Origin of the sequence: Streptomyces sp. NPDC059897 (assembly GCF_042730865.1) — a bacterium.
In the GTDB taxonomy this organism is placed as follows: domain Bacteria; phylum Actinomycetota; class Actinomycetes; order Streptomycetales; family Streptomycetaceae; genus Streptomyces.
Genome location: NZ_JBHWKQ010000017.1, coordinates 57,523 through 112,788 on the forward strand (window position 1 = coordinate 57,523; position 55,266 = coordinate 112,788).

Sequence of the window (55,266 nt, forward strand, 5' to 3'; positions counted from 1 at the left end):
GAGGGCGTACGGGAGTTGGCGCGCGAGCTGTCGGCGACGCCGTACATGGTGCTGCTGTCCGCATACTTCGTGCTGCTCAGCCGGCTGAGCGGGCAGTCGGACATCGTCGTCGGCACCCCCAGCTCGGGGCGTACGCAGCGCCGGTTCCGGGACGCCGTCGGCAACTTCGTCAACACCGTCGTCGTACGCGGCGAGGTCGACGAGACGGCGAGCTTCCGCGAGCTGGTCACCGAGGTGCGTTCGCGGACCACGGAGGCGATGCGGGCGCAGGAGCTGCCCTTCCCCTGGCTCGTACGGGAGTTGGCGCCGCCGCGCGACCAGAGCAGGACGCCGCTGTTCCAGGCGGGGTTCGCCTGGGACCGGCTGCCGTTCCTGACCGACATGGACCAGTTCTTCCTGCTGCGGCCCGACCAGGAAGCGGAGTTGAGCGTCGCGGGTGCGAGCTTGCGGCCCTTCCCGCTGCCGCAGCAGGAGGGGCAGACGGACCTGTGGGTCGAGATGGGCGGGGAGCGGGACGGCGCGTACGCGGGGGTACTGCGCTACAACACCGACATCTTCCGCGCGGGCACCGCACGCGAACTCGCCGCCACCTTCGTCACGGCCGTCGAGACCCTGGTCGGCCGGGCGGACACGCCGATGGAGGGCCTGAGCAGGGGAGACGCCCGGCAGCGCGAGCTGCTCGGGGAGCGCGGGACGGGCCCGGAGCGGGAGCTGCCGGACGCCACGCTGCCGGACCTGGTGCGCGAGCAGGCCGGGCGCACGCCCGACGCCGTCGCGGTCGTCGGCGACCGCGAGGAGTGGACGTACGCGCGGCTGCTCGGCGAGTCCGGGCGGATCGCCGCGCGGCTGCGGGCCGCCGGGGTCGCCGCGGGCGATCGCGTCGCCGTCCTTGTGGAGCGCGGCGCGCCCCTGGTGGCGGCGCTGCTCGGGGTGCTGGAGGCGGGGGCGGCGTACGTGCCGCTCGATCCGCACCATCCCGTCGACCGGCTGACGTACATGGCGCGGGACGCGGGTGCGCGGCTCCTGGTGAGTCAGGAGGGGCTGCGGGGAAGCTGGCTGCCGGGCCTGGACGTGCTGAACCTGGACGACGGCGCCGTGCCGCCGCCCGCCGCGGGCACCGCGCCGGACCCCGCCGACCTCGCGTACATCCTCTATACGTCGGGCTCCACCGGCCGCCCGAAGGGTGTCGCCATCCCGCACCGCGCGCTGGTGAACCTGCTCCTGTCCATGCGGGAGAACACCGGGTTCGGCCCGTCGGACGGACTGCTCGCGGTGACCACGGTGTCGTTCGACATCGCGGGCCTGGAGCTGTTCATGCCGCTGGTCGCGGGCGGGCGCGTGCTCGTGTGCGACAGCGTGACGGCCGCCGACGGCGCCGCGCTCGCGGCCCGCATCGAGGAGTCAGGGGCCACCTGGATGCAGGCGACCCCCACCTCCTGGCGGATGCTCCGCGACGCCGGCTGGCAGGGGAACGGACGCCTGCACGTGCTGTGCGGCGGCGAGGAACTCCCGCCCGACCTCGCCGGATTCCTGCACGGCAGGGTCGCCGCCCTGCACAACGTCTATGGGCCGACCGAGACCACCATCTGGTCCACCGAGGGCCGCGTCGAGCCGCGGGACGGCATCGACATCGGCCGCCCGCTCGCCAACACCCGCCTGTACGTGCTCGATCCGCAGGGTCGCTCCGTCGAACCGGGCTTCCCCGGTGAGCTGTGGATCGGCGGCGACGGCCTCGCCACCGGCTACTGGAACCGCCCGGAGCTGACGCGGGAACGCTTCGTCACCGGGCTCCCGGCCGCACCTGACCAGCGCCTCTACCGCACCGGCGACCGGGCCCGCTGGACCAGCGACGGACGGCTCCTGCACCACGGCCGCCTCGACAACCAGGTCAAGCTGCGCGGCTACCGCATCGAACTCGCCGAGGTCGAGGCCGCGCTGCGGTCGGCCGCCGGGGTGGCGACGGCGGTCGTCGTCGTCCAGGACGACCGGCTCGTCGGGTACGTGGTGGCGGAGGCCGGGACCGAGCCGCCCCCGCCCGCCGAACTCAGGTCGCACGTCGCCGGGTTCCTGCCGCAGTACATGGTGCCGGGGATCGTCGTCGTACTCGACGAACTGCCGCTCACCCCCAACAACAAGGTCGACCGGAACCGGCTCCCCGCGCCGACCGTGACGTCCGGCGCCGTCTTAGAGAAGCCGCGCGACGCCACGGAGATCACCCTCGCCCGGATGTGGACGGAGATCCTCGGCATCCCCGAGGTCGGCGTCCACGACGACTTCTTCGAGGTGGGCGGGCACTCGCTGCTCGCCGTCCGGCTCAGCGCGGCCATCCGCGCCCAGTGGGACGTGGAGGTCCCGGTCGCCGAGCTGCTGCGGCACGGCACGATCGCCGGACTCGCCACGCTGGTCCGCCGCGGCGGCCAGGACGGCCCGCGCACCCCGGTCGTCACGCTGCGCGAGGGCGAGCCGGGCCGCCGCCCGCTGTTCCTGTTCCACCCCTTCGGCGGCACGGTCTTCTGCTACGTCGAGCTGACCCGCCAACTGCCCGACGGGCGACCGGTGTTCGCGGTCGAGGCGCCCGGAATCGAGAGCGAGGGCGAGGCCGAGGTGAGCGTCGAGGGGATGGCCGCGCGCTACCTCACGTACCTCAAGGAACTCCAGCCGACCGGCCCCTACGCCCTCGGCGGCTGGTGCTTCGGCGGCGTCATCGCCTACGAGGCGGCGCGCCAACTGCGGGCCGCGGGCGAGGAGATCGAGCTGCTCGTCGGCATCGACAGCCGCGCCCCGATCGAGGTGAACATCCCGGACACCGCGGACGACGCGACGCTCCTGTCGTGGTTCGCGCGGGACCTCGCCGTGCCGTACGGCAAGAGCCTCGACATCCCCGCAGAGGGGCTGCGGGAGCTGGGCGGCGACGCGGCGTTCGACCACATCCTGCGGGAGGCCGCCGCGATCGGGGTGCTCGCGCAGGACGCGGACCGGGCGCAGATCCTGCGCTACTTCGAGGCGTACCTCGCCAACGGCATCGCCCTGCAGACGTATCTGCCCGAACCGGAGGAGCTGTCGCTGCTGTTGCTGCGGGCGGCGGAGGAGTCGGTCGACTACGGGCCGGGGCTCGGCTGGGAGGCGCTGGTCAAGGGGTCCTTGCGGGTCGTCGACGTGCCCGGAGACCACAACTCGGTGATGTACGCGCCGCATGCCGCGGCGGCGGCGCGGGCCGTCGCGCCGCACCTGACGGGAGACAAGGGAGCACACGATGATCAGGGCTGAGCACACCTTCGACCTGCCGGTCCCGCCCGGGGAGGCCTTCGCCCGGCTCTCCGACCCGGCGCGCGACCCCGAGTGGCAGTCGGCGTGCGTGGCGACGCGGCTGCTCGACGGGCCCGCGCGGGCCGGCGGCCGCTACGAGATCACGTTCCAGCTGATCGGGAAGCGGATGACGTTCACCGTCGAGATCAGCGAGTACGAGCCGGGGCTGAGCTCCAGGTTCCACGTGCTGGACGGTCCTTTCCACTACGTCGGCACGTACGCGTACACGGAGCACCCGGACGGGACGACCGGCGTGCACTGGACCTTCGATGTGGACCCCGGTGACTACTTCGGGGTCATGCCGCAGTCGCTCGTGAAGAAGCTGCTGGTCAGTCAGGTGAAGAAGGACTCGGGGAAGCTCGCGGCGGACCTTCGTGGCGCCGCGGTCTCCCGAAGGGGGAGGTCATGAAGGACAGCAGGGGGCGCCCGCGCGTCGTCGTCACCGGGCTCGGTGAGACGACCGCGCTGGGCGGTGACGTCGCCACCACTTGGGACGCCATGCTCGACGGGGAGAACGGGATAGCGCGGCTCGACGACGAGCCGTGGGCGGCGGATCTGCCGCCGCTGGTGGGTGGAAAGGTGCGGGTCGAGCCGGGGCCCGCGCTCGAACACCAGCAGCGCCGCCGTCTCAGCCGCTCGGCCCAGCTCGCGGTGACGGCCGCCGCGGAGGCGTGGCGGGACGCGGGTCTCGCCGACGCGTCCGTGCATCCGGGGCGGGTCGCGGTGGTCGTGTCGGCCGCGCTCGGCGACATGAGCACGATGATCAGCGGCTGGGAGGCGCTGAAGACCCGGGGCTGGAACCGGGTGCCACCGCTGACCGTGGCGATGTCCATGGGCAACGGCCCGGCCGCCGCCGTCAGCCTCGTCGTGAACGCTCAGGCGGGCGTCAACGCGACGGTCAACGCCTGCTCATCGGGCACCCAGGCCCTTGCGACGGCCGCCGCCCTCATCCGGCGCGGGGAGGTGGACGTCGTGGTGGCGGGCGGCGCGGAGGCGCCGCTGCACCCGCTCGTCCTCGGCTCGTTCTCGGCGATGCGGGCGCTGTCGCGGCGCGTCGACGAACCGGCGGGCGCGTCCCGGCCGTTCGACGCGGACCGCGACGGAATGGTCCTCGGCGAGGGCGCGGGGGTCCTCGTCCTGGAGTCGGAGCGGCACGCGTACGAGCGCGGGGCCCGGATCTACGCCGAACTCGCGGGCGTCGGCATCTCGTCCGACGCCTTCCACATGGTGCAGCCGGAGCCGAACGGCGCGGGCACCGCGTCCGCAGTGCGCTCCTCGCTCGCCGACGCCGACGTGCGGCCGGAGGAGGTCGCGCACTTCAACGCCAACGGCACGTCGACGCTGCCCGGCGACGCGGCCGAGGCGCGCGCCGTGCAGGAGGTGTTCGGGGGCGCGGGCCGGGGCCCGGTGATCACCGCGAACAAGTCGATGCTCGGGCACGGTCTCGGCGCCGCGGGGGCCGTCGAGGCGATCACCACCGTGCTCGCCCTGCACCACGGCGTGGTGCCGCCGACCCGCAACTTCGTCCGCCTCGACGAGGGACTGGCGGTCGACGTCGCGCACGGCACGCCGCGCAAGCTGGAGAGCGACCAGGTCGTCGCCGTGAAGAACTCCGCGGGCTTCGGCGGGCACAACGTGGCGCTGACCTTCCGCGGGACGCCCGCGCGGCACGCCGGAGGGGGCTGACATGGCGCGCGAACGTGTGGCGCCCGCCGTCGTCGTCACCGGCGTCGGCGCCACCACCCCGTTGGGCGGGGACGCCACGTCGACCTGGGAAGGCATGCTGGCCGGGCGCTCGGGCGTGCGGCGCCTGACGCACCCGTGGGCCGAGGAGGTCGAGGTGCGGATCGCGGCGGAGGCGGCGGTCGACCCGGCCGACGCGCTGCTGTGCGGCCCGCCGGCGCCCGCGCTCGACCGCACCGCCAGGTTCGCCCTGGTGGCGGCGCGGGAGGCGTGGGCGGACGCCGGGTTCAAGGCACCCGGGGAGGGGTGCGACGAGGTCGAACCGCACCGGCTCGGCGTCGTGATCGCCACCGGTGTCGGCGGGGTGTCCTCGCTGCTCACGCAGTACGAGATGTTCAAGCAGCTCGGCGCCGCGGGCGTCTCGCCGCACGCCCTCGGGATGCTGCTGCCGAGCGGCCCGTCCGCCGCCGTCGGCCTCGACATCGGCGCGCGGGCCGGCGCGCACACGCCCGTCAGCGCCTGCGCCTCGGGCGCCGAGGCCGTCGGCTACGCCCTGGAGATGATCAGGACCGGCCGCGCCGACGTCGTCGTGGCGGGCGGCACCGAGGCCGCGATCTGCTCGGTGAACATGGCGGCGTTCGGCAACATGATGGCGATGTCCAAGCGCAACGACGACCCGGCCGGGGCCTCGCGCCCGTACGACCTGGGGCGCGACGGGTTCGTCATGGGCGAGGGGGCGGGGGTCGTCGTCCTGGAGTCCGCGGCGCACGCCGGGCGGCGCGGCGCGCGGGTCTACGCCGAGGTGCTCGGGCAGGGCCTGTCCGCCGACGCCCACCACATCACGCGGCCGGAGCCGACGGGCCGGGGCGTCGCCGCCGCGCTGCGCAATCTGCTCGGTGCCGCGGACATCGAGCCCTCGGAGGTCTGCCACGCGAACGCCCACGCCACTTCGACGCCGCTCGGCGACATCGCCGAACTGCGCGCGCTGCGCCAGGTGTTCGGGGGCGACGCCGACCACATCGCGGTGTCGGCGACCAAGTCCATGACGGGGCACCTGATGGGCGCGGCGGGCGGCGTCGAGACCGTCGCCACCGTCCTCGCGCTGCGGGACCGTCTTGCGCCCCCGACCATCAACCTCGACGACGTCGACCCGGAGGCGGCGGCCGAGGCCGACATCGTTCGGGAGGAGCCCAGGGCGCTGCCGGCGGGGGGTGTCGCCCTGAACAACTCCTTCGGCTTCGGCGGGCACAACGTGGTGCTCGCGTTCCGGGCGGCGTGAGCGCCACTTGGACGGTCGTGGGGTGCTACTTGGCGTCCGCGTAGCACTCCACGACCGCCACTGTGAACGGGAAGCGCACCGGGGTGTCGCCGAAGGTGAGGCGGGCCGCGAGGTCGGCGGCCTCGCGGATCGCCTCGCTCACCTTCTCGGCCTCCTCCTCGGGACAGTGCACGATCACCTCGTCGTGCTGGAAGAACACCAACTCGGCTGCCATGTCCGCCAGTTCGCGGCGCAGTGCGGCGAGGACGAGCAGCGTCCAGTCGGCGGCGCTGCCCTGCACGACGAAGTTCCGGGTGAAGCGGCCGCGGGCCCGCGAGTTCGACGAGGCGTAGCCGTACGTCAACCCGCCCGCCTCCGCCGCCTGTTCGGGCTCGTCCTGCGGGATGCCGGCCTCCTCGGGCTCGGCGGCGCCGACGGCGGGCGGGCACGTCCGGCCGAGCCACGTGCGCACGAGGCGGCCCTCCTCGCCCGCGCGCGCCGCCTCGTCGACGTACGCCACCGCCTGCGGGAAGCGGCGCCGCAGCAGCGCCAGGTTCTTCAGGCCGTCGCCCGAGGTCTGCCCGTATATGGCGCCGAGCACGGCCAGCTTGGCCTGCCCCCGGTCACCGGCGAACGCCCGGTCGGAGACGGCCTGGTAGAGGTCGGCGGCCTGCCCGGAGACCTCCATGAACGCGGGGTCGCGGGAGATCGCGGCGAGCACCCGCGGCTCCATCTGGTCGGCGTCGGCCACGACGAGCCGCCAGCCCGGGTCGGCCACCACCGCGCGGCGGATGACCTTGGGGATCTGGAGCGCGCCGCCGCCGTTCGTCGTCCACCGCCCGGAAACCGTGCCGCCCGGCAGGTACTCGGGTCTGAACCGGCCCTCCCTGACCCAGTCCTGCAGCCAGGACCAGCCGTGCGCCGTGTAGATCCGGTACAGCTTCTTGTACTCGATCAGGGGCGGTACGGCGGGGTGGTCGATGCCCTCGATCTCCCAGCGGCGCGTGGAGGTGAGCTTGATGCCGGCGTGCGCGAACGCCTTGATGACGTCGGCGGGGAGGTCCGGGCGCACCGGTCTGCCGAATGCCGCTGACACTTCATCCGCCAGTTCGGCCAGGCGGCGCGGCTCCCCGCCGCCCCCGTACCGCTCGCCCAGCAGCTCGCCGAGGACCGCGCGGTGCACGTCCGCCCGCCACGGCAGGCCCGCCGCGTGCATCTCGGCGGCCACCAGCATGCCCGCCGACTCGGACGCGGTGAGCAGCCGCATCCGGCCCGGCTGGGCGGTGGCGTCCTGACGGCGCTGCTGCTCCGCGTACACGTCGACGAGGTCGGTGAGCGATACGTCGACGGGTGGGCGCGGCTCGAAGAGCGAGGACTGGGAGCCGGGGGCGGCGACGCGGGGCGGGGGATCGGGCGGGACAGGCGCGCCCTTGAGTCTGGCGAGGGCCGCCGCGGCGGAACGCGGGTCGCCGTGCCGCCCCTCGTGCGCGACCAGGAGGTTCTCGGCGGCCTCGATGTCGTAGCACCGCTCCACGCGGACGCCTGCGGCGAGCAGCTGGGGGTATACGGCGTGGGTGTCCCGCCAGACCCACCGGGTGACCTCCGGCCGGGAGCGGACGGCCGCGGCGAGGTCCGGTTCCCGTACGACCTCGCCGGCGGGCAGCGCGTCCGGGCCCAGCGGCACCAGGTCGGCGCCGCCGCGCTCGGTGGGGGCGAGAGCCCATCGCTCGGTCACGCTGCCGAGTGTCACACCCGGCACTGACAATCTTTCCGCCGCGACGTCGTTGCGGCCACGGGGCTCCGCCCCGGACCCCGCTGCTCAATCGCCGCAGGGGCTTAAAAATCCAACCCCCGCCGCTGGGCGTGAAAAACCAAGCCCCTGTGGCGAGTGGGCAAAACCAAGCCTCGGCGGCGAGTGGGCAAAATCAAGCCCCGCCGGCGATTGAGGCGCGGGGTCCGGGGCGGAGCCCCGCGAGCGCAACGCCGTCGCGGCGATTCAGCTGTCGCCGCCCTCATCAATAAGGCGGCGGACCTCCCGGTCGACCAACCCCAGCCGCGCCTCCGCCACCAGGGGCACCGCCCTCCGTTGGCGCCGCGCCTCGTGGATGTCGATGTCGACCGTCACGAGGCCCGTCTCCCACTGCGGGGCCTGCGCCACGACCGTGCCGCGTGGGTCGACGACGCGGGAGCCGCCCCAGAAGGACGCCCCGTTCTCGTTGCCGACGCGGTTCACGAAGACGACCCAGCACTGGAGCATCTTGGCCGTGTAGGAGAGGAGCGTGTCCCAGTAGAGGGTCGTGTCCATGGCCTCCGGGTCCAGCGTCGCCGCGCTGTTCGCCGGGACGAACAGGACCTCCGCGCCGTCCTGCACCGCCAGCCACGGAAGCACCGGCTGCCACGCGTCGTTGCAGACCAGCGTCGCGGCCCTGCCGTGCTCGCCGGGCAGGTCGTACGCGCGGGAGTGCTGGCCGGGGCTGACGTGCTTGCGCTCCTCCCAGGCCAGGTAGTTCGGGAGGTACAGCTTGCGGTGGGCGTGCAGCAGGGCGCCGCCCGCGTAGTAGGCGGACGTGTTGTACGCGCGCAGGCTGGTGTGTTCGTGCAGGCCCACCATGACGTCCGGGCCGTCCGGGGACGTGAGGCCGAGGAGCCGGGGATCGTTCGTGGCGATCGACGTGTCCGACTTCAGGCCGCCGAGGTGATAGCCGTGCAGGCTCAGTTCGGGAAAGACGACGAGGTCCGCCCCCTGGGCCTTGGCCTGCGCGATCTGCTCGCGGGCCGTGTCCAGGTTGGCGTCCACTTCGCCGAGTTCGCAGTCGGTCTGCGCCAGTGCCACTCTCATGCCCCCGAGCCTCGCATGTCGCGGCGGCCCCTGGCATCTCGGTGGTCCCCGGCATCTCGGTGGGCCGCAACCGTTCGGGTGTGCGGAACCGTCCTCGTATCCGAAACGTTCAAAAAGATCATCGTCGCGCAGAAAGGACCACCCCCCACCGTGTCCACCACCCGCCGCGCCATCCTCACCACCGCGACCGCCGTCGGCGCCACCGCGCTCGCAGGCACCGCTTCCGCCGCCCCCCGACCGGCATCCGGCACCGCGCACGCCGCCGGGCCGGCCGACGGCCGCTTCAAGGCCCTGGAGCGCAAGCACAGCGCCCGCCTCGGCGTGTACGCGCACGACCTCGGCAGCGGGCGCACCGTCCGGTACCGCGCCGACGAGCGCTTCCCGATGTGCTCCACGTTCAAGACGCTCGCCGCCGCCGCCGTGCTGCGCGACCTCGACAAGGACGGGGAGTTCCTGGCCCGCCGCGTCCACTACACGCAGGCCGACATCGACCGCGCGGGCGGCGCTCCGGTCACCGGGAAGCCGGAGAACCTCGCGCAGGGCATGACCGTCGCCGAACTGTGCGGCGCCGCGATCTCGTACAGCGACAACACCGCGGCCAACCTCCTCATGGAGCGCCTCGGCGGCCCCACCGCCGTCACCCGCTTCGTCCGCTCGACCGGCGACCGCACGACCCGCCTCGACCGCTGGGAGCCCGAGCTGAACTCGGCCGAGCCGGGCCGGATCACCGACACCAGCACGCCCCGCGCGATCGGCACGACGTACGCGCGGCTGGTCCTCGGCGACGCCCTCGACCCGGCCGACCGCGACCGGCTGACCAAGTGGCTGCTCGCCAACACCACCAGCGGCGAGCGGTTCCGAGCCGCCCTGCCCGCCGACTGGGTGCTCGGCGACAAGACCGGCACGGGCCGGTACGGCACCGCCAACGACGTCGGCATCGCCTGGACGCCGGACGGGGCGCCGGTGATCCTCTCCGTCCTGTCGACCAAGCCGGACAAGGACAAGGACACCGAGGGCGACAGCCCGCTGGTGAAGCGGGCCGCCGAACTGATCGTGGAGTCCCTGGCCTCGTAGGGCTGGGATCATGGCCGGATGAGCGGTACGAGCAGTGACAGCACGGTCGAGCGGGCCTTCGCCGCCGCCCTCCACGATGGCGGCGACCTCGACACAGGGGCCTCGCTGCTCGCCGCCGACCCCTCCTCCGACGGCGAACTCGCCCTCCGGGGGCGGGAGTTCGTGCGGCGTGCGTGGGAGCGCGGCTGGCAGCCGGCCGACGTGCTGCGGATGGTCGTACGGCAGGAGGGCCTGGACGCGGGCCACGAACGGCTCGCGGCCCACCTGATCCGCACCGAGACCGAGCGGTACGAGCACCTGCCGCCGCGCTGGTCCGCCCAGCTCGCCGAGCTGCCCGCGCACGGGCCCGCGCGCACGGACCGGTTCTCGTACGCGACGACCGCCCTGGAGCTGTACCGGCTCCTCGCGCGGCTGCCCGCGATCGAGCCGGTCGGCCCGGTGCCGGGGGAGTCGATCGGCGTCCCCGTGGCGGGCGAGCCGCGCGCCCTGGCGAAGATCCGCGCGCTGCTCGCCAAGGCGGAGCGGACCGGGTACCCGCCGGAGGCGGAGGCGCTGTCGGCGAAGGCGCAGGAGCTGATGGCCCGGCACTCGGTCGACGAGGCGCTGCTCGCCTCCCGTACGCACGCCAAGGAAGCCCCCGCCGCCTGCCGGATCGGCGTCGACGCCCCCTACGAGACGGCGAAGGCGGTCCTCCTCGACGCGGTGGCCTCGGCGAACCGCTGCCGCGCGGTGTGGAACTCGGCGTTCGGTTTCTCGACGGTCGTCGGCTTCGAGCCGGATCTGGAGGTCGTCGAGGTCCTCCATACGTCGCTGCTCGTGCAGGCCACCGCCGCGATGACGCGCGCCGAGGCCGAGCAGCGGGCGGGCGGCCGCAAGCGCACGAAGACCTTCCGGCAGTCGTTCCTGGCGGCGTACGCGCACCGGATCGGGGACCGGCTCGCCGCCGTCACCGAGCAGGTGACGGGGGCGATGGGTGAGGCGCTGCCGGTGCTCGCCGCCCGGGACGTCGCGGTCACCGGGCGGGCCGAGGAGATGTTCCCCGAGACCGTGACGACGCGCATGAGGGGCGTCACCGACGAAGCGGGCTGGACCGAGGGCACCGAGGCGGCCCGGAGGGCCAGGCTCGAAGGGTGAGCCGACGTCAGGCGGCGGCGCGCTCGATGCGGTCGAGCAGCCGGTGGTGCCGGACGGCGTGCGCGAAGTCGGGGACGACGGACGTGCCGTCGGCCAGGTCGCGGCGGAGCTGGGCGTAGGCGGCTCCGACGTTGTACGCGTCGGTGCCGCGCAGCTCCGCGAGCTCGGGCTCGAAGTAGCGGTCGGGGACGGTGATCTCGCTGGGCGCGGTGTCGGCGCCGCGCGCCCCGCTGAGGGTGTACTCACCCATCTGCAGGTGGCCGTGGTCGCCGGTGAGGATGAGGTCGCCCTCGGTGCCGTTGATCTCCCAGTGGAAGTTCGTGCCGCGCGACTGCCCGCCCCGGAAGTGCACGGAGGCCACCGCACCGGAGGCCAGCACGCCGCCGAGCGCCACCTGGTCGGCGACGTCGGGCCGGTGGACCTCGCCGGTGCGCGGGTCCTTGATCTCCCGGTGCCGGGTCGCGGTGACGGCGCGGAGGGGAGCGGCCTCGTCGAAGTCGCCGAGCACCGAGGTCAGACCGTCGAGCGTGTGCCCGAACGGGATGGTCAGCATGTTCGCCCCGGAGGCCCGGTCCAGGAGATACGCGCCGCCCTCCGGGAACTCCGCTCCCCAGCCGCGCCCCGACGCCACGAGGCTCGTGGACAGCACCTCGCCCACGTAGCCCTCCGCGACGAGATCGCGCAGGTGGCGCACGACCGGGGCGGAGCGCGCCTGGAGCCCGGTGAAGGTGCGCACACCGCGGTCGGCGGCGAGCGCGGCGAGAGCCTCGGCCTCGGCGGGCCCGACGCCCAGCGGCCACTCGGAGAACACCGCCTTGCCCGCGGCGACGGCCGACTCGATGATCTCGCGGTGGTCCGGCACCTTGACGGTGACCACGACGAGGTCGACCTCGTCGGAGGCGGCCAGCTCGGCGGCGGTGCCGTAGGAGTGCGGGACGCCGAACTTCTCGGCGGCGGCCCGCGCGGATTCGGCGCTGCTCGCGGACAGCGCACGCACCTCGAAACCCTTGAGGCGGCGCAGGGCGGGCAGGTGGGCACGGGAGGCCCAACCGCGTTTCGCGGAGAGACCGACGATGCCCACACGGACCGGGGACTGCTGGGACAGGGGCATGACGGGACTCCTCCGCGAGGGCGACGAGGCACTGACGAGGCACTAGAGTGTTCGACGATCGACGAACATTCGGCATGCGGAGTGTACGCACGGCGTCGAACACTCGGCAAGAGGGCCCGAGGCCGGGCTCATTCGTGGACAGGTTTCTTGGACAGGGAGGACGGCATGGCAGTGGCGCGGGTCGCGACGGCGGGTACGGCGAGCGGGCATCGGGCCGCGCCCGTGCACGTCGATCCGGTGGACGTTCCGCTGGAGGCGGCGCTCGTCGCGCTCGCCGACCCCGTGCGGCGCACGCTCGTGCGTGAGCTGGCCGGGGCCGTCGACTGGGAGCGCACCTGCGGCACCTTCGACGTGCCGGTCACGAAGGCGACGCTGAGCCGGCACTTCGCCGTGCTCCGGGAGGCGGGGCTGCTGGAGCAGCGGGACGCCGGGCCCAAGCGCCTCAACCGGCTGCGCCGCGCCGAGTTCGACGCCCGTTTCCCCGGCCTCCTGGACCTGGTGCTCCGCGAAGGGGAGTAAGACGCGCCGTCCGGAACGGCAGATGCCCGTATTCTGGCGAAATGAGCTGGTTCCGGGCGTTGAAGGTGACCACGCGCTCGGGCCTGACCGTCGAGCGCAAGCGCCTCGAACCGCTGATCGCCCTGCGCGGCGCAGCGGGGCTCGCGATCGTGCTCGCGGTGAGCCTGTCGCTGTTCGGTCCCGCGGTGGCGGCCGGATCCGCCTTCGGCGCGTTCCAGGCGGCGATCGCCACGTTCCAGCGCAGCTGGCGGCCACGTCCCGAACTGGCGCTCGCCTCCGGCGCGAGCCTCGGCATTTCTACGTTCCTCGGCTACCTCACCGGCTCCCACCTCGTCTTCTTCCTGCCGCTGCTCGCGCTGTGGACGTACCTTTCGGGGCTTGCCTGGGCGGCGGGGCCGACCATCGGCATCATGGCCTCGTCGAACGTCGCGATGATGCTCGTGACCATCACGCTGCCGACGACGATCGGTGAGGCCGCGGGCCACGCGGCGATGATGGCCTTCGGCGGCCTGGTCCAGGCGGCGCTGGTGATCCTCTTCCCCGTACGGCGGTGGGGAGCGCACCGCGACGCCCTCGCCGACGCGCTCGCGGCGGAGGCGGACTACGCGCGGCGGCTGCGGCACGATCCCGTCGCCGCGTTCGATCCGGAGCCGCTGATGCTGGCGCGCAACGCCGCCGCGCTCACGCCGCGGCAGGCCAGGACCCGGCCCGCGCAGCTGCACGGTGCGCGGGGCGTCGCGGAGCGCATCCGCCCGGTGCTCGCCTCGCTCGCCGATCCGGCGGTCGGGGTGCCGGAGGAGGGGCCCGAGCGGGACCGGGTGCGGGAGTTGCTGGCCGCGGCGGGGGCGATTCTGGACGCTGCGGCGAGGGCCATCCGGCACGGGTCCCGGGTGGAGGTTCCGCCGGATGCGATCGCGGCGTTCCGGTCCCCGGATACCGGGGTGATTCTGTCCGGCCCACCGCAACGTGCGGCCAACCGTCTGGGGTCACTTCTGCGTGACGTCCTGGAGACGGCGGGCGGCACGTCCCCCACGCCACGGGGCTCCGCCCCGGACCCCGCGCCTCAATCGCCGGCGGGGCTGGATTCTGCCCACCCGCCGCAGGGGCAAGAGAGCGCCGACCCGCCGCACGGGCGCGAGAGTGCCGATCCGGCGCACGGGCGCGAGAGTGCCGCCCCCGCCCCGGGCTCCGCGGACTCTCGTCCGACTGCGGGGATTGGTTTTCCCCACTCGCCGCAGGGGCAAGAGGGTGCCGACCCGCCGCACGGGCCAGACGGTGCCCACCCCCCGCACGGGCAGGAGAGTGCCGACCCCGCCTTGGGCAATCTGCCTTCCCCAAGCTCTGCGACAAGCTCCGAGCAGGGGAGACCCCATCGGGCGGCAGGGTGGGCAAGGCGGCCCCCGGTGCCGCGCGCCGATACGACGGCCCCCGCCCCGGCGCCGATCGCCCAACCGCTTCGGCGGCCCAGTATCTTCACGCTGCTGCCCGTCGCCGCGCGGGCGATCCGGCGGGAGGCCCGGCCCGGGACCCCCGTGCTGCGGCACGCGAACCGCGTCGCCGCGGTCGCCGTCGCCGGCTACCTCATCGGCGACGCCCTCCCGTACGGCCACGGCTACTGGGCCCCGATGTCCGCCGTGATGGTGATGCGCCCCGACTTCTCGCAGACGTACTCCCGCGCCGTCGCACGCTTCGGCGGCACCCTCGTCGGCGTCACCGCGGCCACCGCGATCCTCCAGCTCGCCCACCCCGGCACGTACCTCTCCGCAGTGCTCGCCGTGGTGTGCGCGGCACTGATGTACCTCCTGATGCGCACGGGACAGCTCGCCGCCCAGGCCTGCGTCGCCATGTACGTCGTGTTCCTGCTCGGCATGGGCGGCCAGGAGTGGAGCCAGACCGTCCCCGAACGCGTCGTCCTGACACTCGTCGGCGGCGTGCTCGCGATGTTGTCGTACGCCCTGTACCCGGCCTGGGAGACCCCGCGCCTGCGCACCCGGCTCGCCGACTGGCTGGCCGCGCTCGGCGAGTACGCCGCCGCGGTCGTCGCCCACTACGCGAGCCCGGCGGGCAAGAGCTGCCCGGACGTGCGCGAGGCCCTGCTCAAGGCCCGGGACGCGCACATCGCCTGGGAACAGGCCGCGGCCCGCGCCAAGACCGAACCCGTACGCCACCGCGGACTGTCCAACGCCGCGGCCGACGACGCCGCGCACGCCCTGCACCACATCGGCCGCGTGGTGATGCTGATGGAGGCGCACCTGCCGGAGCGCGGCGCGACCCCCGTGCCCGCCGCGGACGCGCTCGCCGACGCGCTGCGCGCCGCGACCCGCGACGGCGCCCAGGCCATCCGCGAGCGCCGGATCCCGCGCTGGAAGCCGGTCCGCGAGGCCCTCGACGCGTGGGACGGCGAGGGCGTCCCTGACCGGGTGGTGCGCCGCGGGGCGGGTCTTCTCCTCGAAACGCTGGAGGAACTCTCCGACGCCCTGGACACCGACGTACCGCCGATGACCAGGGAGTCGACCGACCAGCGGTGACACCAGCGGTGACACCGGAGGCGGTTCAGTTCGTCGGGAGGCCGCTGGGCAGGCCGGTCGGCAGCTCGCCGTCCTTCGCCTTCTTGAACGTGTCCTTCGTGCCGCCGTCCCACGAGACCCGCATCGTGCCGCCGTCGTTCGACTCGACCGCGCCCTTCGTGCGGTCGGTGTTCCCGTCCGCGCACCGGAGCGTCAGCGTCGGCTTCCCGTCGCCCGCCAGGGTCCCCGTGCACAGGTGCCCGTCGGCCGTGGTCAGCGCGGCCTGCTTCGCGCCGACGACCAGGACGACGGGCTTGCCGCCGCCGGACGCCTTCCACACCCCCTCGGCGTCCTTCACGGAACCAGGACCGGCTTCGGACCCGGACCCGGACCCGGACCCTGAAGAGGACGGGGCCGGGGTGTCGCCCCGGTCCTTTCCACCGTTTCCGCCGTCGTCGGCACCCCCACCGCTGCACCCGCCGAGGGCCAGCGCCACCACCACGGCGGCAGCGCCCACCCCGCACCGCACGGTCCTCCTGCGCACAACGTCTCCCAACCTCAGTACGACCTCAGTGCCGGCTCAGAACGGGAACTGCGAGCGCCCCCGTTGCACCGATATCCACTTCTGCGTGGTGAACGCCTCCACCGTCGCCTCGCCGTTGAGCCGCCCGATCCCCGACTGCTTCTGCCCGCCGAAGGCGACGAGCGGCTCGTCGTGCACGGTCCCGTCGTTCACATGGAACATGCCGGTGTCGATCCGCTGGGCGAAGGCCACCCCGCGCTCCACGTCGCCCGTGTGCACGGCGCCGCTCAGCCCGTACGGGGTGTCGTTCGCGATCCGCACCGCTTCCTCGTCCCCGTCGAACGGGATGAGCAGGGCGACCGGACCGAAGATCTCCTGCCGCAGGACGGGGGAGTCGGCGGGCAGCCCGGTGAGCACGACCGGTTCCACGATGTTCCCGTCCACGCCCCCGCGGACGAGCGCGGTGGCGCCCTCCGCGACCGCGGTGGCGACGACGCTCGAAATCGCCTCCGCCTGCGTGGAGTTGATGACCGGGCCGATGACGGTGGCGGGATCGCGCGGGTCGCCCGACTTGAGGGTGGAGACCTTCGCCACGAACTTCTCCGTGAACTCCTTCTGTACCTTGCGGTCCACGAGGATCCGGTTCGCCGCCATGCAGACCTGGCCCTGGTGGACGTACCGGCTGAAGACCGCGGCGTCCACCGCGTAGTCGATGTCCGCGTCGTCGAGCACGGTCAGCGCGCTGTTGCCGCCGAGTTCGAGGATCGCCTGCTTGAACTGCGCGGCGCAGACCGTCCCGACGTGCCTGCCGACCTGGTCGGAGCCGGTGAAGGAGATGACCTTGGGCACCGGGTGGGTCAGGAACGCGTCGCCGATCTCCGCGATGTCGGTGATGACGACGTTGAGCAGACCGGCCGGCAGGCCCGCGTCCTCGAAGAGCTTCGCGATCAGCGAACCGCCCGTGATCGGGGTGTTCTGATGCGGCTTGAGGACCACGCCGTTGCCGAGCGCCAGCGCGGGCGCGACGGACTTGAGCGACAGCAGGAACGGGAAGTTGAACGGCGATATGACCCCGACGACCCCGACCGGCACCCGGTACAGCCGGTTCTCCTTGCCGTCCACGGGCGAGGGGATGATGCTGCACTGCGGGCGCAGCGCCAGCTGGATCGACTCGCGCAGGAACTCCTTGGCGAGGTGCAGCTCGAAGCCGGCCTTCACCCGCGTACCACCGAGCTCGTCGATGATCGCCTCGGTGATCTCCTCCTCGCGCTCCTCGAGGAGGCGCAGGGTGCGCTCGAAGACGGCGCGGCGCGCGTACGCGTTGGTCCCCGCCCAGTCCTTCTGGACCCGCTCGGCCGCGCGGTACGCCTCGTCTATCTCTTCCACGGAGGCGACGGTGATGGAGGCGAGCTTGTCACCGTTGTAGGGATTGAAGTCGATGATGTCCCACGCCCCGCGTCCGGGACGCCACGAGCCGTCGATGTATTGCCGGTCCAGTTCCGTGAAGTAGGACATGTAATCCCTTGCTGCAGCGCCGGGCACCTCTGATGCCCGTCATCGTACGGGCGGGTAATGACAGTTGCAGCAGGAGTTACGTCAACTCACAGCAGGCTCAGGCCAATTCCGACAACGCGTCACGGAGCAGTCGCACACTGTCCTCGGGCGAGGGGCACTGCGCCGACAGTTCCGTCATCGCCTTCTCGTACTGCGTCACGTCCTCGCGCTTGTCCAAATACAGCGCGCTGGTGAGCTGTTCGAGGAAGACGACGTCCGAGAGCTCGGACTCCGGGAACGTGAGAATGGTGAACGTGCCGGACTCGCCCGCGTGCCAGCCGTGGCTGAACGGCATGATCTGCAGGGTCAGATGGGGCAGCGACGCCAGCTCGATGAGGTGCTCCAGCTGTCCGCGCATCACCTCGCGCCCGCCCTGCACCCGCCGCACCGTGGCCTCGTCGAGCACGATGTGCACCTGCGGCGCCCGCTCGTCGACCAGCAGCTTCTGCCGCTCGATGCGCAGCGCGACCCGGCGCTCGACGTCCTCGCGCGGGGCCCCCTTCATGCCCTGCTCGACGACCGCGTGGGCGTACCCCTCGGTCTGCAGCAGGCCGTGCACGAACTGCGCCTCGTACCCGCGGATCTGGGAGGCCGCGCCCTCGAGCCCGAGGTACGTCGGGAACCAGCCGGGCAGTACGTCGCTGTAACTGTGCCACCAGCCCGCGACGTTGGCCTCCTTCGCGAGCGAGAGCAGGGCCGAGCGCTCCGTCTCGTCATCCACCCCGTACAGCGTCAGCAGGTCGGCGACATCGCGCGTCTTGAAGCTCACCCGTCCCAACTCCATGCGGCTGATCTTCGATTCGGAGGCGCGAATCGAGTAGCCGGCGGCCTCGCGGGTGATCCCGTGCGATTCCCGCAGGCGCCTCAGCTGTGAGCCCAGCAGGATGCGTCGCACCACCGAGCCCCCACCAGAGTTCAGCGCCTGGGGCGACCCCCATGCCTCCCCAGCGGTCACGTCTCTTCATCCTCCCCATTGGTCCACGGCCGAAGTCTGCCATCAAAACGCTCCAGCCTGTACTCGTTCGGTTACAGAAACGGAAAGATCACGAACTACATGCGCAAGAAGTCGTAGGAAGAAATGAGCGAGAAGCGGTACGTGACTGCTCAAGTCGGGCGCGTGCACGTGCATCTGCCCTTGCATCCGCTGTACGCATTCGGAACGATGGCGCCACCACCGCTCGCTGCGTACTGCGAAAATGGGGAGTGCCTCGCATGGGGACGGACGGATCGACCATGCTCGAGCCTTTGGGCGCGTTAAGGCGCGGCCTGCCTCCGGTCGACCCTTCGGCCGTCTCCAGCACCGCGTCCTGCGCGCTGCCCGCCCGTTATGAAGCGGTGCGCTGCGCACGGGAGTTCAGTCGCAGGACGCTCGCCGACTGGGAGGCGTTGGAGCGCTTCGACGACATCTGTCTCGTCGTATCCGAACTCGTCACCAATGCCCTGCGGCACGGCCTTCCGGCGAACGCCCCGCACGGCCAGGACCCGCCCGTACGGCTCCATTTGATGCACTGGTCTTCGCGCGTAGTGTGCGCGGTCCGTGATCCCAGCGACGACAGTCCGGTCGCCCAAGAAGTGGACATCGAGGACGATTTCTCGGCGGAGTCGGGGCGTGGGCTGTTCCTCGTCGACTCGTTCGCCGACAGCTGGGGCTGGCACCCCTTGGCCGGAGCGCTGAGCGGAAAGGTCGTCTGGGCGCTCTTCAGGCTGTGAAGGCTTGAAGGCCGCCTATTGAGGACGCGTCAGGCCCCGGCCGTCAGATGGTCGAATTCCCCGTCCTTCACGCCGAGGAGCATCGCCTCTATCTCCGCGGGCGTATAGACGAGCGCGGGCCCTTCGGGAAAGTTCGAGTTGCGCACGGCGATCCTTCCGCCGGGCAACTTCGCGAACTCCACGCAGGAGCCCTGCGAGTTGCTGTGCCTGCTCTTCTGCCAGACCACTCCGTGCAACTCCGTGGCCGCCATGCCGTTGTACACGTGGTGCACGGTTCGCTCCCCGGTGGTGCTGTCAGTGCTGTAACAGTGAATGATTCTGTGGTCAATGCGAATGCCGGGACAGCAGTGATCAACTGCCCCAACTGTCCAGGATCATAGCTGCGTTCAAATGCCCATGCATGGGCAGATGCACGTGCACGCGGGGTGTTCTCGCAGTTACAGCTCGGAAAGCGCCTGCCCCCGTGCCCGCATTACATGCGACCGCCATCCACCGTCCATGATCTTTCGAGCCATCGCCTGAGCGGGGTCGTCCGGATCGAATCCTTCATGGACCAAGAAGAGCCGCGTCCCACGGCCTTCTTCGGACAGTGTCCAAGTGATCGTCCAGTCCGCGGAATTGGCCGGAACTCGATCCGCCCGGCGCATCCTCGGCATCCGCTCGTCCTCGTAGGCGAGCACCTCCGCCGCGACCCTGCCGGAGAGGTCGGGGTCGGGTCGCGGCACCGCCGTCATCGTGTGGGGTCGTGTGTCGGGTCGGCTCACTGATGCTCATGAGGCGTCATCGCCGGGCACGGCGTCCAGTACGTCGCTGAGGTCACTCGGCTTCTTCCGCCAGAACCGCTCGTAGGGATGCAGCCAGTCCTGTACGTCGGCGAGCGGCGCGGCCTCCAGGCGGTAGATCCGCCGCCGGCCCGAGCGCTCCTCGGAGACGAGGCCCGCGTCGCGCAGCACCTTCAGGTGTTCGGAGAGGCTGGGTCGGGCCATGTCGAAGCGGTTCGCCACGGCCCCCGCCGGCTGCGGTCCCTGCTCCCGCAGCAGGCGCAGGATCTCGCGCCGGGTGCCGTTGGCGAGCGCGCCGAAGATCCGGTCCTGGTCGTGGTGCCGGCCGGTGGTGGGGTGCGCGCTCGCGGGGGTCATGGCGGTCAGAAGCTCCCTGTCTCGCTCTCGGTGATCAGCATCAGGCCGTTGCCGTCCGGGTCGGTCAGGCCCGCCATCCGCCCCCACGGCAACTGCTCGGGCCCGTCGACCTCGACGCCCGCGGCCTTCAGGCGCTCGCAGTCGGCGTCGACATCGGTCGTGACGAACATGATCCCCGCGCCGAACCGGGCGTGAAATCGCCCATGCCGGGTCCGGCGAGCGTGAAGACGGTCTGTCTCGGAAGATACGTAGGGCTGTCCCTACGCGTCAAACGTAGGGAAAGCCCTACGTGTCCGCGCGGCGCTTGACCGGCGGCGGGCCCTGTGCCTCCGGCGTCTACGCTGGACCGCATGTCAGCGATCCGCCTGCTGGTGCTCGGGGCCGTACGCCAGCACGGCCGCGCGCACGGCTATCAAGTGCGCAACGACCTGGAGTACTGGGGCGCCCACGAGTGGTCGAACGCCAAGCCGGGCTCGATCTACCACGCGCTCAAGCAGATGGCGAAGCAAGGGCTGCTGCACGCCCACGAGGTCGCGCCCTCCACGGCCGGCGGCCCGCCGCGCACCGAGTACGAGCTGACGGAGCAGGGGCGGGAGGAGTACCTCACCCTGGTCCGCGAGTCGCTGACCTCGTACGACCAGCGGCCCGACATCCTCACGGCGGCGCTCGGCTGCATGGTGGACCTGCCGCGCGACGAGGTCGTGGGCCTGCTCAAGGAGCGGGTGCGGTACATGGAGGAGTGGCGGCGCTCCGTCACGGAGTACTACACGCCCGAGGAGGGCCCCGAACAGCTGGGCCACATCGGCGAGATCATGAACCACTGGGTCTTCTCCGCCGACACCGGCGCGCAGTGGACCAGGGGTCTGATCGCCCGCATCGAGGGCGGCGCCTACACCTTCGCGGGCGAGGGCGAACCCTTCGTCGGCGTGCTCGCGGAGGGGCAGGAGAACCCGTACGCGGCGGGTGAGCAGGCCGCGGGGAGAGACCGCTAATCAAGTTTGACGAATGGCCTCGCCTCCCTTACCTTCGTCCACCTAGTCAAGTTTGACTACGACCCTTTGGGTATGGAAGGAGCCGGATGACGGACGTGATCGTCGCCGAGGGAGTGCGGAAGCGGTACGGGGAGAAGGCGGCACTCGACGGGCTCGACCTGACGGTGGGCCGGGGCACCGTGCACGGCGTGCTCGGGCCGAACGGGGCGGGCAAGACCACCGCCGTACGCGTCATGGCGACGCTGCTGCGGGCCGACGAGGGCCGCGTGGAGGTGGCGGGCCACGATGTGCGGCGCGCCCCGGACGAGGTCCGCCACCGCATCGGCCTGCTCGGCCAGCACGCGGCGCTCGACGAGGAGTTGAGCGGCCGGCAGAACCTGGAGATGTTCGGCAGGCTCCACCACCTGGGCGCCCGGCGCGCGGGCGGCAGGGCCGACGAACTCCTGGCCCGCTTCGGCCTCGCGGACACCGGCCGCAAGGCGGTCAAGGCGTACAGCGGCGGCATGCGGCGCCGCCTGGACCTCGCCGCGTCGCTGATCACCGAGCCGGAGGTGCTCTTCCTCGACGAGCCGACGACCGGGCTCGACCCGCGGGGCCGCGCCGAGGTCTGGGGCGCCGTGCGCTCGCTGGTCGGCGGCGGCACGACGGTGCTCCTGACCACGCAGTACCTGGAGGAGGCGGACCAGCTGGCCGACCGGGTCTCGGTGGTCGACCGGGGCCGGGTCGTGGCGGACGGCAGCCCGGACGAGCTGAAGGCGAAGCTGGGCGGCGACCGGATCGACGTGGTGGTCCGGGACGCGGCACACCTGCCCCGGGTGGCCGCGATGCTGCCACCGGGCGCCACGGTCGACGCCGACCGCCGCCTGGTGAGCGCCCCGGTGGCCGACCGGATGGCCGCGCTCACCGAGGTCGTACGAGCCCTTCAGGAGGCCGGCGTCGAGGCGGAGGACGTGGCGCTGCGCCGCCCCACGCTCGACGAGGTGTTCCTGCACCTGACGGAGGTCCCCGCATGAGTACGTCGTTGAGCTGGGCGGTCACGGACTCCTGGACGATGACCCGCCGCGAACTCGCCCACTGGGCGCGGCAACCGGTGCAGGTCGTGGTCGGCCTGGTGTTCCCCGTGATGCTGCTCGTGATGTTCGGCTACCTGGTCGGGGGCGGGAAGGGCGTCGAGGGCGACTACGTCGACTTCCTCGTCCCCGGCATGCTCGCGCTGACCATGGCGTTCGGCCTGGAGTCGACGATGGTGGCGATCACCCAGGACCTCAACAAGGGGGTGATCGACCGGTTCCGGTCCATGCCGATGACCAACGGGGCGGTCCTGGTGGGCCGTTCGGTGGCGGACATGCTCCAGTCGGCGGCGTCGATCGCGGTCATGGCCGGGGTCGGGCTCGCCATCGGCTGGCGGCCGCACGGCTCGTTCGGCGCGGTGCTGGGGGCCTTCGGGCTGCTGCTCCTGCTGCGCTTCGCGATGCTGTGGCTGGGCATCTGGCTGGCCATGGTGGCGGGGAAGCCGGAGCTGGTGCAGGCCGTGCAGATCCTGGTGTGGCCGGTCGGATTCCTCTCCAACGCCTTCGCGGTGCCGTCGACGATGCCGGACTGGCTGGGCGCGGTGGTGGAGTGGAACCCGATGTCGGCGACGGCCTCGTCGGTCCGGTACCTGTTCGGCAACCCGGGCGGCGCGGACGAGGTGTGGCTCGCGGTGGCGTGGCCGGTGGGGCTCGTGGCGGTGTTCTTCCCGCTGGCGGTGCGGAGGTTCACGGGGCTGAGCAAGTAGCCGTTCAGCTAGCCGTCAGCAGCTCCGCCGGATCGGACATGCGGCGGTGACATGGGAGCCAACCCCGCTACGAGGACGGGAAGTTGTTCCGTGCTCGTCGCGCTCAGCGGATCGCCGCCCCGTCCTCCGACAGTTGCATCTGCGGGCGTCCCGTCACCAGGAGCCAGGCGGGCAGCGACGCGATGCACATCAGGGCGATGATCGCGGGGGAGGCGACCAGGACGGCCGCCGTGAAGAGGCTGACCCAGCCCTGCCGGGTGACCGCGAGGAGCACTCCGAGCACCCCGGCCGCGATGCCGACCGAGGGGTTCACGGCGGGCACGACGGCGTGCGCGAAGAGGCCGAAGGCCGCGCCCACGAAGACGGCGGGGAAGATCCGGCCGCCCCGGAACCCGCACGTCGCGGCGATCAGCAGCGCGGCCAGCTTCACCACGGTCATCAGGGCGAACTCCCCGGCCGACCAGCCGTCGGGGGACCCGGCGATCTCCTTGACCTCCGCGAGCCCCTTGAACAGCGTCAGTTCGCCGCCGAGCGCCCCGAGCAGGCCGAGCAGGAGCCCGCCCAGCGGCAGCGTCAGCATCGGGTGGCCGAGGCGGCCGAAGGCCCGGTGCACGTGGGGGAAGGCGTAGACGGCGGTCATCGCGAACACCGCGGCCGCGCACGCGACCACGATCGCCGAGAGGAGGTCCACCCAGTCGGGGTCGCCGAGCGGGGGCAGGCCCAGGTCGAAGGAGGGCGAGGCGACCAGGGACGTGGTCATGGAGCCCGCGGCCGCCGCGAGCAGCGGCCCGAACATGTTGTCCCACAGCGAGCCCTTCATCGGCATCGCCTTCCCGGCCAGCGTCTCCGAGACGAGCAGCGCGGCCGCGATCGGCGTGCCGAACAGGGCGCCGACGGTCGCCGCCGTCGCGAGGCTCACCCACATCGTCGCGGGCGAGTCCGGCACCAGCTTCTTGCCGAGCCAGAACGCGAGCCCCACGTTCACCGCGATGATCGGGTTCTCCGGGCCCAGGCTCGGCCCGCCGGCCAGCATCAGCGCGGCGGCGAGCGCGAGCCCCGGCAGCACGTAAGGGGGCAGCGGCGCCTCGCCGCCGAGCCCCATCGTGGCCGGGTCGGGGCCCGCGTGGCCGGGCGCCTTCCACACCACGAGGCCGACGAGGACGCCCGTGACGGTGAGCATCACGATGATCCACAGTGCGGAGTAGCCGCCGATGCCGAGGGCGTCGGGAAGGTCCTCCCACACCAGTCCGGCCAGCTCCTCCGCGATCCGGTCGAGCGCGAGGAACAGCAGGCTGCAGCCGACGCCCACCACCAGCGCGGGCAGGACGAACGGCAGCAGGGTGCGAGCGGAGACGGCGGACGAGGGCTCGGACGGGGGCGGCGGTTCGATCTCGGTATGCGTGCTCACGGCGCCACCCTAAGCGGACATAAAACGCATAACACCCCGAAAATCCGCCGAAGGAGCCGACTTGCACCTCACGTCACGTGAGGCCCCAAGCTGAATCACGTACGAGGAAGGAGGTACGGCGGATGAGCTACTCCGTGGGCCAGGTCGCCCGCTTCGCCGCAACCACGGTGCGCACCCTGCACCACTACGACGAGATCGGTCTGCTCACCCCGAGCGAGCGCAGCACGGCGGGACACCGCCGCTACGGCGAGGCCGACCTCGACCGGCTCCAGCAGGTCCTCTTCTACCGGGAGCTCGGCTTCCCGCTCGACGAGATCCAGGCCCTGCTCGACGACCCGGAAGCGGACCCGCGCGAACACCTGCGGCGCCAGCACGAACTGCTGACCGTCCGCATCGAGAAACTGCAGAAGATGGCCGAGGCCGTCGAACACGCCATGGAGGCACAGAAGATGGGCATCCAGCTCACACCGGAGGAGCGCTTCGAGGTCTTCGGGGACAAGGACCCCGTGGAGTACTCCGAGGAGACCGAGCAGCGCTGGGGCGGCACGGCGGCGTACGCCGAGTCGCAGCGCCGCGCCGCGACGTACTCCAAGGAGGACTGGCTGCGCATGAAGGCCGAGAACGACGACTGGCTCGCGCGCTACGCGGCCCTCGTCGCGGCCGGCGAGCCTGCGGACGGCGAGCGCGCCATGGACCTGGCCGAGGAGCACCGTGACCAGATCTCGCGGTGGTTCTACGACTGCCCGTACGAGATGCACGCCTGTCTCGGCGCCATGTACGTGGCCGACGAGCGCTTCAAGGCGTACTACGACGCCCTGGGCGAGGGCGTCGCCGAGCACCTCAGCACCGCGATCCACGCCAACTCGGTACGGAACGGCTGAACCACAGGTATGCCACAGTTCGCGCACAGTGCATCCTGAGGGGGCCACTGGAACCTGGCGGGCACGACCGGCGTTGATAACTTTGCATCGCCATTGCCTTGCCCTGCCTTTGTCACCAAGCCCCCTCAGGAGTCCGGACCCGTGATGACGCTTGCTCTAGGACCAAGCTGGCTGGACCCGGACTATCTGCTGAACACGTTCGGCATCTGGGGCCTGCTGCTGATCGTGTTCGCCGAGTCGGGCCTGCTGATCGGCTTCTTCCTGCCGGGCGACTCGCTGCTCTTCACCACGGGCCTGCTGATCACCGCGGGCACCCTGGACTTCCCGCTGTGGGGCGCGGTCGCGCTGATCTGCGTCGCGGCGATCCTCGGTGACCAGGCGGGTTATCTCTTCGGCAAGAAGGTCGGCCCCGCGCTGTTCCGGCGCCCCGACTCCAAGCTGTTCAAGCAGGAGAACGTGCAGAAGGCGCACGAGTTCTTCGAGAAGCACGGGCCGAAGTCGCTGGTCCTGGCCCGCTTCGTGCCGATCGTCCGCACGTTCACGCCGATCATCGCCGGTGTCTCCGGCATGAGGTACCGCTCGTTCATCACGTACAACGTGATCGGCGGCATCCTGTGGGGCGCGGGCGTGACGCTGCTCGGCTCCTGGCTCGGCAACATCGAGTTCGTGCACAAGAACATCGAGGCGATCTTGATCCTGATCGTCCTGATCTCGGTGGTGCCGATCGTGATCGAGTTCCTGCGGGCCCGCGGCAAGTCGAAGAAGGAAGCCGCCCGCTCCGCGCAGGCGGGGGAGCCCGGCCCCGGCCAGACCCCGCCCGCCCCGCCGCGCCGCCGGCACGCGAAGCGTTAGAAGCTCGCCCGTTAGGCCCTAGAAGCCCCTCGTGCGCTTGGCCGCGCGCCGTCCCGCGGCGCCCGGCCCCTGCAGGAACAGGCGGGAGATCTCGCCACCGAGGTTCACGCCGATCGCGATGGCGAGCGCGAGCGCCGCCGCCTTGGACAGGAACGTGAGCCCGCCGTTCACATCGCTGTGGGCGATCGCCAGCAGCCCGAAGTACGTCGACGAACCGGGCAGCAGCGGACCGATCGCGGCCGTCACGTACGGCAGCGCGGAAGCGAACTGGTACCGCGAGAAGAGCTGCCCGAACAGGCCGACGAGCCCCGCCGCCGCGGCCGTGGCGGCCACCGGCGAGATCCCGCCCTGGTAGTGCAGGGCCCCGAAGATCGCGCCCGCGACGCCGCCGTTGAGCGTCACGGCGATCACCGTCGCCCGCTCCTGCTGGAGCAGCACGGCGAACGCCAGCGACAGCGACATCGACGCGACGATCTGCCAGACCGGCCGGTCGACGCTCTGCAGCGCCTCCTCCGGATTCAGCTGGGCGTCCAGCTGCACGCCCACGTAGAGCATGATCAGCACGCCGATGACGATGCCCACGAAGAAGTACATGACTTCGAGCAGGCGGGCCGCGGCCGTGATGTAGAAGCCGGTCAGGCCGTCCTGCACGCCGGCCACGAGGGCCCGCCCCGGGAGCAGCGCGAACAGTCCACCGGTGATCACCGCGGACGCCTTCACGTCCACGTAGTTGTGCGCGAGCGTCAGCGCGATGCCGATCGCGGCGGGCGGCATCGCGGCCACCGTGAACTGGTAGAACTCCGGGAACCCGCGCCCCGCGCAGAGCCACGCGAGCCGGTCGCCGAGCATCGCGCCCAGCGCGGCGACGACGAACACCAGCAGGTCACCGCCGACCAGGATCGAGGCCGACCCGGCGAGCAGCCCGCTCGCCGCGGTGAGCGCCCAGCCCGGGTACGGGTGCCGGTTCCTGCGGATCTCGGCGAGGCGCCGGTAGGCCTCCTCCAGGGAGACGTCGACCTCCTCGTCGCTGATGTCGTCGACGAGCCGGTAGACGGCCGCGAGGCGCGTGTAGTCGGTGCCGCGGCGCCGCACGGTGCGCGAGGCCGTCACCGGGTCGTCCACCAGGGACGGCTGGAAGCTGATCGACAGGAGAGTGAACGTTACTGTCGGCTCGCAGCGGTCGAGCCCGTAGGACCGGCACACGGCGAACATCGCTGCCTCCACGTCCTCGGCGCCCTCACCACCGGCCAGCAGCAGCTCCCCGATACGCAGCGTCAGGTCGAGCACGCGCGGTACGGCGGGGCCCGACTCCTCGTCGTGCTTCTGCACCAGGTCGGGGGCGGGCCGCTCGGCGACCGGCATCCGCAGCATCGTGCGCATCCGGTCCTGCCAGGGCGCCTCCTTGATCAGCTTGACCATGGGGATGCCCTGCGGCGGGGTGAACGCGGGCGGCGACTCGCGGGCGCTGTACGTCCGCGGCGGCGTGAACGCCGAACCCTCCGTGTCCACCGGCTCCGGTGCCTGCACGCTCAGCCCGTTGGGCACCGCGAACTCCGACGTCGTCGACGACTCCTCGTCGACCACCGGAGGCGGCGTGATGATCCCGATGGGCTGCGTGAACGCGCTGCGCGCCTCGTCGGACTGCGGCTTGCGGTCCTCGGGGGCCTCGGACTCCCGCTCCGTCACCTCTGTCGTTCCTCGCCCTTCACATCGCTGCGTATCCGTGTACCGCACTTACGCCTCAGTATGCGCACAGATACGCGAACGGGCCGCCCCAGGGGGGCGGCCCGGATGTGAACGCTGGTGACTCAGTGGCCGCCGTTGTCCTGCGCGCGCTTGTAGGAACGCTCGATCTCGGCCTCGGCCTCGGTACGGCCGACCCAGTCGGCGCCCTCGACGGACTTGCCGGGCTCCAGGTCCTTGTAGACCTCGAAGAAGTGCTGGATCTCCAGGCGGTCGAACTCCGAGACGTGCTGGATGTCGCGCAGGTGCTCCATCCGCGGGTCCGTCGCCGGGACGCACAGCAGCTTGTCGTCGCCGCCGGCCTCGTCCGTCATCCGGAACATGCCGATCGCGCGGCACTTGATGAGGCAGCCCGGGAACGTCGGCTCGTCCAGGATGACCAGGGCGTCCAGCGGGTCGCCGTCCTCGCCGAGGGTGTCCTCGACGTAGCCGTAGTCCGTCGGGTAGGCGGTCGACGTGAACAGGCGACGGTCGAGGCGGATGCGACCGGTCTCGTGGTCGACCTCGTACTTGTTCCGCGATCCCTTCGGAATCTCGATCAGAACGTCGAACTCCACCGGTGGCTCCTCAATGATCAACACAAACGTCTGGTGGTTAAGTGTCCCCTACGCAGATGTGTGATCGCGAAAGGGGCTGGTCCGCGGTGCCGGAGCCGAAGGCTTCGCAGCTCGTGAAGAGTGCGGCGAAGACTGTTGCCGGATCCAAGACCAAGCACGTCACGGTGGGCGCGACGGCGGCTGGTCTCGCCCTCGCGGCCGTCGTGGCGGTCGCGGCCGGTCCCTGGGACGCTTCCGGTCAGCGTAAGGCCGAGGCCGACCGGGCCGCCTCCTCGGAGGCCGGAGGTGGCGCAGATCACGGCCGTCCGGCCGAGGCGGCGCCGAGCGCGCCCGTGGTCCTCGCGGCCCCCGGCGCGGCCGTGCCGGGCCCCACGAAGAGCGCCCTGGCCGACGTCCTCGACCCGCTCTTCAAGGGCTCCGCGCTCGGCGGCCGGCGCACCGCCGCGGTCGTCGACGCCGTCACCGGAAAGAGGCTCTACGGAAGGTCCCCGGACGACACCCTCACCCCGGCCTCCACGACGAAGCTGGCCACGGCGGTGGCGGCCCTCTCCGCCGCGGGCCCCGACCACCGCATCGCCACCCGTACGGCCCTGGAGAAGGACTCCAAGAAGCTGATTCTGGTGGGCGGCGGCGATCCGACCCTGACCGCCCGCGAGAAGAATCCTTACGGTGCCGCCGACCTGGGCACTCTCGCCGACGAGACCGCCAAGGACCTCAAGCGGCGCGACATCGGCGAGGTCACCCTCACGTACGACACCTCGCTGTACGCGGGCCCCGACACCCACCCCATCGGCCCCAACGAGAACCTCGCCAGGGTCACCGCGCTGATGGCCGACGAGGCCCGCACCGACGACTCCGACAGCGGACCGGCCGCGCGCGAGGGCGACCCGGCGGCCGCCGCGGCGAAGAAGTTCGCGGACCTGCTGAACGACCGCGGCATCAAGACCAAGGGCGACCCGGCGTCCGGCAAGGCGTCCGGCACGGCGGAGAAGCTCGCGAAGGTGTCGTCGCCGCCGCTGTCCGCGCTCGTCGAGCGGATGCTGACGCACAGCGACAACGACATCGCCGAGGCGCTCGCCCGGCAGACCGCGATCGCCGTGGGCAAGGGCCACGACTTCGACGGCGCGGGCAAGGCCGTGAAGAAGCAGCTCGAAAAGCTCCGCCTGCCCGTCGAGGACACCCACTTCGCCGACGGCAGCGGCCTCGACCGCGCCGACAAGATCTCCGCCGACCTGCTCACAGGACTGCTCGCCAAGGCCGCCGACCCGTCCCGCCCGGAACTGCGCTCCGTCCTCACCGGCCTGCCGGTCGCCGGCTTCACCGGAACCCTCGCGAGCCGCTACGAGGAAGCGGCCAACGCCTCCGGAACCGGCCTGGTCAGGGCCAAGACCGGCACCCTCACCGGCGTCAACACGCTCGCCGGGACGGTCGTCGACGCCGACGGCCGCCTCCTCGTCTTCGCCTTCATGACGGAGGGCGCCACGGACCCCAAGGCCGCCCAGTCGGGCCTCGACCGCCTCGCCTCCTCCGTCGCGAACTGCGGCTGCAGGTGAACCCTCAAGGGTTCCGAGGGGCCGAAGTGGGGCGGCACTCCGGGGCCGACACCTCTTCCCGTACGCGAGGGGTCACGTACCGTTGACGCATGACGAGCCTCGGCGGTGCTGCATCTTCGGGAATGGTCGACTGGAACCTCGCGGTGGCGACCGCGACCCGACTCGTACGACCAGGTCCCGAGGTCAGCCGGGACGAGGCGAGGGCCGTCGTGGCCGAGCTGCGGCGGCACGCGAAGGCCTCCGAGGAGCACGTGCGGGCGTACACGCGCATGGCCACCGACGCCGACCACGACACCCCGGTGCTCGTGGTCGACCGGGCCGGCTGGGTGAAGGCCAACGTCGCGGGCTTCCGCGAGGTGCTCAGGCCGCTGCTCGACAAGATGAACGAGCGGCGCGGCTCGGGACCGGGCCCCGCGATGCTCGGCGCGGTCGGCGGCAAGGTCACCGGCGTCGAGCTCGGCATGCTGCTCTCGTTCCTGTCCTCCCGCGTCCTCGGCCAGTACGAGACCTTCGCCCCCGCCACCCGTGACCTGCCCGCCGCGCCGAACGGCGGCGGCAGGCTCCTGCTCGTCGCGCCGAACATCGTGCACGTCGAGCGCGAACTCGACGTGGAGCCGCACGACTTCAGGCTCTGGGTCTGCCTCCACGAGGAGACGCACCGCACCCAGTTCACGGCCGTGCCCTGGCTGCGCGACCACCTCGAGGGCGAGATCCAGTCATTCCTGGAGGAGACCGAGGTCGACCCGACGACGTTCCTGGAGCGCGTGCGGGAAGCGGCCCAGTCGCTGGCAGGGGGGCGCCCCGAGGGCGAGGAGGACGACGGCGGCCGCTCGCTCGTCGAGCTGGTGCAGACCCCGGCGCAGCGCGAGATCCTCGCCCGCCTCACCGCCGTCATGTCGCTGCTCGAAGGGCACGCGGACTACGTGATGGACGGGGTGGGCCCGGCCGTCGTGCCGTCCGTCGAGGAGATCCGCGAGAAGTTCCAACAGCGCAGGCAGAAGGGCGCGTCCCGGCTCGACCTGGCCCTGCGCAAGCTCCTCGGCCTCGACGCCAAGCTGCGCCAGTACCGGGACGGCGAGAAGTTCGTCCGGGCGGTCGTCGACGAGGTCGGCATGGACGGCTTCAACCGCGTGTGGACGTCTCCCAACACGCTGCCGACGAAGGCGGAGATCGCCAAACCGGCGGACTGGGTCGCGCGGGTGCACAACAGGACGGACGGCGCTCACGAAGCCCCGTAGGGCACGCCCATAATTGCTCAGGATCACCCATCCGAGGGACCGTAGGCCGTGGGCTGGCGTGCAATGCTCGGGGAACCGCTCGGCTCTGTCACCATCGACACACTCTGCGTGACCGAACTCACCCGGTCACCGTTGAGCGAATGAGCCGGGTCAGCCGGCGCTGGTCCGGTTCGAGTTGTCCAGCAGCGCCCACCCCCCAGACAACGGAATGAAGGGAACCGGACATGGGTCCCCATCCTGCGGTCGCGGCGATACGCCTGGCGGTCCGCCGCGTCCTCCACGACATCCTCAACGACTCCCCTCCGGGCGCCGAGCCCGTGGTGCTCGTCGCCTGCTCCGGCGGAGCCGACTCCATGGCCCTCGCCTCCGCCCTCGCCTTCGAGGCCCCCAAACTCGGCATCCGCGCCGGTGGCATCACCGTCGACCACGGCCTGCAGCCCGGCTCCGACGCCCGCGCCGAGGACGTCGTCCTGCGCCTGACCGCCCTCGGCCTGAAGCCCGTCGAGTCCGTCGCCGTCGACGTCGGCCGCGACGGAGGCCCCGAGGCCGCCGCCCGCGACGCCCGCTACGCCGCCCTCGACGCCGCCGCCGAGCACCACGGCGCCGCCGCCGTCCTGCTCGGCCACACCCGCGACGACCAGGCCGAAACCGTCCTGCTCGGCCTCGCCCGCGGCTCCGGCATCCGCTCCCTGTCCGGGATGGCCGCGATGTCGGGGACCGGCGGCCGCTACCGGCGCCCCTTCCTGACGCTCGACCGGCAGACCGCCCGCAAGGCCTGCCTCGTCCAGCACCTGCCCGTCTGGGACGACCCGCACAACACCGACCCGGCGTACACCAGGTCCAGACTCCGCCACGAGGGTCTGCCCGCCCTGGAGAAGGCGCTCGGCAAGGGCGTCGTCGAGGCTCTCGCCCGTACGGCCCAGCTGTCGCGCGACGACGCCGACGCGCTCGACACCTGGGCCCGCGACGCCGCCGAGTCCGTACGGGACGCGGCCGGACTCCTCGAATGCGCCAAGCTCTACGCCCTGCCGCCCGCCGTACGCCGCAGAATCCTGCGCCGGACGGCCATCGAGGCGGGCGCCCCGGCCGGTGCGCTGTTCGCCCGGCACATCGAGGAGGTCGACCGCCTGATCACGGGATGGCGGGGCCAGGGAGAGATCAATCTGCCGGGCAAAGTTCTCGCTCAGCGGCAGGGTGGCAGACTGGTCATCCGGCAAGGCTGACTCGACGGTCACGTCGCGGCGGCCGGTGGGACGACCGAAAGTGATGCGGGTGGACGCGAAAGACATGGGCACCGACCTTCAGTCGGTGCTCATCACCAAGGAAGAGATCGACGCGAAGCTGGCCGAGCTGGCCGCGAAGGTCGACGCGGAGTACGCGGGCAAGGACCTGCTGATCGTCGGGGTGCTCAAGGGTGCCGTGATGGTCATGGCGGACCTGGCTCGCGCCCTGTCCACCCCGCTCACCATGGACTGGATGGCGGTGTCTTCGTACGGCTCGGGCACCCAGTCCTCGGGCGTCGTGCGGATCCTCAAGGACCTCGACACCGACATCAAGGACAAGCACGTCCTGATCGTCGAGGACATCATCGACTCCGGTCTGACGCTGTCCTGGCTGCTCACCAACCTCGGCTCGCGCGAGCCCGCCTCCCTCGAGGTGTGCACGCTGCTGCGCAAGCCGGAGGCGGCCAAGGTCGACATCGACGTGAAGTGGGTCGGCTTCGACATCCCGAACGAGTTCGTGGTCGGTTACGGCCTGGACTACGCGGAGAAGTACCGGAACCTGCCGTTCGTCGGCACCCTCGCGCCGCACGTCTACGGCGGCTGAGGAGTCGTCAGTCCCGCGCGCCGGGGCGGGAACCCTCGCGGGCTTCCCGCCGTTGGAGCATGCGAAGGGCGGATTCCCGGTCGTCCCCTGCGGCTTCGGGTGACAATGCTGGGGTACCGTCCGAAGAACAGTTCTTCAAACAGCTACAACAGCACCAGCAGCTCCAAACAGCCTTATCAAACTCACTATGGCAGGAGGGACGGGGCGGCACCGCTCCGTATGGATGGACGTGAAGCGATACTTCCGTGGGCCGGTCATGTGGATCGTGCTGGCCGTCCTTGCCGTGGTCGTGTTGATGCAGGTCGTCGGTTCGTCCGGCGGCTACAAGACGGTGGACACCGGCCAGGTAATTCAGGCCATCAACGACAACAAGGTGGACTCGGCCAAGCTGACCACCGGCGATGAGAGCACGATCAAGGTCGAGCTGAAGGACGGCCAGAAGGTCGACGGCTCGAACAAGATCCAGGCGAGCTACATCGGCGACCAGGGCGTCGACGTGGCCAAGAGTCTCCAGGCCAAGTTCGAGGACAAGCAGATTCCGGACGGGTACACCGTCTCGCCGTCGAAGCAGAACCCCTTCGTGGGCATCCTGCTCTCGCTGCTGCCCTTCGTGCTCATCGTCGTCGTGTTCCTGTTCCTGATGAATCAGATGCAGGGCGGCGGCTCCCGAGTCATGCAGTTCGGGAAGTCCAAGGCCAAGCTCATCACCAAGGACACCCCCAAGACGACGTTCTCCGACGTCGCCGGCAGCGACGAGGCCGTCGAGGAACTCCACGAGATCAAGGAGTTCCTGCAGGAGCCGGCCAAGTTCCAGGCCGTCGGAGCCAAGATTCCCAAAGGCGTACTCCTGTACGGCCCGCCCGGTACGGGCAAGACCCTGCTCGCGCGTGCCGTCGCGGGCGAGGCGGGCGTCCCGTTCTACTCGATCTCCGGTTCCGACTTCGTCGAGATGTTCGTCGGTGTCGGTGCCTCCCGTGTCCGTGACCTCTTCGAGCAGGCCAAGGCGAACGCCCCGGCGATCGTCTTCGTCGACGAGATCGACGCGGTCGGCCGGCACCGTGGTGCCGGACTCGGCGGTGGACACGACGAGCGCGAGCAGACGCTCAACCAGCTGCTCGTCGAGATGGACGGCTTCGACGTGAAGGGCGGCGTCATCCTGATCGCCGCCACGAACCGGCCGGACATCCTCGACCCGGCGCTGCTGCGGCCCGGCCGTTTCGACCGCCAGATCGCGGTCGACCGCCCGGACATGCAGGGCCGTCTGGAGATCCTCAAGGTTCACCAGAAGGGCAAGCCGGTCGCCCAGGACGTCGACCTGTCGGCCGTCGCCCGCCGTACGCCGGGCTTCACCGGTGCCGATCTCTCCAACGTGCTGAACGAGGCCGCGCTCCTTACGGCCCGCTCGGACCGGAAGCTGATCGACAACCAGATGCTCGACGAGGCGATCGACCGTGTGGTCGCGGGCCCGCAGAAGCGGACCCGGATCATGTCGGACAAGGAAAAGAAGATCACCGCGTACCACGAGGGCGGTCACGCCCTGGTCGCGGCGGCCTCGCCGAACTCCGACCCGGTCCACAAGATCACGATCCTCTCCCGCGGCCGGGCCCTCGGTTACACGATGGTCCTGCCCGACGAGGACAAGTACTCGACCACGCGCAACGAGATGCTCGACCAGCTCGCCTACATGCTGGGCGGGCGCGCGGCCGAGGAGCTCGTCTTCCACGACCCGACCACGGGTGCCGCGAACGACATCGAGAAGGCCACTGGCACGGCCCGCGCGATGGTCACGCAGTACGGCATGACCGAGCGGCTCGGCGCGATCAAGTTCGGCGGCGACAACTCGGAGCCCTTCCTGGGCCGCGAGATGGGTCACCAGCGCGACTACTCGGAAGAGGTCGCCGCGCTCGTCGACGAAGAGGTCAAGAAGCTCATCGAGACGGCGCACAACGAGGCCTGGGAGATCCTCGTCGAGAACCGCGACGTTCTCGACAACCTGGTCCTCGCGCTGCTCGAGAAGGAGACGCTGAACAAGGAGCAGATCGCCGAGATCTTCGCTCCGATCGTGAAGCGCCCGGCCCGCCCCGCGTGGACCGGCTCCAACCGCCGCACCCCCTCGACCCGCCCGCCGGTGCTCTCCCCCAAGGAGCTGTCGCTGACGAACGGGGCGAACGGAGCGACGCCTTCCATCGAGACCACCAAGCCGGTGGACACGGTGAAGGAAGAGCGCCCCGAGAGCTGACCCGGCCCTCATTGGGCAGGCCAGACCCGGAATGCAGGCCGCGTCCCCCACGCTTTACGGTGTGGGGGACGCGGCCTTTGCGCGGTCGCGCGCGGATGTAAGTAGAGAAAGAGGCACCTGATGACCGACCCGGTGACGCTGGACGGCGAGGGCTCGATCGGCGAGTTCGACGAGAAGCGGGCCGAGAACGCCGTGCGCGAGCTGCTCATCGCGGTCGGCGAGGACCCGGACCGTGAGGGCCTGCGGGAGACGCCGGGGAGGGTCGCCCGCGCGTACAAGGAGATATTCGCGGGCCTGTGGCAGAAGCCCGAGGACGTCCTGACGACGACGTTCGACCTGGGGCACGACGAGATGGTCCTGGTGAAGGACATCGAGATCACCTCATGCTGTGAACATCACCTCGTGCCGTTCGTCGGGGTCGCTCACGTGGGCTACATCCCGTCGAGCGATGGCAAGATCACGGGCCTCTCCAAGCTCGCGCGTCTGGCAGACGTCTTTGCTCGCCGTCCGCAGGTCCAGGAGCGTCTGACGACACAGATCGCGGACTCCCTGATGGAGATCCTGGAGCCACGCGGCGTCATCGTCGTCGTGGAGTGCGAGCACATGTGCATGTCGATGCGCGGGGTCCGCAAGCCCGGCGCGAAGACGCTCACGTCCGCCGTGCGCGGTCAGTTGCGGGACCCGGCGACCCGCAGCGAGGCGATGAGCCTGATCATCGGGCGCTGATGCGCTGATGCGCTGATTTCGGGCGGGCGGTGGCGGTGGCCTAGGCCGCCGGTGCCGCCTCTTCCGGGTCCTCGTCCTCCGGGAGCTTGCAGACGCGCTCCAGGAAGATGGCCGCGGCGACGACGCCGATGCCGGCGAGCACCGAGAGTCCGGCGTAGATCGCCTGGTCGCGGCGGGCCGGGACGTCCAGGGACTCCAGGAGGAAGGCGCCGGTGCCGCCGTACATGCCGGCCACAAGGGCCGCCACCAGGGCGCTGGCCTGGCCGAAGACCAGGGCGCGCGCCGCCATCATCGGGTCGACGCCCTTGGCCTCGGGGCGGCGCTCCCGCTGGGCGCGCAGCCGGGAGCGGATGGACAGGGCCGTCGCGAGCAGCACGACGGCGATCACCGCGAGCACGATGGGCGCGGCCAGCGGGACCTTCGGCAGCGTGCCGAGCGAGTCCCACAGGCGGGCGCCCGCCCAGGACAGCACTCCGGCGACGACGAAGAGGCCGACCAGCGTCCTGATGCGCAGTTGCTTCATCCCGGTTGGTCGCCCCTCGTCGTCATGGCCCTGGTGCTCTTGTCGCCTGTTGTCCGGGGCCGTTTACCGTGCCCGGTAGACCCTAACGATTACTCGGGGAGGCGGAGTTCCAGGTCGGCGCGTGCCGCGACGCCCTCGCGGGTCACGGCGTCGAGCAGCTGCGCGACCGGGCCGTGCCCCGGAAGCTGGGCCTCCGGCTCCACGTCGTGCCAGGGGACGAGCACGAAGGCCCGCTGGTGGGCCCGGGGGTGCGGGAGCGTGAGGGACGGGTCGTCCGAGACCACGTCGGCGTACGCGACGATGTCCACGTCGAGGGTGCGGGCGCCCCAGCGCTCGTCCCTGACCCGGTGGAAGGCCTCCTCGACGGCCTGTGCGCGCTCCAGGAGCGAGGAGGGCGGCAGCGTCGTCTTCAGGACGACGACGGCGTTGAAGTACGAGGGCTGGCTGTCCGGGGCGACGCCCCAGGGCTCCGTCTCGTAGACGGGCGAGACGGCCTTGACGCGGACCCCGGGAGTGTCCTCCAGGGCGTCGACGGCGCCCTGGAGGGTCTCCAGGCGGTTGCCCAGGTTCGCGCCGAGAGAGATGACGGCGCGCTTGGGGTTGGAGAGCGTGGTGTCGGCCGCGTCGACCTGTTCCACCACGGAGGTCGGCACCGGCTGGACGGTCGGGTCGAACGGAGTTTTGTTCATACTCGGCTCCGGGTGATGGTGACGGTCACGTCGTCGAAGGGCACGGTGATCGGCGCGTCCGGCTTGTGGACGCAGACCTCGACCTCCTGTACGCCTTCGTGCTTCAGGCATGTCTGGGCGATGCGCTCGGCGAGCGTCTCGATGAGATCCACGGGGTCGCCCGAGACAACGGCCACGACCTCCTCCGCCACGACGCCGTAGTGCACGGTCTTCGCCAGGTCGTCGTCGGCCGCGGCCGCTCGCGTGTCCAGGCCGAGCACCAGGTCCACGATGAAGGTCTGGCCTTCCTCGCGTTCCTTGGGGAAAACGCCATGGTGCCCACGGGCCTTGAGGCCGCGCAGCGCGACACGATCCACGCGAATCACTCCTGCAGTCGTTGGTGACGGCCGGTGCCACCGATGTGCGGTCGATGTCCCGGCCTCGATCGAATCTACCTGCGGCCACTGACAGCACCGGCCCGCGGGGGCTATGACTGATCCCACCCGGCACGCCCGCCCCAGGGTGCGCCCTCGGCTGGTAGCCGCCCATACCCAGGCGGTCGAGAGCCCAACCCCGCATCCGGATTTCGGGTTCTGTGGGGGTGCCTACCCACTCAGGCGGGTGAGTCGCCGCTGTCCGCGTTGCCCATCTCGTCGGATTCGTCATCCGATTCGGCGAGCACGGGAGAGGCGTGGTGGGACCAGAGCTTCCAGCTGTCGCGGGTGCGCCGGAACACGTTGGTGGCGACGACGCGCTGGCCGACGAGCGGTCCGAGTTCCTCGCCGCCCTCGGGGGCGGGTCCGCCGCTGAGGATGTTCTCCGTGCAGGTCACCAGGGCGGTGTCGGCGACGACGCTGATGTGCACGTCGGTCAGGAAGAACTGGATGTACTCGGTGTTCGCCATGATCAGCGCGTAGCTGCGGAGCACCTCGCCGCGGCCCGTGAGCACCGGCCAGCCGGGGTGCACGCAGCTGATGGAGGTGTCCTCGGCGTCGTCCGGGTCGGCGTCCTCGTCGTACGCGACGTCCTCGGGGGCGAGCCACAGCGATGTGAGTTCCTCGAAGTCGCCGCGTTCCATGGCTTCGTAGTACGAGCGGTTGGCCGTCTCCACGGCCTCGGCGTCGGCGCCGGTCACTGGGCTCCTTCGACCGCGCGGGCGACACGGACGGCGTCGGCGGTGGCCCGCACCTCGTGCACGCGCACCGCCCAGGCGCCCGCCTGCGCGGCGAGCGCGGAGACGGCGGCGGTGGCGGCGTCGCGCTCGCGGGCGGGCGGCGGGGCGCCCTGCTCGCCGGCCAGGACATGGCCGAGGAACCGCTTGCGGGAGGCCGCGACGAGGACCGGGTGGCCGAGTGCGTGCAGCCGGTCGAGGTGGGCGAGCAGGGAGAGGTCGTGCTCGGCGTTCTTGGAGAAGCCGAGGCCCGGGTCGAGGACGATGCGGTCGGGGGCGATGCCGCCCTCGATGGCGGCCCGCACGCGCGCGTGCAGCTCGGCCACGACTTCGGCGACGACGTCCTCGTAGGTGCCGGGCACATTGGTGCCCTCCAGGAGGCCGCGCCAGTGCATCACGACGAAGGGCGCTCCGGCGGCGGCGACGACCGGCACCATCTGCGGGTCGGAGAGACCACCGCTCACGTCGTTGACCAGGGAGGCGCCCGCGGCGAGCGACTGCTCGGCGACGCACGCGCGCATGGTGTCGACGGAGACCGTCACGCCTTCGGAGGCGAGTCCGCGCACGACGGGGATGACGCGCCGCAGCTCCTCGTCCTCGTCGACGCGGGTGGCGCCCGGACGGGTGGACTCGCCGCCGACGTCCACGAGGTCGGCGCCCTGGGCGACCAGGTCGAGGCCGTGCTTGATCGCGGCGGTCGTGTCGAACCAGCGGCCGCCGTCGGAGAACGAATCCGGCGTCACGTTGACGACGCCCATGACCGCGCAGCGGTCCCAAACGGGGAGGTTGGCTACGTGGCCCCGGCGGACCTGCGACGTGCTCATGGCCTCAAGCCTAGGCCCTTCGCGGCGGCCGGGATCTCGCGGCCGCGGCGGCCGGGGAAGGCGCCGCGGCTTTCGTGGCGGGGCCGCGCCGTGAGGCCGGTCTCGCGGGTCCACACCGCGCACCCGGTCTCGGAGCAGCCCATGACGGCCGGCGTCCAGGAGTGGGTCCGCGCCTCGTCCATGAACCGCTCCATGGCTCCTGGCCACGCCTCCACGTCGCCCATGGGGTCGCCCTTGGCCAGCATCACGCCCGACACGACCCGGTAGCGGACCGCCGCCTTGCCGCTGGGCGAGAACACGATGCCCTTGTCGCGGGCGGCCGGGCCCTCGGGGCGGCAGGCGAGGTAGAGCGTGGTGAGCGCGGTGACGAGGCCGAGGGCGCCGAGCGAGAGGGCGACGGTGTGCGCGGTGGCGTCCGCGTAGACGAGGGGGCCCGCCATGCCGAGCAGGCCGCACAGGACGTGCTCCAGGCGGTCCACGAGGCTCGGGGCGCCGACGAGCCGTTGCGGGTGCGCGCTGACGACGGCGAGGCCGATCAGCAGCGAACCGGCGCCGAGGAGCACGAAGTTGGCCAGGGCGCGCCATCGGCCGCGCGGGTCGGGCGGCGCGTCGAACCGCTTCCGGTCGCGCAGCAGGAGCCACAGCGGCACCACGGAGAGCGCCGCGCCGACGACCCCCACGGGCGGTTCGCGGTACGTGAGCTGTCCGGCGGTGCCGAGCGGCAGCAGCGCGAGCACGGCCCACCAGGCCCGCCGCTTGTGGCGCCGCAGCATGCGCGCGAGCAGGACGAGCAGGACGCCGCTGCCGAGCGTGACGGCCGCGGCGTACGGGCCGAGGGGGCCCGGCAGTGCCTCGGTCACGGCGCCCGTGCGGCCGCGGGTGAGCCGTGGCAGGACACCGGCCACGATGTCCGCGCCGCCGGCCAGGAGGCAGGCGCCCGCGATCCGCCGCATCCCCGCGCCTCCTCCCGCCGCCCGCCCCGTGAGGCATGTGAACACGGTGCGAATGCCGCATCCGTGACGTACGACCTGTAGGACGGAAGCGGAGCGGCCCCGGTTCATTCGTGAACGGCGAACCCCACGGGAGTGTGAACGGCGGGCGCGGTCAGGGGAGCAGTTGTTCCACTGTCTCCAGGTCGACCTCCGCGCGCGTGATGTCGCGTGCGTCGGCCGCCGTGGAGCGGCGCAGGGCCTCGTGCAGCCGGGCCGGGGTGAGCACGCCGAGGAAGCGGCCGGCGCTGTGCTCGTCGATGACCGCGATCCAGCCCGCGTCGTGCTGGAGCATCGTCGCGAAGGCCTGCTTGAGCGGGGCGCCCACGGGCAGCCAGGCCTCCATGCGGCGGGCGTGCTCCCGTACGGAGCCGGTGCCTACGCGCGCGTGCTCGGCGGAGATCCAGCCGTGCAGGTTGTTGTCGTGGTCCAGGACGACGGCCCAGCGGGCGTCCAGCTCCTTGGGCAGTGGGTCGTCGAGGTGGACGACGGGCGGCTGCTCCAGGTCGCCCTCCTCGATGGGCGTCACGGAGAGGCGCTTGAGGCCGCGGTCGGCGCCCACGAAGTCGGCCACGTATGCGGTGGCGGGCGTGCCGAGGACCGCGGACGGGGTGTCGTACTGCTCGATGCGGCCCTCTCCGTAGACGGCGATGCGGTCGCCGAGGCGGACGGCCTCCTCGATGTCGTGCGTGACGAACAGGACGGTCTTGTTGAGCGTCTGCTGCAGGCGCAGGAACTCGGTCTGCAGGTGCTCGCGCACCACAGGGTCCACCGCGCCGAACGGTTCGTCCATCAGCAGCACGGGCGGGTCGGCCGCCAAGGCGCGGGCCACGCCGACGCGTTGGCGCTGGCCGCCGGAGAGCTGCTCGGGGTAGCGCCCGCCGAACACCTTCGGGTCGAGGCCCACCAGGTCGAGCAACTCGGCGGCCCGCTCACGGGCCTTGGCGCGCTTGACGCCGAGCAGGTGCGGGACGGTCGCCGTGTTGTCGAGGACCGACTTGTGCGGGAAGAGGCCGACCTGCTGGATCACATAGCCGATGCGGCGGCGCAGTTGGACCGGGTCGACCGCCGATATGTCGTCGCCGTCGAGGAATATCCGGCCCGCGGTGGGTTCGATGAGCCGGTTCACCATCTTCATCGTCGTGGTCTTGCCGCAGCCCGACGGGCCGACGAGCGTGACCAGTTCGCCCTCGGTCACCTCGAAGGACAGATCGTCGACGGCGGTGGTGCCGTCCGCGTACCGCTTGCTGACGTGCTCGAACCGGATCATGGGACCCCATTCTGCCGGGGCGCGGCCTTGTTGGGGATGCCCAAAGACGGCAGTCATGTGAAGGCCGTGTTGCGTCCGGCGTCCGGGCCTCGGCGATTGTCAGTGGTCAGGGCTAGGGTCCTTCTGACGGATCAGGCTGGATCTGGGCGGCGTTCACGGGCGGTGCCGGTGAGCGGGGGCTGGTGCGTGCAGCTGCAAGGCGGAGGAGGGCGTCAACGCGGAGCGTTGGCAACCGACGACAACGCCGCAGATGCGCGTGCCAGGGCCCGCGACTCCAGCAAGATCCGTCAGAAGGGCCCTAGGGTCGTCGGCAGTCGGGAAAGGCGCGTGCGGTTGTGCGGGCCGCTGACATACGTTCGGGGAATCGGGGGAGGTGGCCGGCGTGAGCGAGCGGAACTGCCTGGTGGCCAATGACTGGGTGTGCGGGGAGTATGTGCGCACCCGCGGCCAGGAGTTGGTCGACGCGACCGTCCAGCACCTCGGCATCACCGCGGCGTCGGTGCTGATCGGCGTGCTGATCTCGCTGCCGCTCGCGCTGCTGGCCCGGCGCGCCCGGGTCTTCGCGGGGCCGGTGCTCGGCGTGACCACGGTGCTGTACTCGATCCCCTCGCTCGCGATGTTCTCGCTGCTGCTGCCCCTGTTCGGGCTCTCGGCCTCGCTGGTGGTCACGGGGCTCGTGCTGTACTCCCTGACGATCCTCGTGCGGAACATGCTGGCGGGGCTGCGGGCGGTGCCGGAAGAGGCGAGAGAGGCCGCGCGCGGGATGGGGTACGGGCCGCTGCGGCTGCTGTGGGAGGTCGAACTCCCGCTGGCGCTCCCGGCGATGCTCGCCGGAGTGCGGATCGCGACGGTCTCCACGGTGGCGCTGACCACGGTCGGCTCGATCGTGGACTACGGCGGGCTCGGCACGCTGATCGTCGGTGGCCTGCAGAGCGACTTCAAGGCGCAGGTGCTCACCGCGTCCGTGCTGTGCGTGCTGCTCGCGATCCTCGCGGACCTGCTGCTGCTCGGTGTGCAGCGGTGGCTGACGCCGTGGACGAGGGTGGGGGCGCCCGCGCGGGGCGGCCTGCGAATACGGGGGCCGCGCGGCCGCGGCGACGAGCCGCGCGTCGAGCGGGAGAAGCCGGAGAAGGCGGCGGTATGAACGCGATGTCGGGGGCCTACGACTGGCTGGCCACGGGCGCCAACTGGCAAGGGGAGAAGGGGGTGTGGCACCGCCTCGCGGAGCATCTGTACTTCTGCGGTGTCGCGCTCGCCGTCTCCTGCCTGATCGCGCTGCCGCTGGCCCTGTGGCTCGGGCACAAGGGCAAGGGCGCGCTCGCCATCAACATCTCGAACGTGGGGCGCGCGGTGCCGACGCTGGCCGTCCTGGTGCTCCTCACGCTCACCCCGCTCGGCCGGCACGGCGACGTGCCGACGCTGATCGCGCTGGTGCTGTTCGCGGTGCCGCCGCTGCTCACCAACGCGTACGTGGGGATGCGGGAGGTCGACCGTTCGGTGGTGGAGGCCGCGCGCGGCATGGGCATGAGCGGCCGCCAGGTCTTCGCCCGCGTCGAACTGCCGCTGGCGTACCCGCTGGTGATGACCGGCCTTCGGTCGGCGACGGTGCAGGTGATCGCGACGGCGACGCTGGCGGCGATGGCGGGGGAGGGCGGACTCGGGCGGATCATCACCGCCGGGTTCAACCTCCAGGACACCCCGCAGGTGGTCGCGGGGGCGGTGCTCGTGGCCGCGCTCGCGCTCGCTGCGGAGGGCCTGTTCGTCGCGTTGGGGCGGGCCTTCGACCCCATGCGGAGGCGGGCGTGACCCAGGGGCGGGCGCAAGGACTCGGGTTTGTTTTTTCGGTACCGGCAGTGCGACGAGGAGAGCGATGAACAGCAGAACGCGTCGAGTGGCCCTGGCGGCCGTGACCGTGGGTGCGCTGACCGCGGGGCTCACCGCGTGCGGCGGTGGCGACAGCCTCGAGGGCAAGGACGATACGGGCGCGTCGGGCGGCGGCGGGAAGGGCAAGATCGTCATCGGTGCCGCGCGTTTCACCGAGGCCAAGGTGCTCGGTGAGCTCTATCGGCAGATATTGGCCGACGCCGGGTACGACGCGTCGGTCAAGACGGTGGAGAACCGCGAGATCTACGAACCGCAGCTCGCCAAGGGCGCCATCGATGTGGTGCCCGAATACGCGGCGACCCTCGCGGAATTCCTCAACCTGAAGGAGAACGGGTCGAAGGCGAAGCCGGTCGCGTCGAGCGATGTGGACGCCACGGTGGCCGCGCTGCGCAAGCTGGCCGAGCCGCAGGGCCTGAAGGTTCTGGACGCGGGAGAGGCCGTCGATCAGAACGCGTTCGCGGTGAGCAAGGACTTCGCCGCGAAACACAAGTTGAAGACCCTTTCGGATCTTGGCAGGTCGGGCCAGAAGGTGAAGATCGCGGCCGGTGACGAATGCGAGACACGGCCGTTCTGCGCGCCGGGACTCAAGAAGTCGTACGGGATCGATGTGACGGGAATCGACCCGAAGGGCGTCGGCACCACCCAGTCGAAGCAGGCGGTGAAGAACGGCACGGATCAGCTGGTCCTGACGACCACGACCGACGCGACGCTGGAGAACTTCGAGCTTGTTCTTCTGGAGGACGACAAGAAGCTGCAGAACGCGGACAACATCGTTCCGGTTGTGAACGCCAAGGATGCGGGCGACAAGAAGATTGCCGATGTCCTCGGGAAGCTGACGAAGGCGCTCACGACCGACGATCTCGTCGAGCTGAACCGGAAGGTCGACGCCGAGCGGCAGAAGGAAGCCGATGTCGCGAAGGAGTATCTGGAGTCCAAGGACCTCATCGCTAAATGATCTTGATCGGCGCGTGTCGTTCGGAGATCGGAGAGGCGTGAGCGGTATCGGGCGCGGTAAGTGGCCTTGTCCGTACGGGGGTTAGGTGGTTTCTGTGACAGGTGTGTCCGAATATTGCCGGGCGGGGCTTCGCGATTTGCCTACGCGCGGTAAGTTTCTGGCCATGCCACGTGGACGCCACCGCCATTCTCCGCCCCTGCACCGCCTCCTGCCTCCGACGGTGATCGCCGGTGTGCCTCTCGTCTGCGCGGGAGCCGCCTGGCTGTCCGACGATCCGTTCGTGCTGCGGGGCGTCGCGGCCGCGGCCGCCGCGGCGGCGGTCGTCGGCGCCGTGGTGATGCGTCGCTGGGACCGGCTCGCCGGCAAGCGGGTCGCCGAGCTGACGCGCGGCGCCGCGAGCGAGCGGTGGCGGCACGAGGAGGCCGTGGCGGAGCTGGAGGGCGACCTCGACGAGTCGCGTGAGCTGCGCACCCGCCTGGAGGGCAAGCTGCGGGCGAAGCGGGCCGAACTCGCCGCGCTGCGGGGCGAGCACGCGGCGCTGCTGCGCCGGTACGCGAACGCGGAGACGGAGCGGGCCAGCGCGCTCGAAGGCCGTCGCCGCCTCGCGATCGAGGCCTCGGCCCCGGCGCGGGCGCTGCCGCCCGTGCCCCCGGCGGTGCCGGGCCGGCCGACCCCGGAGATGTACCGGCGGGCCAATGTCGCGCTGGGGCGTCTCGCGCGGCCCGAGCCGGCGGCGCCCGCCGCGGAGGAGGCCGATTCCCGGGGGAAGTCCGAGGCGGCGGCCGGCCACTTCACCGTGCCGACCGCCGCGATGGTCGTCCCCGCCGCGCCCGCGCGGAAGGTGCCCCAGGGCGGCTTCGACTTCTTCGGCTCGGGGTCCTCCCCGCAGGGCGAGGAGGACCTGGCGGACGTCGTGGGCGAGGAGCTGGCGGCGGAGGTCGCGGCCCAGGTGGACCAAGTGGACGAGCCGGTGGCGGATGTGGCGACCGTCACCGAGTCCGAGTCCGAGTCCGAGTCCGAGTCCGAGTCCGAGGCCGAGGCCGAGGCCGAGCACGAGTCCGAGGTCACGGCGGAGACGGGCACCGAGGCCTCCGACGAAGCCTCCGCGGACGCCGAGCGCGAGCAGCAGGTCATCGACCTGACCGCGCACGACGAGACGGAGCAGATCGACATGGGCGAGCTGCGGTCGGCGCTTCAGGCCTGACGTTCCGGGCGTGACGCCATCCACCGGTCAGGACGCGAGTCGCGCCGCCCCGTGCGGGACCGGTCCGCTTGGGTCCGCAGCAGCTCGGCCGCCTCGTCCGCGTCCCGCAGGCGGGCCGTCACCGTCTTGTTGGCGCCCGTGTCCAGGTGCAGGTCGGCGACGCGCCAGTACCGCTCCCAGGGCCCCTGGGCGAGGCGCACGCTCTGCACCTTGGCGTGCGGGACGAGCGAGATGCGGCGTTGCAGCAGCCCGTGGCGCGCGGCGAACACCGTCTCCGTGACCGCCACTCCGTAGCTGCGCCACCACACCGGCACGCACCAGCGCCCGCGCCGCGGCGCCCCCGCGAAGTCGGCGGGCTTCGGCACCGAGACCCCGGGCAGGATCCGCGCGACGACGTCCTCGGCGTCCTCGCGCGGCGCCACCGGGACGAGCGCGGTGTTCGACGACCCGGCGACATGCAGCTCGACGCGGACCCAGCCGCGGCGCCGCCACAGCAGCGGCTCGACGATCCGTACGGTCTGCACCCGCCCCGGCGGCACCGTCTCGTGCTCCCGGTCGAGCAGCCCGTGGTCGATGCGCAGCCCGTCCTCGGACTCGCCGACCGTCCAGTCGTACTCCTTGATGAACCGGCCCGCGCTGTTGGTGAAGGCGCCGCCGACCAGCGGCACCGCGACCGCGATCACTGTCCACAGGTTGTGGGTGGCGAACCACAGGAGCGTCGGGACGGCGACCGCGGCGAGCAGCATCGCCCAGGGGGCGCCCGTCAGGAGCAGCGCCACCGCGAGCATCCGCGGGGGCGTGTGCAGGATCGGCCGCGCCGGCGCCTCGCCCACCTCGTGCGCCGACTCGGGCGCGAAACCGGCGGCCCGGGCGAGCAGTTCGGCACGCAGCTTCCCGGCCTCGCGCTCTCCCAGGAAGGCGAGCTCGTCCTTCTTGTCGGCGCCCACGACGTCGAGCTTCAGCTTGGCCACGCCCACGAAGCGGGCGAGGAGCGGCTGCGTGACGTCCACCGCCTGGAGGCGGTCGAGCCGGATGTGGGCGGTGCGGCGGAACAACAGGCCCGTACGGATGCGCAGTTCGGTGTCGGTCACCGCGAAGTGCGTGAACCACCAGGTGAGGAACCCGTACAGGGCGGCAGCCGGAATGAGTACGCCGATGCCGATCAGCAGCATGGCGGTGGTGAGGTTGGCCAGCTGGCGCTGCGCCTGGTCCATGTCGTGGACGGCCCAGCCGAGCAGGATCGCGATCGGCGCCCACGCGCGGCGCAGCGGCGTGACGGGGTGCAGGCGCCGCTCTCGCACGCTCTCGGCGGACTCCTGGGCCGGGACGCCCTCGGGGGCGCGGGAGGCCGTCACAGGCCCGCCGATCGGGCCTCGCCGAGTTGGGTGAGGCGGTCGCGCAGCCGTTCGGCCTCCGCGGGCGCGAGGCCGGGGATCGTCGCGTCGGTGGCCGCGGCGGCGGTGTGCAGTTGCAGGCTGGACAGTCCGAACTTCCGCTCCAGCGGCCCGGACGTCACCTCGACGAGCTGCATCCGCCCGTACGGCACGATGGTCTCCTCGTGCCAGAGGACGCCGCGGCTGATCAGCAGGTCGTCGGCCCGCTCCGCGTACCGCCACGAGCGCCAGTTGCGGCCGAGCATCACCCAGCCCCACACCAGCACCACCAGGGGCAGCACGGCGAACGCGGCCCACCCGGGGCCCGCGAACACGACCAGCAGCACCGCGAGCGCGGCCGTCAGCGGCACCAGCCACAAGAACAGCAGCAGTCGGCGCAGTTTCAGCAGTCCGGCGGGCAGCCCGGTCCAGTCCGGCCCAGTCGTGCTTGTCGGCGCTGTCGCCCTTGCCGCCCCTGTTTCCATGGGTTCACCCTACGTACGAGAGACTGTGTCCATGACGCCCACGACTCAGGCCACGGTCGGCATCGGTGGTGCCGCGGAGAGCACCGACATGGTGCTCAACATCGGTCCGCAGCACCCTTCCACCCATGGTGTGCTGCGCCTGCGTCTCGTGCTCGACGGCGAGCGGATCGAGCACGCGGAGCCGGTCATCGGCTACATGCACCGCGGTGCGGAGAAGCTCTTCGAGGCGCGCGACTACCGGCAGATCGTGATGCTCGCCAACCGCCACGACTGGCTGTCCGCGTTCTCGAACGAGCTGGGAGTCGTGCTCGCCGTCGAGCGGATGCTGGGCATGGAGGTGCCGGAGCGCGCCGTGTGGCTGCGCACGCTGCTCGCCGAGCTGAACCGGGTGCTCAACCATCTGATGTTCCTTGGTTCGTACCCGCTCGAACTGGGCGGAATCACGCCCGTCTTCCACGCTTTCCGTGAGCGCGAGGAACTCCAGAACGTGATGGAGGAGGTCTCCGGCGGGCGCATGCACTACATGTTCAACCGCGTCGGCGGCCTCAAGGAGGACCTGCCGCTCGGCTGGAGCACCCGCGCGCGTGCGGCCGTCGCGAGCGTGCGCTCCCGGATGGACGTCTACGACAACCTGGTCCTCGGCAACGAGATCTTCCGGGGCCGCACGCGCGGGGTGGGCGTGCTGTCCGCCGAGGCCGCGCACGCCTACGGAGTCAGCGGCCCGATCGCCCGCGCGTCCGGCGTCGACTTCGACCTCCGGCGCGACGAGCCGTACCTCGCCTACGGAGAGCTGCGGGACACCCTGAAGGTCGTCACGCGACAAGAAGGCGACTGCCTGGCCCGGTTCGAGTGCCTCCTGGAGCAGGCGCACAACGCGCTCGACCTCGCCGACGCCTGCCTCGACCGGCTCGCGGAGCTCCCGCAGGGCCCGGTCAACCAGCGCCTCCCGAAGGTCCTCAAGGCGCCCGAGGGCCACACGTACGCGTGGACGGAGAACCCGCTCGGCATCAACGGCTACTACCTCGTCTCCAAGGGCGAGAAGACGCCGTACCGGCTCAAGCTGCGCTCCGCCTCGTACAACAACATCCAGGCGCTGACCGAGCTGCTTCCCGGGACGCTCGTCGCCGACATGGTGGCGATCCTCGGGTCACTGTTCTTCGTGGTCGGGGACATCGACAAGTAGTCCGGCGCTGGCGAGCGGGCCGTCCGCGGACAGCCCCACCGGTTCGACCAGCCAGCCGAAGTCGCCGAGCCCGCCGCGCGCGGTCAGCTCGGCCGCCTCTCCGGCGCCCGCGAGCGCCCGCACGTACGCCGCCGGGTCCTGCGAGGCGAGGGCCAGCGGCGGACGGCCCGCGCTCACGCCCAGCGCGCCCAGGGCGGCGCGCTGCGTGCGGAGGCGGGCGCGCGGGCCGGTCGCGCAGGCATCCAGGGCCACGTGTGCCGTGATGTCGCAGGAACCGTCGGGCACGGGCGTCGTCTCCCGGCCCTCGCGAAAGCCCGTGAGCGTGCCGAAGGGCGGCCGGGAGGCGCGGGTGTGCGCGTAGTCCACCGCGACCGCCAGGCCGCGCTCCAGGGTGCGTACAGCGGCCGCCCAGGCCTCGTCGCGGGGGAGTCCGACCTCGGCGCGCAGGCCCGGCTCGGGCGGCAGCGGCCACCACCGGCGCAGCCAGTCCGCCGAGGCCTCGTCCAGCGACGCCGTGTCGAGGGTCTCCGTGCCGTCCGCGCGTACGAGGACCAGCCGGGCCGTGCCGTCCACGTCCGCCTCGACGACCTCCAGGGGCACGTTGTCGAGCCACTCGTTCGCGAAGAGGAGTCCGGTGACACCGGGGGGCGGCTCGGCCCGCCACTCGATCCGGTGGTCGAGCCCGGCGGGCGGTTCCGCCTTCTCCACGGCGTAGGCACGCGCGCGTAGTGCCACTTTTTCCGGCAGCACCTCAAGGACGCGCGAAATCAGCTCGCCGCGGCCCGCCGCCATGTCGACGAACGCCAATTCGGCGGGCTCGCCGAGGGCCGCGTCGACCCGGCACAACAGCTCGGCCACGGCCCCCGCGAAAAGCGGCGACGCATGCACCGACGTGCGGAAATGCCCTGCCGGGCCCTCGGGCCTCCGGTAGAAGCCGGCCGGTCCGTACAGCGCCTCTTCGGTGGCCGCGCGCCACCCGCGCGGCGCCGCTTCTTGTCCGTTCTCCACACCCGAAGGCTATGTGCGCCGGGCGCGTGCGCCGTGGGGTCCCTCCACCTTCAGGAGTACGCGCGCCGGGTCCGGATCGACCCTCCGGTTGACCCCTGCACGCTGCACGCTTCCCTACTCTGGGTTACGTGCAGCGCGTCTACGACTTCATCCGCAGACACCCGACGTGGGTCGACGGCTTCTGGGCCGTGATTCTTTTCGGCATGTCCGTGGTCGGGGCGAACGGCGCGGGCAGCATGGGGCACGGGAACGAGGCGGCGCTGCTGGTCTGCGCCGTCCTGATGTCCGTGGTCGTCGCGCTGCGCCGCCGCTGGCCGGACAAGATGCTGCTGCTCGCGGTGGCCACCGGACTCGGCCAGCTGGTGTTCGACGCGCGGGTCAACCCGTCGGACTTCGCGATGCTGGTCATCATCTACACGTGCGCGGTGAGCGGACCCCGCTGGGCGTCCCGCTTCGGCCTCGTCGGCGGGCTGTTCGCGGCGCCGCTCTCCCAGCTCCGCTGGCCCACGGTCGGCGACATCAGCACCACGGGCCAGGTCCTCGTCACCGTCTTCCAGATGGTGCCGTTCGCCCTCGCCTGGGTGCTCGGCGACTCGCTGCGCACCAGACGCGCGTACCTGGACCAGCTGGAGGAGCGCGCCAACCGGCTCGAGAAGGAGCGCGAGGCGCAGTCGAAGGTCGCGGTGGCGGCCGAACGGGCGCGCATCGCCCGCGAGTTGCACGACGTCGTCGCGCACAACGTGTCGGTGATGGTCGTGCAGGCCGACGGCGCCGCGTACGTCCTCGATCAGGCGCCCGACCAGGCCAAGAAGGCCCTGGAGACCATCTCGGGCACAGGACGCCAGGCGCTCGCGGAGATGCGCAGGCTGCTCGGCGTGCTGCGCACCGGCGAGCACGAGGAGGCCGGCGAGTACGTTCCGCAGCCCGACGTCGAGCAGATAGAGGAGCTCGTCGACGAGGTGCGCACGGCGGGCCTCCCGGTCGACTTCAAGGTGGAGGGCACCCCGCGCGCGCTGCCCAGCGGCGTCGAGCTGACCGCGTACCGCATCGTCCAGGAAGCCCTCACCAACACCCGTAAGCACGCAGGGCCCAACGCGGGCGCCAGCGTCCGCCTCGTCTACTTCGACGACGGCCTCGGCCTGCTCGTCGAGGACGACGGCAAGGGCGCCCCGCACGAGCTGTACGAGGACGGGGGCGCGGACGGCCGCGGCCACGGCCTCATCGGGATGCGCGAGCGCGTCGGTATGGTCGGCGGCACGCTGGACGCGGGGCCGCGGCCCGGCGGTGGCTTCCGCATCAGCGTGCTGCTGCCTCTCAAGCCCGCCCATTGACACGTACAAGTCCACCGACAGGTACAAGTCAACCGACACGTACAAGTCCACCGACAGGCACAAGTGAGGACCGCCCGATGTCGATCAAGGTCATGCTCGTCGACGACCAGGTGCTGCTGCGCACCGGCTTCCGGATGGTGCTGGCCGCGCAGCCGGACATGGAGGTCGTCGCCGAGGCGGGCGACGGCGTCGAGGCGCTGGAGGTGCTGCGCTCGACCTCCGTGGACGTGGTGCTCATGGACGTCCGCATGCCGAAGCTCGACGGGGTCGAGACGACGCGGCGGATCTGCGTGGACCCCGACTCGCCCAAGGTCCTCATCCTGACCACCTTCGACCTCGACGAGTACGCCTTCTCGGGGCTGCGGGCGGGGGCCTCCGGCTTCATGCTCAAGGACGTGCCGCCGGGCGAGCTGCTCACCGCGATCCGCGCCGTGCACAGCGGCGACGCGGTGGTCGCCCCGTCCACGACCCGGCGGCTGCTCGACCGGTTCGCCCCGATGCTGCCCAGCAGCCCCGACCAGCCGCAGCACAAGCGGCTGGAGCGGCTCACCGAGCGCGAGCGCGAGGTCATGGTCCTGGTGGCCCAGGGGCACTCGAACGGCGAGATCGCCGCGCGCCTGGTCCTGTCCGAGGCCACGGTGAAGACCCATGTGGGCCGCATCCTGACCAAGCTCGATCTGCGCGACCGCGTCCAGGTCGTCGTCCTCGCCTACGAGACGGGGCTCGTCCGCGCGGGCGGCGCCGGGGCCTGAGCCCCGGCGGGCGGGGGCCCGGCGGTCAGCGCAGCACTCCCTCGATGAAGTCCCCGCCGAGGCGCGAGACCACGCTGAGGTCCAACTGGTGCTGCACATAGCGGCCGCGCCGCCGCGTCGTGATCAGCCCGGCCTTCTTCAGCACCGACAGGTGCCGGGATATCTCCGGCGCGGACATCCCGTGCGCGTCCGCCAACTCGCTTGTCGTGTACGCCCCGCGGGCCAGGTGCCGGCACAGCCGCATCCGCGTCGGGTGGGCGAGGGCCGACATGCGCCGCGTCAGCTGCTCGACCGAGGGCGGTGTCGTGAGCCCGGGGGACGCGATCGGGTACGTGATCATCGGCTGCCAGCCCCTGCGGTGCAGCACCCACAGATGCGGCCAGCCAAGGCTGGTCGGCGTCAGGATCAGATTTCCGGTGCCCGCCTCCGTACGCCCGTCGGAGATCTTGTCGACGACGACGGCGGGGCCCGCCTCGTCGAGCGAGACCGCCGAGGACGTCGCCGCGAGGGCCTCCTTGAGTCCCTTGCGGCGCAGCACCTCCGTCTTGTGCCGTGCGTCGGCCGCCAACTGGTGCCGCACGCGCGCCCATACGTCGGAGAAGAACGCCTCGTCGCAGTCCTGCAGCAGCTCGCGGAACCATGACCGCACGGCGGGCGGGTCCTCAAGCAGGCGCTGGGTGAACCGGACTTGAGGCGCTCCGCGCGCGGCCGCGAGTTCGAGCGCGCGCTCGCGGGTGCTCGGGTCGTCGAGCCGGCTCACCACCCGCTCCGCGTACTGCGACTGGCACGTGAACTCCAGGGCCGCGTCCACGAACTGCTCGTCGGAGAGCTTGTCGAGCAGGTCCAGCTCCTCGGCGAGCGTGGCACCGGGCAGGGTGCGCCGCCCCGGTATCCCGGCGGACGGCGTGAAGACGTCCGAGAACGTCGTGCGCCACAGGAAGTCCGCCTCGCACATCCGGTCCGCGAGGCACGGGTCCAGGCACGTGGTCACGCTTGTCGTCCACCCCTGCAGCCCCGGGTGGTGGGCGGGCTCCGACAGCGCGTGCAGCGCCATGCCCAGCTCGGCCAGGGGCGAGGGCACGACACGGATCCGCTCGGGCGTCAGGCCCGTGATGTCGATGCTCACGCTCATGACCCCATGGTGCACGGCGCCACTGACAGTCGGGTCGTCGATTGACGGCTCCCGTCAATCGGCGTGACCGCCCGGTGACAGCGGGCGCAGTCTCGTACTCATCGGCCCCGAACAGCCACAAATAGGCTGATTCCGGGGTGCAGCGCGACAATCGAGATGAAGAGCGAGGTGTTCGACATGAGCGTCACCCAGCAGTACGCCATCGACCTCTACCGCGCCGCCCAGCGCGGCGAAGCCGCCCCGCCGGCCCCCGACCGGCACGAGCTGGCCGCCCTCCGGGAGCTGCGCGACTACCGCCGGTTCCGGGCGGTCGTGGCCGGGCGTCCGGCCCGCGGCCGGATCCGGGCGGCGCTGACCCGCCGGCTCTCGGGACGCCGCGGCCACCCGGCCGGTTGCTGAGCCCAGCCCTCTACGAGTTGCTGAGCCCCGCCCCTACGAGGGCAGCCGACCCACGAAGTCCGCGACGGCCGCGCGGACGTCGTCAGGCCCCCACTCAAGGCCCGCCGCCGCGACCGTGACCTCCGTGGCCGCGAGCCCCGGCACCGGGCCCTCGTCCGACCAGCGCGCGAACAGTGCCGTCCGTGTCTGTTCCGCCTGCGCGATCCCGGCCTCCGTGAGCGCCTCGGCGTCGTAGGGCAGCCAGACCTTGAACTGGTGCGTGTGCGGCACCTCGGGGAACACCCGCGCTCCGGCGATTCCCTCCTTGGCGAAGCCCTCCACCAGCGCCTGCGCGACCACGCGCGCGTGCGCCACGTACTCGGGAAGCCGCGGCAGCTCCCGCTCCAGGCCCGTCAGTGCCGAGATCGCCTGCGGGAACTGCTGGAAGACCTGGCCGCCGTAGCGGTGCCGCCAGGCCCTCGCCTCCCCGACGAACGACTCCGGGCCGGCCAGGACCGCGCCGCTGAGGCCGCCGAGCGACTTGTAGAACGACACGTAGACGCTGTCCGCGAGCTCCGCGATCTCGTCCAGCGGACGCCCGAAGTGCACCGTGGTCTCCCACAGGCGGGCCCCGTCGAAGTGGATCACGGCGTCACGCGCGCGTGCGGCCTCGCAGACCTCCTCGAGCTCCTCCCAGGTGGGCAGCACGAAACCGGCGTCCCTGAGCGGCAGTTCCAGCATCAGCGTCCCGAATGGCTCCGCCAGGTCGTGCACGTCGTCGGCGTCGATCTGCCGCGCGGCCTTCGTGGGGTGCACGGTGCGCAGCCCCGCCACCGTGGTCAGCGCCTCCCGCTCGTGGATCTCCGGGTGCGCCAGCGGGTGCAGGGCCACCGTGGAGTTTCCGGTGCGTCCCGCCCAGCAGCGCAGCGCTACCTGCTGGGCCATGGTGCCGGTGGGGAAGAACGCGGCCGCCTCCTTGCCGAGCAGCGCGGCGACCTTCGTCTCCAGGTCGGCCACGACGCCGTCCCCGTAGATGTCGACGTCGCCCGACAGGTCGGCCACCGCCGCCGCGGCGGCGGACAGGGCCTCCCACCGCTCGCCCAAGGTGGCCTCGTTCGGCCTGCGGGCCAGTGTGCGCCCGGCGCCCCGCAACGCCGCGATCAGCCGTTCGGCCTGCGTCTTCTCGGGCGTGGCAGTGTTCTCGGCGGTTCCGTCCATCCGCCGATCATGGCGCACCCGCGTGCGCTTGCCCACAGCCTGTGGACAGCCGGGACCCGTGCGGACAGATAGCGTTAACATGACGAGAAATCGTCCGGTACCCCGAGCGGACTGGAACGGAAGGCCATCGCCTCGTGACTACACCCCCTCCGAACCCGCGATCCGAACCCACCGAGCACCCTGCCCCCCAGGACCGCCCCGCGCGCCTCACCGTGGGCGTCGTCGGCGCGGGCCGCGTCGGTCCCGCGCTCGCCGCGTCCCTGCAACTGGCCGGGCACCGTCCCGTGGCCGTCTCCGGAGTCTCCGACGCCTCCGTGCGCCGGGCCGCGACGCTGCTGCCCGACGTGCCCCTGGTGCCGCCCGCCGAGGTCCTCGCACAGGCCGACCTGGTGCTCCTCACCGTCCCCGACGACGTCCTGCCGGGCCTCGTCGAGGGCTTCGCGGAGACCGGCGCCGTACGCCCTGGCCAGCTGCTCGTGCACACCTCGGGCCGGTACGGCACAAAGGTGCTCGAACCGGCGCTGCGCGCGGGCGGCCTGCCGCTCGCGCTGCACCCCGCGATGACGTTCACCGGCACCCCCGTCGACGTCCAGCGGCTGGCCGGCTGCTCCTTCGGCGTCACCGCGCCCGAAGAGCTGCGGATGGCGGCGGAGGCCCTGGTCATCGAGATGGGCGGCGAACCCGAGTGGATCGCCGAGGAGAACCGCGCGCTCTACCACGCGGCCCTCGCGCTCGGCGCCAACCACCTGGTCACCCTGGTCGCGGAGT

52 protein-coding genes and 2 pseudogenes (2 of these 54 cut by a window edge) are annotated in these 55,266 nt (G+C 71.7%); 29 read left to right on the forward strand and 25 right to left on the reverse strand.

The annotated features are described in order from the left end of the window. The 4 genes in view from ACFV9W_RS20345 to ACFV9W_RS20360 are tightly spaced (at most 1 nt apart) and all read left to right on the forward strand, a layout consistent with a single transcriptional unit that may run on beyond the window. Positions 1–3,267: the 3' portion of an amino acid adenylation domain-containing protein gene (locus ACFV9W_RS20345; RefSeq protein ID WP_385762763.1), read on the forward strand. 678 nt of this gene lie to the left of the window's left edge; the window shows 3,267 of its 3,945 coding nt (coding positions 679–3,945); its start codon lies beyond the left edge, outside the window; its stop codon occupies positions 3,265–3,267. Then, positions 3,254–3,715, forward strand: a complete 462-nt coding sequence (locus ACFV9W_RS20350) for an SRPBCC family protein (RefSeq protein ID WP_385762765.1) — start codon at positions 3,254–3,256, stop codon at positions 3,713–3,715. Before ACFV9W_RS20345 ends, ACFV9W_RS20350 begins: the two co-directional genes overlap by 14 nt. After that, on the forward strand, positions 3,712–4,992 hold the full coding sequence (locus ACFV9W_RS20355) for a beta-ketoacyl-[acyl-carrier-protein] synthase family protein (RefSeq protein WP_385762767.1): 1,281 nt from the start codon (positions 3,712–3,714) through the stop codon (positions 4,990–4,992). The genes ACFV9W_RS20350 and ACFV9W_RS20355 overlap by 4 nt, the downstream gene beginning before the upstream one ends. 1 nt (position 4,993) lies before the next feature. Further along, entirely contained in the window at positions 4,994–6,268 is a 1,275-nt protein-coding gene (locus ACFV9W_RS20360) for a beta-ketoacyl-[acyl-carrier-protein] synthase family protein (protein WP_385762769.1), read from the forward strand. Positions 6,269–6,293: 25 nt separating this feature from the next. On the opposite strand, the gene ACFV9W_RS20365 is transcribed toward ACFV9W_RS20360, so the two are convergent. Together ACFV9W_RS20365 and ACFV9W_RS20370 are read right to left on the reverse strand one after the other, a co-directional pair. Continuing rightward, on the reverse strand, positions 6,294–7,982 hold the full coding sequence (locus ACFV9W_RS20365; protein WP_385762771.1) for a bifunctional 3'-5' exonuclease/DNA polymerase: 1,689 nt from the start codon (positions 7,980–7,982) through the stop codon (positions 6,294–6,296). Positions 7,983–8,243: 261 nt separating this feature from the next. Then, complete coding sequence (locus ACFV9W_RS20370; protein WP_385762773.1) at positions 8,244–9,086, reverse strand: nitrilase-related carbon-nitrogen hydrolase; 843 nt, start codon at positions 9,084–9,086, stop codon at positions 8,244–8,246. Positions 9,087–9,236: 150 nt separating this feature from the next. Here ACFV9W_RS20370 and bla point away from each other — a divergent pair, with 150 nt between their 5' ends. Together bla and ACFV9W_RS20380 are read left to right on the forward strand one after the other, a co-directional pair. Next, complete coding sequence (bla, locus tag ACFV9W_RS20375) at positions 9,237–10,160, forward strand: class A beta-lactamase (RefSeq protein WP_385762775.1); 924 nt, start codon at positions 9,237–9,239, stop codon at positions 10,158–10,160. Between the two features lie 18 nt (positions 10,161–10,178). Further along, complete coding sequence (locus tag ACFV9W_RS20380; RefSeq protein WP_385762777.1) at positions 10,179–11,294, forward strand: DUF2786 domain-containing protein; 1,116 nt, start codon at positions 10,179–10,181, stop codon at positions 11,292–11,294. 7 nt (positions 11,295–11,301) lie between these two features. Here ACFV9W_RS20380 and ACFV9W_RS20385 read toward each other — a convergent pair whose 3' ends face one another. Continuing rightward, positions 11,302–12,405: a Gfo/Idh/MocA family protein gene (locus ACFV9W_RS20385; RefSeq protein ID WP_385762779.1), complete on the reverse strand. Its 1,104-nt coding sequence runs from the start codon at positions 12,403–12,405 to the stop codon at positions 11,302–11,304. A 165-nt stretch (positions 12,406–12,570) separates the two neighbouring features. On the opposite strand from ACFV9W_RS20385, the gene ACFV9W_RS20390 reads away from it, so the two are divergent. After that, the gene (locus ACFV9W_RS20390) at positions 12,571–12,924 is read left to right on the forward strand and encodes an ArsR/SmtB family transcription factor (protein WP_385762781.1); all 354 of its coding nucleotides are present in this window, start codon (positions 12,571–12,573) and stop codon (positions 12,922–12,924) included. 41 nt (positions 12,925–12,965) lie between these two features. Continuing rightward, the gene (locus ACFV9W_RS20395; RefSeq protein ID WP_385762783.1) at positions 12,966–15,452 is read left to right on the forward strand and encodes an FUSC family protein; all 2,487 of its coding nucleotides are present in this window, start codon (positions 12,966–12,968) and stop codon (positions 15,450–15,452) included. A gap of 25 nt (positions 15,453–15,477) precedes the next feature. Here the strand turns inward: ACFV9W_RS20395 and ACFV9W_RS20400 are convergent, their stop codons facing one another. The 3 genes from ACFV9W_RS20400 to ACFV9W_RS20410 all read right to left on the reverse strand — a co-directional run bounded on the left by ACFV9W_RS20400 (position 15,478) and on the right by ACFV9W_RS20410 (position 18,463). Then, on the reverse strand, positions 15,478–15,789 hold the full coding sequence (locus ACFV9W_RS20400; RefSeq protein ID WP_385762785.1) for a hypothetical protein: 312 nt from the start codon (positions 15,787–15,789) through the stop codon (positions 15,478–15,480). A 222-nt stretch (positions 15,790–16,011) separates the two neighbouring features. Continuing rightward, a complete protein-coding gene (locus ACFV9W_RS20405) occupies positions 16,012–17,469 on the reverse strand; it encodes an aldehyde dehydrogenase family protein (RefSeq protein WP_385762787.1) in 1,458 nt (485 codons plus the stop codon). 97 nt (positions 17,470–17,566) lie between these two features. Further along, positions 17,567–18,463, reverse strand: a complete 897-nt coding sequence (locus ACFV9W_RS20410) for a helix-turn-helix domain-containing protein (protein ID WP_385762789.1) — start codon at positions 18,461–18,463, stop codon at positions 17,567–17,569. 257 nt (positions 18,464–18,720) lie between these two features. Here ACFV9W_RS20410 and ACFV9W_RS20415 point away from each other — a divergent pair, with 257 nt between their 5' ends. Further along, complete coding sequence (locus ACFV9W_RS20415) at positions 18,721–19,218, forward strand: ATP-binding protein (RefSeq protein ID WP_385762791.1); 498 nt, start codon at positions 18,721–18,723, stop codon at positions 19,216–19,218. 29 nt (positions 19,219–19,247) lie between these two features. Here the strand turns inward: ACFV9W_RS20415 and ACFV9W_RS20420 are convergent, their stop codons facing one another. The 4 genes from ACFV9W_RS20420 to ACFV9W_RS20435 all read right to left on the reverse strand — a co-directional run bounded on the left by ACFV9W_RS20420 (position 19,248) and on the right by ACFV9W_RS20435 (position 20,527). Then, the gene (locus tag ACFV9W_RS20420; RefSeq protein ID WP_266711349.1) at positions 19,248–19,490 is read right to left on the reverse strand and encodes a DUF397 domain-containing protein; all 243 of its coding nucleotides are present in this window, start codon (positions 19,488–19,490) and stop codon (positions 19,248–19,250) included. Between the two features lie 165 nt (positions 19,491–19,655). After that, complete coding sequence (locus ACFV9W_RS20425; protein WP_385762932.1) at positions 19,656–19,952, reverse strand: SRPBCC domain-containing protein; 297 nt, start codon at positions 19,950–19,952, stop codon at positions 19,656–19,658. 36 nt (positions 19,953–19,988) lie between these two features. Continuing rightward, positions 19,989–20,357 (reverse strand): metalloregulator ArsR/SmtB family transcription factor, encoded by a 369-nt coding sequence (locus ACFV9W_RS20430; protein ID WP_385762793.1) that lies wholly within the window; start codon positions 20,355–20,357, stop codon positions 19,989–19,991. A gap of 5 nt (positions 20,358–20,362) precedes the next feature. After that, the gene (locus ACFV9W_RS20435; protein WP_385762795.1) at positions 20,363–20,527 is read right to left on the reverse strand and encodes a VOC family protein; all 165 of its coding nucleotides are present in this window, start codon (positions 20,525–20,527) and stop codon (positions 20,363–20,365) included. 180 nt (positions 20,528–20,707) lie between these two features. On the opposite strand from ACFV9W_RS20435, the gene ACFV9W_RS20440 reads away from it, so the two are divergent. The 3 genes from ACFV9W_RS20440 (at position 20,708) to ACFV9W_RS20450 (ending at position 23,126) form a co-directional block, all read left to right on the forward strand. Next, on the forward strand, positions 20,708–21,349 hold the full coding sequence (locus tag ACFV9W_RS20440; RefSeq protein WP_385762797.1) for a PadR family transcriptional regulator: 642 nt from the start codon (positions 20,708–20,710) through the stop codon (positions 21,347–21,349). A gap of 86 nt (positions 21,350–21,435) precedes the next feature. Then, positions 21,436–22,362: an ATP-binding cassette domain-containing protein gene (locus ACFV9W_RS20445; protein WP_385762799.1), complete on the forward strand. Its 927-nt coding sequence runs from the start codon at positions 21,436–21,438 to the stop codon at positions 22,360–22,362. Continuing rightward, positions 22,359–23,126 (forward strand): ABC transporter permease, encoded by a 768-nt coding sequence (locus tag ACFV9W_RS20450; RefSeq protein ID WP_385762801.1) that lies wholly within the window; start codon positions 22,359–22,361, stop codon positions 23,124–23,126. Before ACFV9W_RS20445 ends, ACFV9W_RS20450 begins: the two co-directional genes overlap by 4 nt. Before the next feature lie 103 nt (positions 23,127–23,229). On the opposite strand, the gene ACFV9W_RS20455 is transcribed toward ACFV9W_RS20450, so the two are convergent. Then, entirely contained in the window at positions 23,230–24,534 is a 1,305-nt protein-coding gene (locus tag ACFV9W_RS20455; protein WP_385762803.1) for an ion channel protein, read from the reverse strand. Positions 24,535–24,656: 122 nt separating this feature from the next. On the opposite strand from ACFV9W_RS20455, the gene ACFV9W_RS20460 reads away from it, so the two are divergent. Together ACFV9W_RS20460 and ACFV9W_RS20465 are read left to right on the forward strand one after the other, a co-directional pair. Then, a complete protein-coding gene (locus ACFV9W_RS20460; protein WP_385762805.1) occupies positions 24,657–25,415 on the forward strand; it encodes a MerR family transcriptional regulator in 759 nt (252 codons plus the stop codon). Between the two features lie 144 nt (positions 25,416–25,559). After that, positions 25,560–26,243 (forward strand): annotated as a pseudogene (locus tag ACFV9W_RS20465) (DedA family protein); the annotation flags it as partial. Between the two features lie 42 nt (positions 26,244–26,285). On the opposite strand, the gene ACFV9W_RS20470 reads toward ACFV9W_RS20465, so the two are convergent. Beyond that, complete coding sequence (locus ACFV9W_RS20470) at positions 26,286–27,953, reverse strand: threonine/serine exporter ThrE family protein (protein ID WP_385762807.1); 1,668 nt, start codon at positions 27,951–27,953, stop codon at positions 26,286–26,288. Between the two features lie 122 nt (positions 27,954–28,075). Continuing rightward, positions 28,076–28,567, reverse strand: coding sequence for an inorganic diphosphatase (locus tag ACFV9W_RS20475; protein ID WP_385762809.1), 492 nt, complete (start codon positions 28,565–28,567; stop codon positions 28,076–28,078). 56 nt (positions 28,568–28,623) lie between these two features. On the opposite strand from ACFV9W_RS20475, the gene dacB reads away from it, so the two are divergent. The 6 genes from dacB to folE all read left to right on the forward strand — a co-directional run bounded on the left by dacB (position 28,624) and on the right by folE (position 36,150). Continuing rightward, positions 28,624–30,120, forward strand: a complete 1,497-nt coding sequence (dacB, locus tag ACFV9W_RS20480) for a D-alanyl-D-alanine carboxypeptidase/D-alanyl-D-alanine-endopeptidase (protein WP_385762811.1) — start codon at positions 28,624–28,626, stop codon at positions 30,118–30,120. An 89-nt stretch (positions 30,121–30,209) separates the two neighbouring features. Further along, positions 30,210–31,358 carry a zinc-dependent metalloprotease gene (locus ACFV9W_RS20485; protein ID WP_385762813.1) on the forward strand — a complete coding sequence of 383 codons (1,149 nt, stop codon included), beginning with the start codon at positions 30,210–30,212 and terminating at the stop codon, positions 31,356–31,358. A gap of 224 nt (positions 31,359–31,582) precedes the next feature. After that, positions 31,583–32,581: a tRNA lysidine(34) synthetase TilS gene (tilS, locus tag ACFV9W_RS20490; RefSeq protein ID WP_385762815.1), complete on the forward strand. Its 999-nt coding sequence runs from the start codon at positions 31,583–31,585 to the stop codon at positions 32,579–32,581. A gap of 43 nt (positions 32,582–32,624) precedes the next feature. Beyond that, complete coding sequence (gene hpt, locus ACFV9W_RS20495; RefSeq protein WP_266718689.1) at positions 32,625–33,185, forward strand: hypoxanthine phosphoribosyltransferase; 561 nt, start codon at positions 32,625–32,627, stop codon at positions 33,183–33,185. Positions 33,186–33,408: 223 nt separating this feature from the next. Next, on the forward strand, positions 33,409–35,424 hold the full coding sequence (gene ftsH / locus ACFV9W_RS20500) for an ATP-dependent zinc metalloprotease FtsH (protein ID WP_385762935.1): 2,016 nt from the start codon (positions 33,409–33,411) through the stop codon (positions 35,422–35,424). Between the two features lie 120 nt (positions 35,425–35,544). Beyond that, positions 35,545–36,150, forward strand: a complete 606-nt coding sequence (gene folE, locus ACFV9W_RS20505; protein ID WP_385762817.1) for a GTP cyclohydrolase I FolE — start codon at positions 35,545–35,547, stop codon at positions 36,148–36,150. A 40-nt stretch (positions 36,151–36,190) separates the two neighbouring features. Here the strand turns inward: folE and ACFV9W_RS20510 are convergent, their stop codons facing one another. From ACFV9W_RS20510 to ACFV9W_RS20540, 7 genes and pseudogenes are all read right to left on the reverse strand, one after another. Beyond that, the gene (locus tag ACFV9W_RS20510; RefSeq protein WP_385762819.1) at positions 36,191–36,673 is read right to left on the reverse strand and encodes a DUF3180 domain-containing protein; all 483 of its coding nucleotides are present in this window, start codon (positions 36,671–36,673) and stop codon (positions 36,191–36,193) included. 89 nt (positions 36,674–36,762) lie between these two features. Continuing rightward, complete coding sequence (gene folK / locus ACFV9W_RS20515; RefSeq protein ID WP_385762821.1) at positions 36,763–37,362, reverse strand: 2-amino-4-hydroxy-6-hydroxymethyldihydropteridine diphosphokinase; 600 nt, start codon at positions 37,360–37,362, stop codon at positions 36,763–36,765. Beyond that, positions 37,359–37,718 carry a dihydroneopterin aldolase gene (gene folB / locus ACFV9W_RS20520; protein WP_385762823.1) on the reverse strand — a complete coding sequence of 120 codons (360 nt, stop codon included), beginning with the start codon at positions 37,716–37,718 and terminating at the stop codon, positions 37,359–37,361. Before folB ends, folK begins: the two co-directional genes overlap by 4 nt. A gap of 236 nt (positions 37,719–37,954) precedes the next feature. Further along, the gene (locus ACFV9W_RS20525; protein ID WP_385762936.1) at positions 37,955–38,419 is read right to left on the reverse strand and encodes a nuclear transport factor 2 family protein; all 465 of its coding nucleotides are present in this window, start codon (positions 38,417–38,419) and stop codon (positions 37,955–37,957) included. A 53-nt stretch (positions 38,420–38,472) separates the two neighbouring features. Next, entirely contained in the window at positions 38,473–39,336 is an 864-nt protein-coding gene (folP, locus tag ACFV9W_RS20530; protein ID WP_385762825.1) for a dihydropteroate synthase, read from the reverse strand. Positions 39,337–39,422: 86 nt separating this feature from the next. Further along, positions 39,423–40,289: pseudogene (locus ACFV9W_RS20535) on the reverse strand (phosphatidylglycerol lysyltransferase domain-containing protein); the annotation flags it as partial. 151 nt (positions 40,290–40,440) lie between these two features. Beyond that, positions 40,441–41,595: an ABC transporter ATP-binding protein gene (locus ACFV9W_RS20540; RefSeq protein WP_385762827.1), complete on the reverse strand. Its 1,155-nt coding sequence runs from the start codon at positions 41,593–41,595 to the stop codon at positions 40,441–40,443. Between the two features lie 382 nt (positions 41,596–41,977). Between ACFV9W_RS20540 and ACFV9W_RS20545 the strand changes: the two genes are divergently transcribed. The 4 genes from ACFV9W_RS20545 (at position 41,978) to ACFV9W_RS20560 (ending at position 45,638) form a co-directional block, all read left to right on the forward strand. Continuing rightward, positions 41,978–42,739, forward strand: a complete 762-nt coding sequence (locus ACFV9W_RS20545; protein ID WP_385762829.1) for an ABC transporter permease — start codon at positions 41,978–41,980, stop codon at positions 42,737–42,739. Next, positions 42,736–43,401 (forward strand): ABC transporter permease, encoded by a 666-nt coding sequence (locus ACFV9W_RS20550; RefSeq protein WP_385762831.1) that lies wholly within the window; start codon positions 42,736–42,738, stop codon positions 43,399–43,401. The genes ACFV9W_RS20545 and ACFV9W_RS20550 overlap by 4 nt, the downstream gene beginning before the upstream one ends. 64 nt (positions 43,402–43,465) lie before the next feature. After that, positions 43,466–44,434, forward strand: coding sequence for an ABC transporter substrate-binding protein (locus tag ACFV9W_RS20555; RefSeq protein WP_385762833.1), 969 nt, complete (start codon positions 43,466–43,468; stop codon positions 44,432–44,434). Between the two features lie 163 nt (positions 44,435–44,597). Next, positions 44,598–45,638, forward strand: coding sequence for a hypothetical protein (locus ACFV9W_RS20560; protein ID WP_385762835.1), 1,041 nt, complete (start codon positions 44,598–44,600; stop codon positions 45,636–45,638). On the opposite strand, the gene ACFV9W_RS20565 is transcribed toward ACFV9W_RS20560, so the two are convergent. Further along, a complete protein-coding gene (locus ACFV9W_RS20565; RefSeq protein ID WP_385762837.1) occupies positions 45,629–46,993 on the reverse strand; it encodes a PH domain-containing protein in 1,365 nt (454 codons plus the stop codon). The two genes, ACFV9W_RS20560 and ACFV9W_RS20565, sit on opposite strands and share 10 nt — an antisense overlap. Further along, positions 46,990–47,496, reverse strand: coding sequence for a PH domain-containing protein (locus tag ACFV9W_RS20570; protein WP_385762839.1), 507 nt, complete (start codon positions 47,494–47,496; stop codon positions 46,990–46,992). Before ACFV9W_RS20570 ends, ACFV9W_RS20565 begins: the two co-directional genes overlap by 4 nt. Between ACFV9W_RS20570 and ACFV9W_RS20575 the strand changes: the two genes are divergently transcribed. Next, positions 47,495–48,679, forward strand: a complete 1,185-nt coding sequence (locus ACFV9W_RS20575) for an NADH-quinone oxidoreductase subunit D (protein ID WP_385762841.1) — start codon at positions 47,495–47,497, stop codon at positions 48,677–48,679. The two genes, ACFV9W_RS20570 and ACFV9W_RS20575, sit on opposite strands and share 2 nt — an antisense overlap. Here ACFV9W_RS20575 and ACFV9W_RS20580 read toward each other — a convergent pair. Next, the gene (locus ACFV9W_RS20580; RefSeq protein ID WP_385762843.1) at positions 48,644–49,687 is read right to left on the reverse strand and encodes an SAM-dependent methyltransferase; all 1,044 of its coding nucleotides are present in this window, start codon (positions 49,685–49,687) and stop codon (positions 48,644–48,646) included. The two genes, ACFV9W_RS20575 and ACFV9W_RS20580, sit on opposite strands and share 36 nt — an antisense overlap. 128 nt (positions 49,688–49,815) lie before the next feature. On the opposite strand from ACFV9W_RS20580, the gene ACFV9W_RS20585 reads away from it, so the two are divergent. Beyond that, positions 49,816–51,018 carry a sensor histidine kinase gene (locus ACFV9W_RS20585; protein ID WP_385762844.1) on the forward strand — a complete coding sequence of 401 codons (1,203 nt, stop codon included), beginning with the start codon at positions 49,816–49,818 and terminating at the stop codon, positions 51,016–51,018. 77 nt (positions 51,019–51,095) lie between these two features. Next, positions 51,096–51,770 (forward strand): response regulator, encoded by a 675-nt coding sequence (locus ACFV9W_RS20590; protein WP_385762846.1) that lies wholly within the window; start codon positions 51,096–51,098, stop codon positions 51,768–51,770. Between the two features lie 25 nt (positions 51,771–51,795). Here the strand turns inward: ACFV9W_RS20590 and ACFV9W_RS20595 are convergent, their stop codons facing one another. Further along, positions 51,796–52,902: a DUF5937 family protein gene (locus tag ACFV9W_RS20595; RefSeq protein WP_385762848.1), complete on the reverse strand. Its 1,107-nt coding sequence runs from the start codon at positions 52,900–52,902 to the stop codon at positions 51,796–51,798. A gap of 177 nt (positions 52,903–53,079) precedes the next feature. Here ACFV9W_RS20595 and ACFV9W_RS20600 point away from each other — a divergent pair, with 177 nt between their 5' ends. Next, positions 53,080–53,301, forward strand: coding sequence for a hypothetical protein (locus tag ACFV9W_RS20600; protein WP_385762850.1), 222 nt, complete (start codon positions 53,080–53,082; stop codon positions 53,299–53,301). Positions 53,302–53,334: 33 nt separating this feature from the next. On the opposite strand, the gene ACFV9W_RS20605 is transcribed toward ACFV9W_RS20600, so the two are convergent. Next, positions 53,335–54,498, reverse strand: a complete 1,164-nt coding sequence (locus ACFV9W_RS20605; protein ID WP_385762852.1) for a threonine aldolase family protein — start codon at positions 54,496–54,498, stop codon at positions 53,335–53,337. 134 nt (positions 54,499–54,632) lie between these two features. Here ACFV9W_RS20605 and ACFV9W_RS20610 point away from each other — a divergent pair, with 134 nt between their 5' ends. Then, positions 54,633–55,266 carry the 5' portion of a Rossmann-like and DUF2520 domain-containing protein gene (locus tag ACFV9W_RS20610; protein ID WP_385762854.1) on the forward strand. The gene runs 311 nt beyond the window's last position, so only the first 634 of its 945 coding nucleotides appear in the window; its start codon is at positions 54,633–54,635; its stop codon lies beyond the right edge, outside the window.

What these genes read in the sequence shown, in the direction of transcription:
- ACFV9W_RS20350 (WP_385762765.1), top strand. Translation starts at nt 3,254, where the DNA reads ATGATCAGGGCTGAGCACACCTTCGACCTGCCGGTCCCGCCCGGGGAG.
- ACFV9W_RS20355 (WP_385762767.1), top strand. Translation starts at nt 3,712, where the DNA reads ATGAAGGACAGCAGGGGGCGCCCGCGCGTCGTCGTCACCGGGCTCGGT.
- ACFV9W_RS20360 (WP_385762769.1), top strand. Translation starts at nt 4,994, where the DNA reads ATGGCGCGCGAACGTGTGGCGCCCGCCGTCGTCGTCACCGGCGTCGGC.
- ACFV9W_RS20370 (WP_385762773.1), bottom strand. Translation starts at nt 9,086, where the DNA reads ATGAGAGTGGCACTGGCGCAGACCGACTGCGAACTCGGCGAAGTGGAC.
- ACFV9W_RS20380 (WP_385762777.1), top strand. Translation starts at nt 10,179, where the DNA reads ATGAGCGGTACGAGCAGTGACAGCACGGTCGAGCGGGCCTTCGCCGCC.
- ACFV9W_RS20385 (WP_385762779.1), bottom strand. Translation starts at nt 12,405, where the DNA reads ATGCCCCTGTCCCAGCAGTCCCCGGTCCGTGTGGGCATCGTCGGTCTC.
- ACFV9W_RS20390 (WP_385762781.1), top strand. Translation starts at nt 12,571, where the DNA reads ATGGCAGTGGCGCGGGTCGCGACGGCGGGTACGGCGAGCGGGCATCGG.
- ACFV9W_RS20395 (WP_385762783.1), top strand. Translation starts at nt 12,966, where the DNA reads ATGAGCTGGTTCCGGGCGTTGAAGGTGACCACGCGCTCGGGCCTGACC.
- ACFV9W_RS20405 (WP_385762787.1), bottom strand. Translation starts at nt 17,469, where the DNA reads ATGTCCTACTTCACGGAACTGGACCGGCAATACATCGACGGCTCGTGG.
- ACFV9W_RS20415 (WP_385762791.1), top strand. Translation starts at nt 18,721, where the DNA reads ATGGGGACGGACGGATCGACCATGCTCGAGCCTTTGGGCGCGTTAAGG.
- ACFV9W_RS20425 (WP_385762932.1), bottom strand. Translation starts at nt 19,952, where the DNA reads ATGACGGCGGTGCCGCGACCCGACCCCGACCTCTCCGGCAGGGTCGCG.
- ACFV9W_RS20430 (WP_385762793.1), bottom strand. Translation starts at nt 20,357, where the DNA reads ATGACCCCCGCGAGCGCGCACCCCACCACCGGCCGGCACCACGACCAG.
- ACFV9W_RS20435 (WP_385762795.1), bottom strand. Translation starts at nt 20,527, where the DNA reads ATGTTCGTCACGACCGATGTCGACGCCGACTGCGAGCGCCTGAAGGCC.
- ACFV9W_RS20440 (WP_385762797.1), top strand. Translation starts at nt 20,708, where the DNA reads ATGTCAGCGATCCGCCTGCTGGTGCTCGGGGCCGTACGCCAGCACGGC.
- ACFV9W_RS20445 (WP_385762799.1), top strand. Translation starts at nt 21,436, where the DNA reads ATGACGGACGTGATCGTCGCCGAGGGAGTGCGGAAGCGGTACGGGGAG.
- ACFV9W_RS20450 (WP_385762801.1), top strand. Translation starts at nt 22,359, where the DNA reads ATGAGTACGTCGTTGAGCTGGGCGGTCACGGACTCCTGGACGATGACC.
- ACFV9W_RS20460 (WP_385762805.1), top strand. Translation starts at nt 24,657, where the DNA reads ATGAGCTACTCCGTGGGCCAGGTCGCCCGCTTCGCCGCAACCACGGTG.
- dacB (WP_385762811.1), top strand. Translation starts at nt 28,624, where the DNA reads ATGTGTGATCGCGAAAGGGGCTGGTCCGCGGTGCCGGAGCCGAAGGCT.
- ACFV9W_RS20485 (WP_385762813.1), top strand. Translation starts at nt 30,210, where the DNA reads ATGACGAGCCTCGGCGGTGCTGCATCTTCGGGAATGGTCGACTGGAAC.
- tilS (WP_385762815.1), top strand. Translation starts at nt 31,583, where the DNA reads ATGGGTCCCCATCCTGCGGTCGCGGCGATACGCCTGGCGGTCCGCCGC.
- hpt (WP_266718689.1), top strand. Translation starts at nt 32,625, where the DNA reads ATGCGGGTGGACGCGAAAGACATGGGCACCGACCTTCAGTCGGTGCTC.
- ftsH (WP_385762935.1), top strand. Translation starts at nt 33,409, where the DNA reads ATGGACGTGAAGCGATACTTCCGTGGGCCGGTCATGTGGATCGTGCTG.
- folE (WP_385762817.1), top strand. Translation starts at nt 35,545, where the DNA reads ATGACCGACCCGGTGACGCTGGACGGCGAGGGCTCGATCGGCGAGTTC.
- ACFV9W_RS20510 (WP_385762819.1), bottom strand. Translation starts at nt 36,673, where the DNA reads ATGAAGCAACTGCGCATCAGGACGCTGGTCGGCCTCTTCGTCGTCGCC.
- folK (WP_385762821.1), bottom strand. Translation starts at nt 37,362, where the DNA reads ATGAACAAAACTCCGTTCGACCCGACCGTCCAGCCGGTGCCGACCTCC.
- ACFV9W_RS20525 (WP_385762936.1), bottom strand. Translation starts at nt 38,419, where the DNA reads ATGGAACGCGGCGACTTCGAGGAACTCACATCGCTGTGGCTCGCCCCC.
- folP (WP_385762825.1), bottom strand. Translation starts at nt 39,336, where the DNA reads ATGAGCACGTCGCAGGTCCGCCGGGGCCACGTAGCCAACCTCCCCGTT.
- ACFV9W_RS20540 (WP_385762827.1), bottom strand. Translation starts at nt 41,595, where the DNA reads ATGATCCGGTTCGAGCACGTCAGCAAGCGGTACGCGGACGGCACCACC.
- ACFV9W_RS20550 (WP_385762831.1), top strand. Translation starts at nt 42,736, where the DNA reads ATGAACGCGATGTCGGGGGCCTACGACTGGCTGGCCACGGGCGCCAAC.
- ACFV9W_RS20555 (WP_385762833.1), top strand. Translation starts at nt 43,466, where the DNA reads ATGAACAGCAGAACGCGTCGAGTGGCCCTGGCGGCCGTGACCGTGGGT.
- ACFV9W_RS20560 (WP_385762835.1), top strand. Translation starts at nt 44,598, where the DNA reads ATGCCACGTGGACGCCACCGCCATTCTCCGCCCCTGCACCGCCTCCTG.
- ACFV9W_RS20575 (WP_385762841.1), top strand. Translation starts at nt 47,495, where the DNA reads ATGGGTTCACCCTACGTACGAGAGACTGTGTCCATGACGCCCACGACT.
- ACFV9W_RS20570 (WP_385762839.1), bottom strand. Translation starts at nt 47,496, where the DNA reads ATGGAAACAGGGGCGGCAAGGGCGACAGCGCCGACAAGCACGACTGGG.
- ACFV9W_RS20590 (WP_385762846.1), top strand. Translation starts at nt 51,096, where the DNA reads ATGTCGATCAAGGTCATGCTCGTCGACGACCAGGTGCTGCTGCGCACC.
- ACFV9W_RS20595 (WP_385762848.1), bottom strand. Translation starts at nt 52,902, where the DNA reads ATGAGCGTGAGCATCGACATCACGGGCCTGACGCCCGAGCGGATCCGT.
- ACFV9W_RS20600 (WP_385762850.1), top strand. Translation starts at nt 53,080, where the DNA reads ATGAGCGTCACCCAGCAGTACGCCATCGACCTCTACCGCGCCGCCCAG.
- ACFV9W_RS20605 (WP_385762852.1), bottom strand. Translation starts at nt 54,498, where the DNA reads ATGGACGGAACCGCCGAGAACACTGCCACGCCCGAGAAGACGCAGGCC.